General features: G+C 72.4%; 39 protein-coding genes, 1 pseudogene and 1 riboswitch. Of the genes and pseudogenes, 12 read left to right on the top strand and 28 right to left on the bottom strand.

Features of this window, described 5'->3' with window-relative positions:
- Positions 1–50: 50 nt before the first annotated feature.
- The 12 genes and pseudogenes from ACFXDE_RS31765 to ACFXDE_RS31710 form a co-directional block, all read right to left on the bottom strand.
- Positions 51–209 carry a hypothetical protein gene (locus ACFXDE_RS31765; protein ID WP_380441391.1) on the bottom strand — a complete coding sequence of 53 codons (159 nt, stop codon included), beginning with the start codon at positions 207–209 and terminating at the stop codon, positions 51–53.
- Positions 210–469: 260 nt separating this feature from the next.
- Positions 470–1,981 carry an Asp-tRNA(Asn)/Glu-tRNA(Gln) amidotransferase subunit GatB gene (gene gatB, locus ACFXDE_RS31760; protein WP_380498052.1) on the bottom strand — a complete coding sequence of 504 codons (1,512 nt, stop codon included), beginning with the start codon at positions 1,979–1,981 and terminating at the stop codon, positions 470–472.
- A gap of 91 nt (positions 1,982–2,072) precedes the next feature.
- Positions 2,073–2,312 (bottom strand): hypothetical protein, encoded by a 240-nt coding sequence (locus ACFXDE_RS31755; protein ID WP_030057412.1) that lies wholly within the window; start codon positions 2,310–2,312, stop codon positions 2,073–2,075.
- Positions 2,309–3,802 (bottom strand): Asp-tRNA(Asn)/Glu-tRNA(Gln) amidotransferase subunit GatA, encoded by a 1,494-nt coding sequence (gatA, locus tag ACFXDE_RS31750; protein ID WP_380441383.1) that lies wholly within the window; start codon positions 3,800–3,802, stop codon positions 2,309–2,311. Before gatA ends, ACFXDE_RS31755 begins: the two co-directional genes overlap by 4 nt.
- Before the next feature lie 5 nt (positions 3,803–3,807).
- Complete coding sequence (gene gatC / locus ACFXDE_RS31745; protein WP_329927886.1) at positions 3,808–4,104, bottom strand: Asp-tRNA(Asn)/Glu-tRNA(Gln) amidotransferase subunit GatC; 297 nt, start codon at positions 4,102–4,104, stop codon at positions 3,808–3,810.
- 162 nt (positions 4,105–4,266) lie between these two features.
- A pseudogene (locus ACFXDE_RS31740) lies at positions 4,267–6,039 on the bottom strand (putative bifunctional diguanylate cyclase/phosphodiesterase); the annotation flags it as partial.
- Positions 6,040–6,365: 326 nt separating this feature from the next.
- The gene (gene ligA, locus ACFXDE_RS31735; RefSeq protein WP_380498054.1) at positions 6,366–8,669 is read right to left on the bottom strand and encodes an NAD-dependent DNA ligase LigA; all 2,304 of its coding nucleotides are present in this window, start codon (positions 8,667–8,669) and stop codon (positions 6,366–6,368) included.
- Between the two features lie 21 nt (positions 8,670–8,690).
- Positions 8,691–9,701: a methionine synthase gene (locus ACFXDE_RS31730; RefSeq protein ID WP_380498051.1), complete on the bottom strand. Its 1,011-nt coding sequence runs from the start codon at positions 9,699–9,701 to the stop codon at positions 8,691–8,693.
- A 36-nt stretch (positions 9,702–9,737) separates the two neighbouring features.
- A complete protein-coding gene (locus ACFXDE_RS31725; protein ID WP_380498050.1) occupies positions 9,738–10,427 on the bottom strand; it encodes an SDR family oxidoreductase in 690 nt (229 codons plus the stop codon).
- Between the two features lie 13 nt (positions 10,428–10,440).
- Positions 10,441–10,965, bottom strand: coding sequence for a TIGR00730 family Rossman fold protein (locus tag ACFXDE_RS31720; protein ID WP_380498049.1), 525 nt, complete (start codon positions 10,963–10,965; stop codon positions 10,441–10,443).
- 47 nt (positions 10,966–11,012) lie between these two features.
- Complete coding sequence (gene mnmA / locus ACFXDE_RS31715) at positions 11,013–12,149, bottom strand: tRNA 2-thiouridine(34) synthase MnmA (RefSeq protein ID WP_380441375.1); 1,137 nt, start codon at positions 12,147–12,149, stop codon at positions 11,013–11,015.
- Between the two features lie 170 nt (positions 12,150–12,319).
- The gene (locus tag ACFXDE_RS31710; RefSeq protein ID WP_380498048.1) at positions 12,320–13,501 is read right to left on the bottom strand and encodes a cysteine desulfurase family protein; all 1,182 of its coding nucleotides are present in this window, start codon (positions 13,499–13,501) and stop codon (positions 12,320–12,322) included.
- A 176-nt stretch (positions 13,502–13,677) separates the two neighbouring features.
- Here ACFXDE_RS31710 and ACFXDE_RS31705 point away from each other — a divergent pair, with 176 nt between their 5' ends.
- Entirely contained in the window at positions 13,678–14,424 is a 747-nt protein-coding gene (locus ACFXDE_RS31705) for an IclR family transcriptional regulator (protein ID WP_380498047.1), read from the top strand.
- Here ACFXDE_RS31705 and ACFXDE_RS31700 read toward each other — a convergent pair.
- The 8 genes from ACFXDE_RS31700 to ACFXDE_RS31665 form a co-directional block, all read right to left on the bottom strand.
- Positions 14,360–15,019 (bottom strand): trimeric intracellular cation channel family protein, encoded by a 660-nt coding sequence (locus ACFXDE_RS31700; RefSeq protein WP_380441369.1) that lies wholly within the window; start codon positions 15,017–15,019, stop codon positions 14,360–14,362. The genes ACFXDE_RS31705 and ACFXDE_RS31700 overlap by 65 nt on opposite strands.
- A 109-nt stretch (positions 15,020–15,128) precedes the next feature.
- Positions 15,129–16,193: an ABC transporter ATP-binding protein gene (locus tag ACFXDE_RS31695; RefSeq protein ID WP_380441367.1), complete on the bottom strand. Its 1,065-nt coding sequence runs from the start codon at positions 16,191–16,193 to the stop codon at positions 15,129–15,131.
- Positions 16,194–16,227: 34 nt separating this feature from the next.
- A complete protein-coding gene (locus ACFXDE_RS31690) occupies positions 16,228–17,298 on the bottom strand; it encodes an ABC transporter ATP-binding protein (RefSeq protein ID WP_380441365.1) in 1,071 nt (356 codons plus the stop codon).
- A complete protein-coding gene (locus ACFXDE_RS31685; RefSeq protein WP_380441363.1) occupies positions 17,295–18,305 on the bottom strand; it encodes an ABC transporter permease in 1,011 nt (336 codons plus the stop codon). The genes ACFXDE_RS31690 and ACFXDE_RS31685 overlap by 4 nt, the downstream gene beginning before the upstream one ends.
- A 99-nt stretch (positions 18,306–18,404) precedes the next feature.
- Positions 18,405–20,165 (bottom strand): ABC transporter substrate-binding protein, encoded by a 1,761-nt coding sequence (locus ACFXDE_RS31680; protein ID WP_380498046.1) that lies wholly within the window; start codon positions 20,163–20,165, stop codon positions 18,405–18,407.
- 54 nt (positions 20,166–20,219) lie between these two features.
- Positions 20,220–21,209: an ABC transporter permease gene (locus ACFXDE_RS31675; protein ID WP_380441359.1), complete on the bottom strand. Its 990-nt coding sequence runs from the start codon at positions 21,207–21,209 to the stop codon at positions 20,220–20,222.
- Between the two features lie 464 nt (positions 21,210–21,673).
- Positions 21,674–22,597 (bottom strand): enhanced serine sensitivity protein SseB C-terminal domain-containing protein, encoded by a 924-nt coding sequence (locus ACFXDE_RS31670; protein ID WP_380498045.1) that lies wholly within the window; start codon positions 22,595–22,597, stop codon positions 21,674–21,676.
- Between the two features lie 116 nt (positions 22,598–22,713).
- Entirely contained in the window at positions 22,714–23,508 is a 795-nt protein-coding gene (locus tag ACFXDE_RS31665) for an enhanced serine sensitivity protein SseB C-terminal domain-containing protein (RefSeq protein ID WP_380441354.1), read from the bottom strand.
- A gap of 208 nt (positions 23,509–23,716) precedes the next feature.
- A riboswitch (glycine riboswitch) is annotated at positions 23,717–23,822 on the top strand.
- A 231-nt stretch (positions 23,823–24,053) separates the two neighbouring features.
- On the opposite strand from ACFXDE_RS31665, the gene gcvT reads away from it, so the two are divergent.
- From gcvT to ACFXDE_RS31645, 4 genes are all read left to right on the top strand, one after another.
- Entirely contained in the window at positions 24,054–25,175 is a 1,122-nt protein-coding gene (gene gcvT, locus ACFXDE_RS31660) for a glycine cleavage system aminomethyltransferase GcvT (protein ID WP_380441352.1), read from the top strand.
- A 99-nt stretch (positions 25,176–25,274) separates the two neighbouring features.
- A complete protein-coding gene (gene gcvH, locus ACFXDE_RS31655; protein WP_359969324.1) occupies positions 25,275–25,649 on the top strand; it encodes a glycine cleavage system protein GcvH in 375 nt (124 codons plus the stop codon).
- Positions 25,650–25,785: 136 nt separating this feature from the next.
- Complete coding sequence (gene glyA, locus ACFXDE_RS31650; protein WP_380498044.1) at positions 25,786–27,054, top strand: serine hydroxymethyltransferase; 1,269 nt, start codon at positions 25,786–25,788, stop codon at positions 27,052–27,054.
- A gap of 154 nt (positions 27,055–27,208) precedes the next feature.
- Positions 27,209–28,576, top strand: a complete 1,368-nt coding sequence (locus ACFXDE_RS31645) for an L-serine ammonia-lyase (protein ID WP_380441348.1) — start codon at positions 27,209–27,211, stop codon at positions 28,574–28,576.
- Between the two features lie 82 nt (positions 28,577–28,658).
- Here ACFXDE_RS31645 and ACFXDE_RS31640 read toward each other — a convergent pair whose 3' ends face one another.
- From ACFXDE_RS31640 to ACFXDE_RS31615, 6 genes are all read right to left on the bottom strand, one after another.
- Positions 28,659–28,940, bottom strand: coding sequence for a hypothetical protein (locus ACFXDE_RS31640; protein WP_380498043.1), 282 nt, complete (start codon positions 28,938–28,940; stop codon positions 28,659–28,661).
- 135 nt (positions 28,941–29,075) lie between these two features.
- Positions 29,076–30,014 carry a DMT family transporter gene (locus tag ACFXDE_RS31635; RefSeq protein WP_380498042.1) on the bottom strand — a complete coding sequence of 313 codons (939 nt, stop codon included), beginning with the start codon at positions 30,012–30,014 and terminating at the stop codon, positions 29,076–29,078.
- A gap of 554 nt (positions 30,015–30,568) precedes the next feature.
- Positions 30,569–31,066 carry an ATP-binding protein gene (locus ACFXDE_RS31630; protein WP_380498041.1) on the bottom strand — a complete coding sequence of 166 codons (498 nt, stop codon included), beginning with the start codon at positions 31,064–31,066 and terminating at the stop codon, positions 30,569–30,571.
- A gap of 231 nt (positions 31,067–31,297) precedes the next feature.
- Positions 31,298–32,515 carry an Ig-like domain-containing protein gene (locus ACFXDE_RS31625; RefSeq protein WP_380498040.1) on the bottom strand — a complete coding sequence of 406 codons (1,218 nt, stop codon included), beginning with the start codon at positions 32,513–32,515 and terminating at the stop codon, positions 31,298–31,300.
- 200 nt (positions 32,516–32,715) lie between these two features.
- Positions 32,716–33,954, bottom strand: coding sequence for an Ig-like domain-containing protein (locus tag ACFXDE_RS31620; protein ID WP_380441339.1), 1,239 nt, complete (start codon positions 33,952–33,954; stop codon positions 32,716–32,718).
- A 168-nt stretch (positions 33,955–34,122) separates the two neighbouring features.
- Positions 34,123–35,364 (bottom strand): Ig-like domain-containing protein, encoded by a 1,242-nt coding sequence (locus ACFXDE_RS31615; protein WP_380441337.1) that lies wholly within the window; start codon positions 35,362–35,364, stop codon positions 34,123–34,125.
- Between the two features lie 255 nt (positions 35,365–35,619).
- Here ACFXDE_RS31615 and glgX point away from each other — a divergent pair, with 255 nt between their 5' ends.
- Positions 35,620–37,824: a glycogen debranching protein GlgX gene (gene glgX, locus ACFXDE_RS31610; RefSeq protein ID WP_380498039.1), complete on the top strand. Its 2,205-nt coding sequence runs from the start codon at positions 35,620–35,622 to the stop codon at positions 37,822–37,824.
- Between the two features lie 11 nt (positions 37,825–37,835).
- Here the strand turns inward: glgX and ACFXDE_RS31605 are convergent, their stop codons facing one another.
- A complete protein-coding gene (locus ACFXDE_RS31605) occupies positions 37,836–39,263 on the bottom strand; it encodes a family 2B encapsulin nanocompartment shell protein (RefSeq protein WP_380498038.1) in 1,428 nt (475 codons plus the stop codon).
- A gap of 233 nt (positions 39,264–39,496) precedes the next feature.
- Between ACFXDE_RS31605 and ACFXDE_RS31600 the strand changes: the two genes are divergently transcribed.
- Positions 39,497–41,299, top strand: a complete 1,803-nt coding sequence (locus ACFXDE_RS31600) for an ABC transporter ATP-binding protein (RefSeq protein ID WP_380498037.1) — start codon at positions 39,497–39,499, stop codon at positions 41,297–41,299.
- Positions 41,296–43,152 (top strand): ABC transporter ATP-binding protein, encoded by a 1,857-nt coding sequence (locus ACFXDE_RS31595; protein ID WP_380498036.1) that lies wholly within the window; start codon positions 41,296–41,298, stop codon positions 43,150–43,152. Before ACFXDE_RS31600 ends, ACFXDE_RS31595 begins: the two co-directional genes overlap by 4 nt.
- Before the next feature lie 39 nt (positions 43,153–43,191).
- Here the strand turns inward: ACFXDE_RS31595 and glgP are convergent, their stop codons facing one another.
- Positions 43,192–45,885, bottom strand: coding sequence for an alpha-glucan family phosphorylase (gene glgP, locus ACFXDE_RS31590; RefSeq protein WP_380441327.1), 2,694 nt, complete (start codon positions 45,883–45,885; stop codon positions 43,192–43,194).
- 1,171 nt (positions 45,886–47,056) lie between these two features.
- On the opposite strand from glgP, the gene ACFXDE_RS31585 reads away from it, so the two are divergent.
- The 4 genes from ACFXDE_RS31585 (at position 47,057) to glgB (ending at position 54,876) form a co-directional block, all read left to right on the top strand.
- Positions 47,057–49,012: an alpha-1,4-glucan--maltose-1-phosphate maltosyltransferase gene (locus ACFXDE_RS31585; protein WP_380498053.1), complete on the top strand. Its 1,956-nt coding sequence runs from the start codon at positions 47,057–47,059 to the stop codon at positions 49,010–49,012.
- Positions 49,009–50,733, top strand: coding sequence for a maltose alpha-D-glucosyltransferase (treS, locus tag ACFXDE_RS31580; RefSeq protein ID WP_380441325.1), 1,725 nt, complete (start codon positions 49,009–49,011; stop codon positions 50,731–50,733). Before ACFXDE_RS31585 ends, treS begins: the two co-directional genes overlap by 4 nt.
- Positions 50,734–50,987: 254 nt before the next feature.
- Positions 50,988–52,478 carry a phosphotransferase gene (locus ACFXDE_RS31575; protein WP_380441323.1) on the top strand — a complete coding sequence of 497 codons (1,491 nt, stop codon included), beginning with the start codon at positions 50,988–50,990 and terminating at the stop codon, positions 52,476–52,478.
- A 61-nt stretch (positions 52,479–52,539) separates the two neighbouring features.
- Positions 52,540–54,876 (top strand): 1,4-alpha-glucan branching protein GlgB, encoded by a 2,337-nt coding sequence (glgB, locus tag ACFXDE_RS31570; protein ID WP_380498035.1) that lies wholly within the window; start codon positions 52,540–52,542, stop codon positions 54,874–54,876.
- Positions 54,877–54,906: the final 30 nt, after the last annotated feature.

The following is a 54,906-nucleotide window of genomic DNA, read 5'->3' as shown; positions in this document are numbered from 1 at the left end:
CCGCGCCTCCCCCTCCGACTTCTCCTCGGCACCCGCCGGGTGCCGGTCCGTCAGCATTCCGTCTTCCGCGCGGCGCGGCGCTGGAAGCGCGCGGCGACCGGGCGGCGCAGGCCGCGGCGGGCCTCCTTCGCCTCGCGGACGAGGCGCTGGTGTTCGGCGTGGACCTGGAGCTCGTGGACCTGCTGCTGGATGAGCTCGTACTCGATCACGGTGTTCCCCTTGTGGGTTTCGTTCTTCGGTCTTCCCTGTTGACTAAGAGCTTCCTCTCCCAGAGGGGGGCACCACATCGGCAGGCTTCCCGATGTTTCGGGACCCGGATGCCTTAGATGAGGCCCCTCGGGCACGGCAAAGGCCCGGTTCCCTCCCGATCTGGGGGTGGAACCGGGCCTTAGGCCTTACTTAGGGGGCCTTAGATGCCTAAGACACCTTAGGAACTCAGGCAGAGACGCCCAGCTTCTCAAGGCTGTGCTTACTGTCCCTCCGCGGCAAGCCGCTCCAGGATCAGATCCTTCACGCGGGCGGCGTCCGCCTGGCCGCGGGTGGCCTTCATGACCGCGCCCACGAGCGCGCCCACGGCCGCGACCTTGCCGTCGCGGATCTTGGCGGCGACGGCCTCGTTCTCGGCGATGGCCTGGTCGACCGCGGCACCGAGCGCGGAGTCGTCCGAGACGACGGCCAGGCCGCGCTTCTCGACGACCTCGTCCGGCTCGCCCTCGCCGGCCAGCACGGCCTCGATGACCTGGCGGGCCAGCTTGTCGTTCAGCTTGCCCTCGGCCACCAGCGCGGCGACCCGGGCGACCTGCGCCGGGGTGATCGGCTGCTCGCTGAGCTCGGTGCCGGTCTCGTTGGCGCGACGGGCCAGCTCGCCCATCCACCACTTGCGGGCCTGGTCGGCCGGGGCACCGGCCGCGATGGTCTCCTGGATCGGCCCGACCGCACCGGCGTTGAGGACGGACTGCATGTCCTTGTCGGACAGGCCCCACTCGGCCTGCAGGCGGGCCCGGCGCACGCGCGGCAGCTCGGGCAGGGCGGCGCGCAGCTCCTCGACCCACTCGCGCGAGGGGGCGATCGGGACCAGGTCCGGCTCGGGGAAGTAGCGGTAGTCCTCGGCGTTGTCCTTGATCCGGCCCGAGGTCGTGCTGCCGTTGTCCTCGTGGAAGTGGCGGGTCTCCTGGACGATGGTGCCGCCGTCGGTCAGCACGGTGGCGTGGCGCTGGATCTCGAACCGGGCGGCCCGCTCGACGCTGCGCAGCGAGTTGACGTTCTTGGTCTCCGAGCGGGTGCCGAAGGTCTCGGTGCCGTTGGGGCGCAGCGACAGGTTCACGTCGCAGCGCATCTGGCCCTTGTCCATCCGGGCCTCGGAGACGCCCAGCGAGCGGATGACCTCGCGCAGCTCGGCGACGTACGCCTTGGCGACCTCGGGGGCCCGCTCGCCGGCGCCGGTGATCGGCTTGGTGACGATCTCGATCAGCGGGATGCCGGCCCGGTTGTAGTCGAGCAGCGAGTGGGTGGCCCCGTGGATGCGGCCGGTCGCGCCGCCGACGTGGCTGGACTTGCCGGTGTCCTCCTCCATGTGGGCGCGCTCGATCTCCACGCGGAAGGTCGAACCGTCCTCCAGCTGCACGTCGAGGTAGCCGTTGAAGGCGATCGGCTCGTCGTACTGCGAGGTCTGGAAGTTCTTGGGCATGTCCGGGTAGAAGTAGTTCTTCCGCGCGAACCGGCACCACTCGGCGATCTCGCAGTTGAGCGCCAGGCCGATCTTGACCGCCGACTCCACGCCGGTCGCGTTGACCACCGGCAGCGAGCCCGGCAAGCCCAGGCAGGTCGGGCAGGTCTGGCTGTTCGGCTCGGCGCCCAGCTCGGTCGAGCAACCGCAGAACATCTTGGTCTTGGTACCGAGCTCGACGTGGACCTCAAGGCCCATCACCGGGTCGTACGACGCGAGAGCGTCCTCGTAGGAGACCAGGTTCATGACGCTCACAGCGTCCCTTCTCACGTAAAGACTTGGGAGGTACGGGCCCGGCCGCCGCTCGCGCGGGGCCGGGCCGGGGCGCTCGGCCCGAAGAGTGGCCCTAGCCCAGCAGCACGTCGTCGGAGGCGAGCTGCCGCAGCTCGCGCACCAGCAGGGCGGTGCCGGTGATCAGCGCGGCGGCGCCGACGAGGGCGTTGACCAGCTTCAGGGTGTCGCTCTCCTCGCGGGCCTTGCGGACGTCCTTGACCACGGAGATCGCGCCGAAGGCGCTGGTGCCGATGGACAGCCACAGCCCGGGCTTCGAGTGCTTGAAGCCTTTGGCCTTCTCGATCTTGCTCACAGTGCCGGTGCCTCCTCCAGCAGGGTGTGCCCCCACTTGTCGTTGAGTGCGGCCTCGACGGCGCCGCCCACGCGGTACAGGCGGTCGTCCGCCATCGCGGGCGCGATGATCTGCAGGCCGACCGGGAGATTGTCCTCCGGGGCCAGGCCGACCGGCAGCGACATGGCCGCGTTGCCCGCCAGGTTGGACGGAATCGTGCACAGGTCGGCCAGGTACATCGCCATCGGGTCGTCGGCGCGCTCGCCGATCGGGAAGGCGGTGGTCGGCGTGGTCGGCGAGACCAGGACGTCCACCCCGGCGAACGCGGCGTCGAAGTCGCGCGAGATCAGCGTGCGCACCTTCTGGGCCGAGCCGTAGTAGGCGTCGTAGTAGCCCGAGGAGAGGGCGTAGGTGCCGAGGATGATGCGGCGCTTGACCTCGTCGCCGAAGCCGGCCTCGCGGGTCAGCGCGGTGACCTCCTCGGCCGAGCGGCTGCCGTCGTCGCCGACCCGCAGGCCGTAGCGCATCGCGTCGAAGCGGGCCAGGTTGGAGGAGCACTCCGACGGCGCGATCAGGTAGTACGCGGGCAGCGCGAGGGTGAAGGACGGGCAGGACACCTCGACGACCTCGGCGCCCAGCTCGCGCAGGAGCTCCACCGACTCGTCGAAGCGCTGCATGACGCCGGCCTGGTAGCCCTCGCCGGCGAACTCCTTGACGACGCCGATGCGCATGCCGCGCACGTCGCGCATCCTCGCGGCCGCGACGACGGCCGGGACGGGCGCGTCGATCGAGGTGGAGTCCAGCGGGTCGTGCCCGGCGATGGCCTCGTGCAGCAGCGCCGCGTCCAGCACGGTGCGGGCGCACGGGCCGCCCTGGTCCAGCGAGGACGAGAACGCGACCAGGCCGTAGCGGGAGACCGAGCCGTAGGTCGGCTTCACGCCGACGGTGCCGGTGACGGCGCCGGGCTGGCGGATCGAGCCGCCGGTGTCGGTGCCGATCGCCAGCGGGGCCTCGAAGGCGGCCAGCGCCGCGGCCGAGCCGCCGCCGGAGCCGCCGGGGATGCGGGAGAGGTCCCACGGGTTCCCGGTCGGGCCGTACGCCGAGTTCTCGGTGGAGGAGCCCATCGCGAACTCGTCCATGTTGGTCTTGCCGAGGATGACGACGCCGGCGTCCTTGAGGCGCGAGGTCAGCGTGGCGTCGTACGGCGGGATCCAGCCTTCGAGCATCTTCGAACCACAGGTGGTCGGGATGCCCTTGGTGGTGAAGACGTCCTTCAGCGCGAGCGGGACGCCGGCCAGCGGGCCCAGCTCCTCGCCCTTGGCGCGCTTCTCGTCGACCGCCTTGGCGGCGTTCAGCGCGCCCTCGGTGTCGACGTGCAGGAAGGCGTTGACCTTCTTGTCGACGGCGTCGATGCGGTCCAGGTGCGCCTGCGCGACCTCGACGGCGGAGACCTCGCCCTTGGCGATGGCGCTCGCGGTCTCGGCGGCGGTGTAGCGGATCAGGTCGGTCATCTCGGTCAGTCCTCCCCGAGGATCTGCGGCACACGGAAACGCTGTTCCTCGGCGGCGGGCGCGCTCGCGAGCGCCTGCTCCGGGGTGAGCGACGGCCGCACCTCGTCCGCCCGCATGACGTTGGTGAGCGGGAGCGGGTGGGAGGTCGGCGGGACGTCCTGTCCGGCAACCTCGGAAACGCGGGCGACCGCGCCGATGATCACGTCGAGCTGCTCGGCGAAGTGGTCCAGCTCTTCGGGCTTCAGCTCAAGACGCGACAGCCGGGCGAGGTGGGCGACCTCCTCGCGCGTGATGCCAGGCATGCAGCGATCCTCAGGGTGAGTTCTGGTGAGGCCCGGCGCTGCTTCAGCGGTGCCGGGCCCGGGCAGGAGCAGCCGGCTCGGCGCTCCCGTCCTCGTGGTCTTTGGACCCCATCCTATGGGGCCCGGCCCGGCCACCGGCCAACGAGTAACCGGCGGCGGCGGTTACTGCGGCCTGGTCCGGGCCCAACTCTGCGTCCCCGGCGCGTTGATCTCCATCTGCGCGGCCTGCACGGCCTGCACCACGGGGGGCAGGACGGGCGGCAGGACCGGCGGGAGTGTCGGGGGCAGGACCGGCGGCATCGCCGGCTTGCCGCCCGGGACCTTCTGCACGGCCGGCTTGATGCCGGGCGGCAGCGTGGCGGCCAGCCGCTCCACGGTCGGGCTGCCGGTGCGGTGCACCCGCAGCCAGGCGGTGGCCTGTTCGGGCGGCAGCGCGGCCGACACCAGCCAGCCCTGCACCGCGTCCACCCCCATGCAGTGCAGCCGCTCCCAGGTCTCGTCGTCCTCGACGCCCTCGGCGACCACGGTCAGCCCGAGCGAGTGCGCGAGCTCCACCGAGCAGCGGACCACCGCCGCGTCGTGGTCGTCGGCGACCATCCGGGAGACGAAGGAGCGGTCGATCTTCAGCTCGCCGACCGGCAGGCTGCGCAGCCGCACCAGCGAGGAGTGCCCGGTGCCGAAGTCGTCCAGGGACATACCGACGCCGTAGCCGCGCAGCTCCGCCAGGGTGTCGGCGGCCCGCCGCGAGTCGTCCAGCAGGAGCCGCTCGGTGATCTCCAGCTGGAGCGCGTGGGCCGGCACCTGGTGGCGCACCAGGTGCCCCGCGACGCGCTGCGCGAAGCCCGGGTTGAGCACGTCGCGCGGCGAGACGTTCACCGCGACCTGCACCTGCAGGCCCTGGTCGCGCCAGTACGCGAGCTGGCCGACCGCCGCCTCCAGCACGTAGTCGGTCAGCCGCGGCATCAGCCCGCTGGACTCCGCGAGCCCGACGAACTCGTCCGGCGACACCTTGCCCTGGCCCGGCCGCTCCCAGCGCAGCAGCGCCTCCAGGCCCACCACCCGGCCGTCGAAGGCCACCTTCGGCTGGTAGTGCAGCTGCACCTCGCCGGTCTCCAGCGCGCGGCGCAGGTCCCCCAGGAGCCCGATCCGGTACGGGGTGTCGGCGTCCTGCGTCTCGTCGTACTGCTCGACGCCGCTGCGCCCGCGCTGGGCGTGGCCCATCGCGACGTCGGCGCGGCGCAACAGCGACTCGGCGTCCTGGGCGTGCTGCGGGAAGACGCAGACGCCCGCGCTGGCCTCCAGGACGAGCAGCAGCCCGTCCAGCCGGATCGGGGCGGCGAGTTCGGCGATCAGGGCCTTGGCGACGCGCTCCAGGCAGTCCGGGTAGTTGATGCCGGGCAGCAGGACGGCGAACTCGTCGCCGCCCATCCGGGCCACCATCGGGCGGCCGCGGCGGTAGTGCCGGGGCAGGCCGGCGAAGACGTCGTCGATGGACTCGCGGGTGGGAGTGCCGACCGCGCCGCCGGAGCGCAGGGCGCGGTGCAGCCGGCGGGCGATGTGCACGAGGAGCCGGTCACCGGCAGTGTGGCCGAGGGTGTCGTTGAGTGATCGGAAGCGATCGAGGTCGAGCAGTATGAGACCGACGCTGTAGCCCTGTTCGTGCTCGGCGATCGCCTCCTGGGCGGCCAGCAGCAGGGCCTGACGGTTGGGCAGGTCCGTCAGCGGGTCGGTCAGCTGGTCGCGGGCGCGGTCCCGGGCGATCCGCCACGCCGCGACCAGGACGGCCAGCGGCACCGCGAACAGCGGCAACAGCTCGGGTTCGTACCGGTAGACCAGGACGGCCAGCGGGATGAGCGGCGCGGCTCCGGCCAGCAGCACGCCGAGCAGCAGGACCGCACCCGCCACCCCCTGCGGCGGGCGTGTGGGCGCGCCGCCGGTCGTACGATCCATAAGCCCTGTCCTCCGTCGGGCCCGCCCCGTCAGGCCGCCTTACGGTGAGGCACCGTGCCGGTACCGACTGCTGGCGGGCATGGAGCGACCCCGCGGAGTACCGGCTCAGCCGGTGCCCCCACCCCTGCTGACACTCTGTTGCGCTCCAGGGTATGCCGGGGCCCACCCGGTGGGCAGACTTTCGGACAACCGGAAACGCGCCACCGTGCCCGGGTGTCGCTCAGGGACACTGTGCCCGCTTTCGCTGAACGGCACCCGGTGACGTTGCATCAGGACGATAACAAGACGGATTCGGCCACTCGCGGCTCGGGTCAGCGCTCGGCGGGGGCCTCCTCGGGGCTGTCCTCCGGGGTGTCCTCGGAAGCGTCCTCCGGGGTGTCGAGTCCCAGGTGGGCGCGGGCGGCGGCGGGCCCGTCGGCGAGCAGGACGGCGAAGCCGGCGTCGTCCAGGACGGGCAGGCCGAGCTGAACGGCCTTGTCGTACTTGGACCCGGGGTTGTCACCGGCGACCACGAAGTCGGTCTTCTTCGAAACCGAACCGGTCACCTTCGCTCCGCGCGAGGTCAGCGCCTCCTTGGCGCCGTCCCGGGTGTGCCCGGCCAGCGTGCCCGTCACCACCACCGTCAGCCCCTCCAGCGGGCGCTCCGCCTCCTCCTCGTCGGCGGGCTCCTCGACGAAGCGGACGCCGGCCGCGCGCCACTTCTCCAGGATCCCGCGGTGCCACTCCTCCTGGTACCACTCGATGACGGACCGGGCGATCGTCGGCCCGACCCCCTCGACGGCCGCCAGCTCCTCCTCGGTGGCCGAGAAGATCCGGTCGAGGTCGCGGAACTCCCGTGCCAGCTCCTGGGCCGCGACCGGACCGACGTGCCGGATCGACAGGCCGTTGAGGAACCGCCAGAGCGGCCGGTCCTTCACCTTCTCCAGGTTCTCCAGCAGCAGGCCGGCCGTCTTCTTCGGCTCGCCCTTCTGGTTGGCGAAGAAGGTGGCGATCTTCTCCTTGCCGGTGCGGTCGTCCAGCTTGGGCATGCCGGTCTTCTGGTCGCGGACCAGCACCTTGATCGGCAGCAGTTGCTCCATCGTCAGCCCGAAGACGTCGCCCTCGTCCTTCACCGGCGCCTCGCCCGGCTCCAGCGGCTGGGTCAGCGCGGTGGCCGCGACGTAGCCGAGCCCCTCGACGTCCAGCGAGGAACGGCCGCCCAGGAAGGCGATCCGCTCCCGGATCTGGGCCGGGCAGAACTGGGCGTTGGGGCAGCGCAGGTCGATGTCGCCCTCGGACATCGGACGCAGCTCGGCGCCGCACTCCGGGCAGTGCGAGGGCATCACGAACTCCCGCTCGGTGCCGTCCCGCAGGTCCTCCACCGGCCCGAGGATCTCCGGGATGACGTCACCGGCCTTGCGCAGCACCACGGTGTCGCCGAGCAGGACGCCCTTGGCCTTGACGACCTGCTGGTTGTGCAGCGTCGCGTACTGCACCATCGAACCGGCCACCTTCACCGGCTCGGCCAGCACCGCGAACGGCGTGGCCCGGCCGGTGCGGCCGACGCCGACCCGGATCTCCGCCAGCCTGCCGGTGACCTCCTCCGGCGGGTACTTCCACGCGATCGCCCAGCGCGGGGACTTGGAGGTGGCGCCGAGGCGGCCCTGGAGGGCGATCTCGTCCACCTTGACCACGACGCCGTCGATCTCGTGCTCGACGGAGTGCCGCTGCTCGCCGAAGCGCTTGATGAACGCCCGCACCTCGTCGAGCGTCCCGACCACCTCGTTGTGCCGGGCGGTCGGCAGGCCCCACTGGCGCAGCAGGTCGTAGGCGTGCGACTGGTTGTCGATGTCGAAGCCGACCCGGGCGCCGATGCCGTGCACCACCATGTGCAGCGGGCGCGAGGCGGTGACCAGCGGGTCCTTCTGGCGCAGCGAACCGGCGGCGGCGTTGCGGGGGTTCATGAACAGCCGGATCAGCGCCCGGGGCCGCTTGCCCTCCTTGGCGCGCTCCTCGTTCTCCTGGCGGCGGCGCTCGTTCTCCTCCGCGAACGAGGCGTTGAGCGCGTCGAACGCCTCGGTCGGGAAGTAGACCTCGCCGCGGATCTCCACCAGCTCGGGGACGTCGTCGCCCTTGAGCTGCTGCGGGATCTCCTTGATGGTGCGGACGTTGGGGGTGATGTCCTCGCCCACCCGGCCGTCGCCGCGCGTCGCGGCCTGCACCAACTGGCCGTTCTCGTAGGTGAGGTTGACGGCCAGGCCGTCCACCTTGAGCTCGCACAGGTAGTGGTAGTCGATGCCGGCCAGCTCGCCCGCGACGCGCTCGGCCCAGGCGGCGAGCTCGTCGTCGTCCATGGCGTTGTCGAGGCTGAGCAGGCGCTCGCGGTGCTCGACCGAGGCGAACAGCTCGGTCGGGGCGCCGCCGACCTTCTGGGTCGGCGAGTCCGGGGTGACGAGGGCCGGGTGCTCGGCCTCCAGCGCCTCCAGCGCGCGCATCAGGCCGTCGAACTCGGCGTCGGAGACGACCGGGGCGTCCTGCTCGTAGTAGCGGGCGCGGTGGTCGGTGATCTCCGCCGCCAGCTCGGCGTGCCGCCTGCGCACCTCCGCCGGGACGTCCTCCCAGCCCTCGACAGCCACCACCGCAAGCCTCCTACGTTCTCATTCCGGGTTGTCCACCAGGCTCTGCGCCGCCCGCGCCGCGAGCAGCAGCGCCTTGCGCGCGTACGCCGGGGAGGCCCCGGCCAGCCCGCAGGTCGGTGTCACGAGCACACGACGGCCCAGCAGCTCCGGGGCGAACCCGAGCCTGCGCCACAAGGTCCTGACACCCTGGACACTACCGGCCGGGTCGGACACCTCCTGGTCAGTGGAGGGGACGACACCCGCGAGGATCGCCGTGCCCGCCTCGACGGCCTCGCCGAGGTCGTCGTCGGCGCGCTCGGTCAGCAGCGAGAAGTCCAGCGAGACGCCGGCGACGCCGGCCCGGCGCAGCAGCGGGATCGGCACCTCGGGCGCGCAGCAGTGCACGACGACCGGTGCGTCCAGGGCGCGGATCAGCTCGCGCAGCGCCTCCTCGGCGACCTGGCGGTCCACCGCGCGCAGCCGCTGGAAGCCGCTCGCGGTCTTCACCGAGCCGGCCAGCACGGCGGGCAGCGAGGGCTCGTCGAGCTGGAGCACCACCTCCGCGCCCGGCACCCGCCTGCGGACCTCGGCGAGGTGGCGGCGCAGGCCCTCGGCGAGCGACTCGGCGACGTCCCGGCAGGCGCCGCGGTCGGCGAGCGCCTTCTCGCCGTGCTTCAGCTCGATCGAGGCGGCCAGCGTCCACGGCCCGACGGCCTGGACCTTGAGCGGCCCCCGGTGGCCCTGGGTGTACTCCTCCAGCGCGTCGAGGTCCTCGCCGAGCCAGGAGCGGGCCCGCCGGGTGTCCCGGCCGGGGCGGTCGGCGAAGCGCCAGCCGCTCGGCTCGGTCTGCGCGAACAGCTCGGCCAGCAGGCCGGCGCTGCGGCCGATCATGTCGGCGCCCGGCCCGCGCGCGGGCAGCTCGGGCAGGAACGGCAGCTGCTCCAGCGCCCCGGTGGAGGTCCTGGCGGCCTCCCGGGCGTCGGTGCCGGGCAGCGAACCGACGCCGGTGGCGGCGCCGTGCAGGTCGGGGAAGGGGTGTGGGGTGCTCACCCGTCCGAGCCTAGTGCGCCGCCGACCGGCCCCGGATCAGTGGCCCGGGCGGACGGTGATGTCCGTGATCTCCGCGTCGCGGCTGGCGTCCAGGGCCGCGAGGACCGCCCTCGCGACGGACTCCGGCTCGATCCAGCGGCCGGCGTCGTAGGACCTGCCCTCCTGCTGGTGCACCTTGACCTGCATCGCGGTGGCGGTGCGGCCCGGGTACACCGAGGTGACGCGCACCCCGCCGGCGTGCTCCTCCTCGCGCAGCGCGTCGGCGAGCGCCTTGAGGCCGTGCTTGCTCGCCGCGTACGCCGCCCACTCGGCGCCGGCCCGCAGGCCCGCACCGGAGTTGACGAACACGACGTGCCCCTTGGCGAGGCGCAGCGAGGGCAGCAGGAGGCGGGTCAGCTCGGCCGGGGCGACGAGGTTGACGCCGAGCGTGTCGTTCCACACCTTGACCGGCAGGTCGCCGACCGGGCCGAGCTCGACCACGCCCGCGATGTGCAGCAGCGAGTCCAGCTCGACCGGCAGCTCCTGGTGGCCGAGGGCCCAGGCGAGCTTGGCCGGGTCGCCCAGGTCGCCGACCAGGGTGCGGGCGCCGGGGAAGCGCTCGCGCAGCTCGGCGGCGCGGCGGGCGTCGCGGGCCAGGAGCCAGAGGTCGTCGCCGCGCTCGGCGAGGCGCCCGGCCAGGACGGCGCCGATGCCGGAGCCGGCGCCGGTGATCAGATGTGCAGCCATGGGGCCGATCCTCTCAGGACTTGAGCTGCGCGAACACCTCGGCGGGCGTGTCCGCGAAGGAGATCAACTCGCCGAGCGGGCGCGGCAGGAAGCCCTCGGCGTCCATCCGCTCCAGCTGGCGGCGCAGGCCCGAGTAGAACCCCTCGCTGTCGAGGACGACGACGGGCTTCTCGAACATCCCGTGCTTCTTGAGCTCCAGCACCTCGGTGACCTCGTCCAGCGTGCCCAGCCCGCCGACCAGCACGACGATGGCGTCCGCGCGGGCCGCGAGCTCCGCCTTCCGCTCGGCCAGGTCGCGGGTCATCACGAGCTCGTCGGCGCCGTCGTACCCCTTGTGCTTCAGCATCTCGACCATGACGCCGACCAGCTTCCCGCCGGCCGCCTTCACCCCGTCGGCCAGCAGGCCCATCAGGCCGGCGTTCGAGCCGCCCCACACCAGGGTGTGCCCGCCCTCGCCGAGGAGCCGGGCGAACTCGGCGGCGGGGGCGGTGTAGCGGTCGTCGAGCGAGTACGCGGAGCAGAAGACAGTGATGTTCATAGTGTCGTCCGGTCTATCACGCGGACCGGGGACCGCTCACCGGGGTTTCAGGCCCGGACGGCCGGGCGCTCGGTCGTCGCGATGGTCGCGGAGCCGACCACCCGGGTGCCGTCGTACAGCACCACGGCCTGGCCGGGGGCGATGCCGCGGGCCGGCGAGTCCAGGTCGACGCGGAGCCCGCCGTCCACGACGGACGCCGAGACCGGCACCTCCTCGCCGTGCGCGCGCAGCTGGGCGGTGTAGCGCCCGTCGGCGGCCGGCTCGCCCCCGCACCAGCGCGGGCGGATCGCGGTCAGCCCGACCACGTCCAGGCCCTCGGCCGGGCCGACCGTGACGGTGTTGTTCACCGGCGAGATGTCGAGCACGTACCGCGGCTTGCCGTCCGGCGCCGGGCGGCCGATCCGCAGGCCCTTGCGCTGGCCGATGGTGAAGCCGTACGCGCCGTCGTGCTCGCCGAGCTTGGTGCCGTCCACGTCGAGGATGTCGCCGGTCGCGGTGCCGAGGTGCTTGGCGAGGAAGCCCTGGGTGTCGCCGTCCGCGATGAAGCAGATGTCGTGGCTGTCCGGCTTCTTGGCGACGGCCAGGCCCCGGCGCTCGGCCTCCTCGCGGATGACGTCCTTGGTGGTGTCGCCGAGCGGGAACAGCGAGTGGGCCAGCTGGTCGGCGTCCAGCACGCCGAGCACGTACGACTGGTCCTTGGCGGCGTCCACCGCGCGGTGCAGCTCTCGGCGGCCGTCCGGCAGGTCGACGATCCGGGCGTAGTGGCCGGTGCAGACGGCGTCGAAGCCGAGCGCGACCGCCTTGTCCAGCAGCGCGGCGAACTTGATCTTCTCGTTGCAGCGCAGGCAGGGGTTGGGGGTGCGGCCGGCCGCGTACTCGGCGACGAAGTCGTCGATCACGTCCTCGCGGAAGCGCTCGGCGAGGTCCCACACGTAGAAGGGGATGCCGATGACGTCGGCGGCACGGCGGGCGTCCCGGGAGTCCTCGATGGTGCAGCAGCCGCGGGCGCCGGTACGGAAGGACTGCGGGTTCGACGACAGCGCCAGGTGGACGCCGGTCACCTCGTGCCCCGCTTCGGCGGCACGGGCGGCGGCGACGGCGGAGTCCACCCCGCCGGACATCGCCGCGAGCACGCGCAGACGGCCAGTGGACGGAGCGGTCGGGGCACCCGGGAAATCAGTCATGATGCCCCCAAGCGTACGTGCTGCCCCCGGTGTTCCCCGAGCCGATATCGGGCCTCCGCCCGGGGCCCGGGCCGACGACGGACGCCGGCTCGGGGGCCGCAGGTCGACAGCGCCGGGGCGCGTGCCTTCGACGGGCGTTCAGACCCCCGAAGTGCGCGCCCGCGGAGCGGCTAGCGGCGGACCGACATCGGGCCCGCGTTGCGGGCGCGTTGGACGGCGGGGGCGATCGCCTGGGCCAGGGCCGACACGTCGTCCTGGGTGGAGGTGTGGCCGAGAGAGAAGCGCAGGGAGGCGCGCGCCAGGAGCGGATCGGCGCCCATCGCCAGCAGCACGTGGCTGGGCTGCGGGACGCCCGCCGAGCACGCGGAGCCGGTCGAGCACTCGATGCCCTGGGCGTCGAGGAGCATGAGCAGGGCGTCGCCCTCGCAGCCGGGGAAGGAGAAGTGCGCGTTGGCGGGCAGCCGGCCCTCGGGGGCCGGGTCGCCGTTGAGCACCGCGTCGGGCACGGCGGCGAGCACCGAGGCGATCAGGTCGTCCCGCAGCGCGCCGAGCGCCGCCGCGTGCTCGGCCCGCCGTTCGACGGCGATGGCCGCGGCCGCCGCGAAGCCGGCCGCGGCGGGGGCGTCGAGGGTGCCGGAGCGGACGTCGCGTTCCTGGCCGCCGCCGTGCAGCAGCGGGACGGGCGCGGCGCCGCGCGAGAGCAGCAGCGCGCCGATGCCGAACGGGCCGCCGATCTTGTGCCCGGTGACGGTGACCGCGGTGAGCCCGGAGTCGGCGAAGGACACCTCCACCTGACCGAGCGCCTGCACCGCGTCGGCGTGCATCGGGATGCCGAACTCGGCCGCCACGGCCGCGAGTTCCCGCACCGGCTGGACGGTGCCGACCTCGTTGTTCGCCCACATCACGGTGACCAGGGCGACCGAGCCCGGGTCCCGTTCGATCGCGTCGCGCAGCGCCTGCGGTTGGACCCGCCCGAGCCCGTCGACCGGCAGGTACTCGACGGTGGCGCCCTCGTGCTCGGAGAGCCAGTGCACGGCGTCGAGCACCGCGTGGTGCTCGACCGGGCTGCACAGCACCCGTGTGCGGGCCGGGTCGGCGTCCCGCCGGGCCCAGTACAGGCCCTTGACGGCGAGGTTGTCGGACTCGGTACCGCCGCCGGTGAGGACGATCTCGCTCGGCCGGGCGCCCAGCGAGTCGGCGAGCGACTCGCGGGCCTCCTCGACGACGCGGCGGGCCCGGCGGCCGGCCGCGTGCAGGGAGGAGGCGTTGCCGACGACACCGAGGTGCGCCGTCATCGCGGCGATCGCCTCGGGCAGCATCGGCGTGGTCGCCGCATGGTCCAGGTATGGCATAACCATCAGATTGTAGAGGGCCGTCCCCGGCACCGTTCCCGGCCTGCGCACCAGAATGCGACCTGATCCGAAAGACCCGTCCGAGCCGGGACCGCCGCGTCCGGCGCCGGTTTGACCCACTGCGCCGTCCGGTGGTTAGCCTGACGGACACTTCTCGTCGGAACTCGGGGGACGCCATGTCGCAGTCGGTCGACCGCGCCCTCACGCTGCTCGGCTCGCTCGGCGACGGACCCGTGACCCTGGAACAGGCGGCGACCAGCATCGGCGTCCACAAGTCCACCGCGCTGCGCCTGCTGCGCACGCTGGAGGAGCACGGCTTCGCGCAGCGCCAGCCGGACCGGCGCTACCGCCTGGGCGGCCGGCTGCTGTCGCTGGCGCACCGGGCGCTGGAGGAGATCGACGTCCGCCAGGTGGCCGCGCCGTACCTGGCCGCGCTGAACGCGCGCAGCGGACTCACCGTCCAGCTGGCCGTGCTGGAGGACGGCGAGGTGCTGTACGTCGACGAGGTCTCCGGGCCCGGCGCCCGGCGGCCGTCGCGGATCGGTCGGCGCGCGCCGGCCGCGGGGACGGCGATCGGCCGGGTGCTGCTGGCCGGGCGGCCGGAGGACGGCGCCCGCGAGGAGGAGCTGCCGCCGGAGCTGGCGGCGGTGCGCCGCCGGGGCTGGGCGGCGGAGTCCGCCGAACACCGCGAGCCGGTGACGTGCGTGGCCGCGCCGGTGTCGGGCAGCGGCGGGCGGACGGTCGCGGCGTGCGCGGTGAGCGCGCCGGTGAGCGAGGTGCCGCCGGGCGAGCTGGCCCGGATGGTGCCGGAGCTGCTGTGCACGGCGGAGGCGATCTCGCTGGCGTACGGCGGCTCGCCTACTCCTCGCTGGTGCGAGAACCGTTGCGGTGCCAGGCCCGCGGGGCGCGCCAGCCGTACTTGAGGGCGAGCATCCGCAGCACGAAGGCGGTGAGCGCGGCGGCGGTGCCGGTGGCGCCGGTGAGCCGGTCGAGGCCGATCAGCACGGCGACCAGGGCGGCGCCGACCAGGGCGGGCACGGCGTAGATCTCGCGGTCCCAGCGCAGCAGTGAGGGGATCTCCCCGGCGAGGACGTCCCGGACGACGCCGCCGCCGGCCGCGGTGACCATGCCGAGCGCGACGGACGCGACGGCACCGAGCCCGTAGTCGTGGGCCTTGGCGGTGCCGGTGACACAGAACAGTCCGAGCCCGAGCGCGTCGAGCGTCTGGACGGCGCGGTTGATCCGCTCGACCTCGGGGTGCAGGAAGAAGACGACGAAACCGGCCGCGAGCGGCGTCAGGAAGTAGCCGAGGTTGCTGAACGCGGCGACCGGGGTGGCCCCGATGACGAGGTCGCGCATGACACCGCCGCCGAGCGCGGTGACCTCGGCGAGCACGCAGATCCCGAAGATGTCCATGTTCTTGCGGACGGCGAGCAGCCCTCCGGAGAGGGCGAAGACGAAGATGCCGACGAGGTCCAGCGACTGCTGCACGTCGGAGGGGAAGATCTGCGAGGTCACGGGAACAACTATGACCTGCGCGGACCTCCCCCTCCGACGTCCTCCGGCGCCCGGTGCGTCAGGCCGTCGCGTCCACGAGGGTGCCCGTCCGGGTGTTCTCCGGGCCGTGCTAGTCGTTCCCCTCGCTCTGCTCGGGGAAGTGGCACGCGACTTGGTGCCCGGTCCGCATGACGGCCAGCGGGGGCTCCTGTGTGGCGCAGATCTCCTGCGCCTTCCAGCAGCGGGTGCGGAAGCGGCAGCCGCTGGGCGGGTTGATCGGCGAGGGGACGTCGCCCTTCAGCAGGATGCGCTCGCGGCCGGCGCGCTGGCGGCGGCGCGGGTCGGGCACCGGCACCGCGGACATCAGCGCGGTGGTGTAGGGGTGCATCGGGTTGCGGTAGAGCGAGTCCCGGTCGGCGATCTCGACGACCTTGCCGAGGTACATCACGGCGACCCGGTCCGAGACGTGCCGGACCACCGAGAGGTCGTGCGCGATGATCAGGTAGGTCAGGCCGAGCTCGCGCTGGAGGTCGTCCAGCAGGTTGACCACCTGGGCCTGGATCGAGACGTCGAGCGCGGAGACCGGCTCGTCGGCGACGATCATCTTGGGCCGCAGGGCGAGCGCCCGGGCGATGCCGATGCGCTGGCGCTGGCCGCCGGAGAACTCGTGCGGGTAGCGGTTGTAGTGCTCGGGGCTGAGCCCGCACAGCTCCAGCAGTTCCTGGACGGCCTTCTTGAGCCCGCCCTCCGGCACCGCGTTCTGGAGCTTGAACGGTGCGCCGACGATGGTGCCGACGGTGTGCCGCGGGTTGAGCGAGGAGTACGGGTCCTGGAAGATCATCTGGATGTCGCGGCGCAGCGGCCGCATCGCGCCGACGCCCAGGTGGGTGATGTCGGTGCCCTCGAACTCGATCGTGCCGGCGGTCGGCTCGTCGAGCCGGGTGACCAGCCGGCCCATCGTCGACTTGCCGCAGCCGGACTCGCCGACGACGCCCAGCGTCTCGCCGGCGTTGACGGTGAAGTCGATGCCGTCGACGGCCCGCACCGCGCCGGTCTGGCGTCGCAGCAGCCCGCCGCGGATCGGGAAGTGCCGGGTCAGGCCGGTCACCTTCAGCAGCGGCTCGCGGTCGGAGGCGGGCGCCGGCGACGCCCCGTTCAACTGTGCCTGGGGCGCGGCCGCCTGAGTGTCCGTCATCGGTTCTCTCCAGAAAGGTGGTACGAGGCCGGGCTCACAGCCGGGGCGCGATCTCTTCGGCGAAGATGCGGTGCCGCTCGGCGGCCGCGAGGTGGCAGGCCGCGTGGTGCCCGGGCGCGGCCTCGGCCAGCACCGGGACCTCGCTCGTGGAGCGCCCGCCGGTCTGCCCGGCGTACGGGCAGCGCGGGTGGAAGGCGCAGCCGCCGGGCACGTTGATCAGGCTGGGCGGCGTGCCCTTGACCGGTACGAGCCGGTCCTGGAGCTCCCGGTCGAGGCGCGGCATGGAGCCCAGCAGGCCCCAGGTGTAGGGGTGTTCGGGCGCGTCGAAGAGGGTCTCGGCGGGGCCGCGCTCGATGCACTTGCCGCCGTACATGACGAGGATGTCGTCGGCGAGCTCGGCGACCACCCCGAGGTCGTGGGTGATGATGATGACGGCGGAGCCGAACTCCTCCTGGAGGTCGCGGATGAGGTCCAGGATCTGCGCCTGGACGGTGACGTCCAGGGCGGTGGTGGGCTCGTCGGCGATCAGCAGGGAGGGGTCGTTGACCAGGGCCATGGCGATCATCGCGCGCTGGCGCATGCCGCCGGAGAACTGGTGCGGGTAGTCGTCCACGCGGCGGTCGGGCTGCGGGATGCCGACGCGGTCGAGCATCTCGATCGCGCGGGCGCGGGCCGCCCGCTTGGACGCGTCCGGGTGGTGCACCCGGTAGGCCTCGACGATCTGCGCCCCGACCGTGTAGTAGGGGTGCATCGCGGTCAGCGGGTCCTGGAAGATCATCGCCATCTCGCGGCCGCGCAGCTGGCGCACCCGTTCCGGGCCGGCCGAGACCAGTTCCTCGCCGTTCAGCCGGATCTCGCCGCTGATCCGGGCCCGCTTGGAGCGGTGCAGGCCCATGATGCCGAGCGAGGTGACGGACTTGCCGGAGCCGGACTCGCCGACGATGCCGAGGGTGCGGCCCTTGTGCAGGTCGAAGCTGACCCCGTCCACCGAGCGGACCAGGCCGTCGTCGGTGTCGAAGTGGATCCGCAGGTCGCGGACGGAGAGGAACGGGTCGCCGGCCGGGGTCTGCGCGGCGGGCGCCGTGGTCTTCTGGAGCTCGGTCACGAGAGCCTCACCCGGGGGTCGACGAGGGCGTACAGGAGGTCGACCACGAGGTTGCAGACGACGATGAAGAAGGCGGCGAGCAGGGTGACGCCGAGGATCTTCGGCAGGTCGTTGTCGGAGATCGCCTGGACGGCGAAGGCGCCGACGCCCTGCAGCGAGAAGACCTGTTCGGTGATGAGCGCACCGCCGAGGAGCAGGCCGAGGTCCATGCCGAAGATGGTGACGACGGGGGTGAGCGCGGCGCGCAGCCCGTGCCGGGTGACGACCTTGCGCTCGACCAGGCCCTTGGCCCGGGCGGTGCGGATGTAGTCCTCGCTCATCGTCTCCAGCATCCCGGCGCGGGTGAGCCGGGCGTAGAGGGCCGAGTAGAGGAAGGCCAGCGAGATCCACGGGAGGATCAGGTTGCGGGCCCACATGATCGGGTCGTCGGTGAAGTCGACGTACTGGAGGTTGTCCAGGATCGGCCACTCGTAGCTGAAGACCGTGAGCAGCAGCGCGCCGGTGAAGAAGACCGGCAGCGAGACGCCGGCGAGCGAGATGCCCATGGCGATGCGGTCGAAGACCGAGCGCGGCTTGAGGGCGGAGATGACGCCGGTGGTGACACCGGAGACCAGCCAGAGCACGGCCGCGCCGATGGCCAGCGAGAGCGTGATCGGGATGCGCTTGGTGAGCTCGGGCCAGACTTCGAGGTGGTTCTTGAAGGAGTAGCCGAAGCACGGTACGTGGCAGGTGACCGGGTCCGGGCCGAACTTGTACTCGGCGCCGCCGACCAGGCCCTTCAGGAAGTTCCAGTACTGGGTGTACAGCGGCTGGTCGAACCCGAGGTTACTCTTGACGGCCGCGATCGCCTCCGGCGACGGGTTCTTCCCGACGTACTGGGCGGCCAGCTGGTCGGCGGTCTCGCCGGCGATGCGCGGGAGCAGGAAGAAGATCGCGAAGGTGACCGCGCTGACCACCAGCAGCAGTACGACGGCCGCGAATGTCCTGCGGATGATGTAGGCAAACACAGTTGGGCGGCTCCGGCGGCCCGCCACCGTCCGGGGTCTGCCGGACGGTGGCGGGCGCCGCTGCCTTCACCTGCCTTCAGGGATGCGGAGCCAGGCTCTTTACTTGGTGGTGCCGATGTTCAGGTAGTCGTACTGGCCCGAGAAGGCCGACGTGGAGACCAGGTTGGTGGCGTTGTCCGGGCGGTACAGGAAGACCTTGGCGTACATCAGCGGGACGTAGACCGCCTGGTCCATGATCTTCTTGTCGATGTCGCCGTAGATCTTCTCGCGGGCCGCCTGGTCGGTGTTGGCGATCGCGTCGTCCAGCAGCTTGTTGATCGCGGGGTCGTTCAGCTGGGCCAGGTTGCTGTTGCCGGAGGCCTTGATGGCGCGGCCGTCGGCGATCTGCTGCAGGAAGCCGTAGCCGGTCGGCCAGTCGGCGCCCCACTGCATCATCATCAGGCCGATGTTGTGGTCCTGGGTGAACTGCGGGGAACCGGCGTTGTCCGAGAAGTACTTGCCCTGCGGGTACTTCTGGATCTCGACGTTGATGCCGACCTTCTTCAGCGCGGCCTGGATCGCGGTCGCCGCCTGGATCTCGGGGTCGCGCTCGGTGCGGGCGGAGATCACGGTGCTGAAGCCGTCCGGCTTGCCGCAGGCCTTGAGGGCGTCCTTGGCCTTGCCCTCGTCACCCTTGTTGTCCGGGGTCGCCCAGGTGTTGAAGTCCTGGTGGCCCGGGATGTCCGGCGGGAGCACGGTGCTGGCGATCGCACCGCGGATCGGGCCGCCCTCGACGGTCTGCACCGAGAGCTTGTCGATCGCGTACTGGACGGCCTTGCGGCACTCGACGTTGTCGAACGGCGCGACCTTGGTGTTGATCGCGGTGTAGATCAGGCGGCCGCCGTAGGAGCTGTCGCTGCTGGCCTTGAGCTTCGGGTTCTGCAGGATCTGCGCCTGGGTCTGCGGGTCGACGCCCAGGCCCACCAGGTCGACCTGCGCGTTGCCGGCGATCAGGTCCTTGTCGATGGTGGCCTGGTCCATGCCCATCTTGACCACGATCTTGTCCGCGAGCTGCTTGCGGATCGGGTCGGTGCTCGGGTCCCAGTTGGTGTTCGGCACCAGGGAGAGCTGCTTGCCGTCGTCGTAGGACGCGAACTTGTAGGTGCCCGAGGAGACCACGTGCTTGACGTAGCCGGCGCCGTCGTCCTTGGCCTGCGGGACCGGGACCGTCTGCGGGGCGCTGACCAGGTAGTCGAAGTCCGCGAACGGCTGCTTCAGGTGGAAGACGATGGTCAGGTCGTCCGGGGTCTCGATCGAGTTCAGGCCGCCTTCCTTGTCCTTGTACGGACCCTGGTAAGGCGTGGCGTTGTCGACCAGCAGGTCGTGGAAGTAGGTCGGGCCGTTGGAGTTCACGTCCGGCGCGAAGTTGGAGCGCTCGACGGCGTACTTGACGTCCTTCGAGGTGATCGCGGAGCCGTCGTCGTACTTCAGGCCGGGACGCAGCTTGTACGTCCAGGTCAGGCCGTCGGCGCTGGGCTGGCCGAGGCCGGCCGCGAGGTCCGGGACGAGCTTGTTGCCCTGCGCGCCGGGGCCCGGGGCGAAGGTGGTCAGCGGACGCCCGTACAGGCGCGAGAAGTTGTAGATGTAGGCGTAGTAGGTGTTGCCCGGGTCGAAGGAGTCCGGGGTGCCCTTCATCTCGTAGGTGACCGTCCCGCCCTTCTTGTCCGAGGCGTTGACGACCCCCTTCGTGGCGGCGTCGGCGCCGCCGCCGGCCGCGCTGCTGGAGGAGCCACCTGTGGTCTTGCTGGACGTGCATCCGGTCACGACGAGGACTGCGGCAGCTGCCACCGCGGTCAGCGCGACGGTACGGGACCTACGCATGGGTGAGATCAACCCCTTGAGGATGTGGAAACGGTGAAGGTTCCTGACGCAGGGTCAGTTGCTCTTGGGATCGAGGGCGTCACGCAGCCCGTCGCCGAGCAGGTTGAAGGCGAGCACGGTGAGGAAGATCGCCAGACCGGGGACCACCATGAACTGGGGGTCCACCTGGTAGTACTTGATCGCGTCGTTGAGCATGCCGCCCCAGGAGGCCTGCGGGGGCTGGATGCCGACGCCGAGGAAGCTGAGGCCCGCCTCGAAGAGGATGTTGGTCGGGATCAGCAGGGTCGAGTAGACCAGGATCGGACCGACCAGGTTGGGCAGCAGTTCCTTGAACAGGATGAACGGGCCGCGGGCGCCGAGGCTGCGGGCCGCGTGCACGAACTCCCGCTCGCGCAGCGAGAGGGTCTGTCCGCGCACGATCCGGCCCATGTAGGGCCAGTTGAAGAAGCCGATCACGAAGATCAGCACCAGGAGGTGCAGCGGGAGGCCGTGCAGGCCGAACGCGCCGCCCTGCAGCGAGGTCGAGATCGCGATCGCGAAGAGCAGCAGCGGGAACGCGAGGAAGACGTCCATGATCCGGCTGATCAGCGTGTCCACCCAGCCGCCGTAGTAGCCGGCCATGACGCCGAGCACGGTGCCGATCGTGTTGGACAGCAGCGTCGCGCCGAAGGCGACCAGCAGGGAGACCCAGGAGCCCTCGATGACACGGGCGAGCAGGTCGCGGCCGGTGAGGGGGTCGACGCCGAGCGGGTGGTCCCAGCTCATGCCGCCCCAGTCCCCGAGCGGCAGACCGCCGAGGTTGGCGTCCAGCAGGTCCTGGTTGAAGGCGTCCGGGTCGAGGCCGAACAGTCCCTCGATCGGCTTGGCCAGCACGGCGAGCAGGATCAGCAGGATCACGACGATGCCGCCGACGACGGCCAGCTTGTCCCGTTTGAAACGGGTCCAGGCGATCTGGCCGAGGGAGCGGCCCTCGATCTTCTGGGCCGGGCTCGCGGGGGCGGGTGCCTCCGGATCGTTCCCGGCGGTGGTGACGGATGTGGTCATGTCAGTAGGTCCCCTCGCCGACGGTGGCCGGCCCACGGGTGCCGGTCGCCGGCTTCGGCGGTGCGGCTATGCGGACGTGCGGAGGTGCTAAGGAGCGGGGTTTCGCGGCAGTGCGGCAGTGCGTCGTGCACGGTGCACTGCCACCACGCGGGATGGGCGTCGCGTGGCTGGAGCGGTCGGCGTGCGCGTTGACCTTTGTGGGGTTCCGAGTTCGCGCGGTGCGTTGCGCAGAACTCTCTGCCATCCGAACTGGCTTGCGCCAGCCCTGCCAAGCGACAGATGCCCAACTGTGATCTGCGTGCATGCACCTCCACGATCATCGGCATATCCCTCTTCACACGGTCGTGATAACCGTGTCAAGATGCCTGACACCCGCAGCCGCGAAGTCGTCCGGAAAACGCCGAAGCCGACCTGACGCAAAGTCAAGTCGGCTTCTGGAAATGGGTTTTGGCGGGTTTAGCGGTTCAGCGCCCCGGGTATCCGGGCCACGGCCGCTGGGGCGGCTGCGGCTGCCCGTGCCAGCCCGGCCCGGTCTGCTGCGGGTAGTACGGCGGCGCCTGGTGGCCCGGCGGCGGCACCGGCGGGTAGGCACCGGTCGGCCGGGCGAGCCCGGCCGCCTCGCGGTCGTAGAACGGCCGCGCCTTGGCCCGCATCCACAGCGCCACCGGGTCGTACTCGTCCGCCATCGCCACCGTGGACACCGCCAGCCCCTCCGGGGCCACCGCGATCGCCCGCTGCATCAGCGCGCGCACCGCCTCCACGGCCGGCGGGGAGCCGTCGTACAGGTCCAGGCCGATGGCCAGGTACGGTTCGCCCACGGCCGGCTGCACCCAGGCCCGGCGCAGCGCCCGGACGGCCCGCACCTCGCGCGCCTGGTGCTCCAGCAGCGCGAAGAACTGCTGGGCGTTCACCTGCGGCTCGCTGAGCCTCAGCGGCCCGGCCGGCAGCCGGTCCAGGCCCCCCGCGATCCGCCGCAGGTCCGCCCACGGCACGCCGACCCCGCCGCCCGGGGCGTGCGGGTTCAGCCACAGGCCCCAGCGGGTGCGGTACAGCGACGCGGCGATCTCGCGCCCGGAGACGACCTCGTGGGCACGCGCCCAGCCGGAGGCCGCCAGCTGCTCGGGGGAGGTGACGGCCGGCGCGTAGCCGTGGCCGCTGATCTCCATGTTCCCGTACTGGGCGTCCGGGCTGCCCGGGGTGCCGTGCCACAGCAGCATCCAGACCTGGCCCTCGGCCAGGGCGCGGAGCAGTTGCTCGTACGCCTCGTAGCGCTCCGGCGCGACCTCGCGCAGCGCGCGCTCCAGCACGCCCGGATCCGCGCCGGGGCGTCCGGCCGGTGCCTGGCCCCAGGGCCCCGGTGCACCACCGGACACCGCTCCCGCACTCATGCGCCCACCTCGCCGCGCCTCTTTCCTCACCTGCCGCCGGCCCGTCGGCCGTCTGCACGCACCCTATGGCGCGGCACCGGCCGACGCCACGGCGACGTGCCTACGAACGAACCCCGTCACACCCGCGCGTAGAACGGCAGCACCCGGGTGAGCAGCCACTCGACCACCGGATCGTCGGCGAGGTCGAGCAGCACGAGGTGGACGCCGCCGGGCAGCGGCGCGGTTCCCAGCGCGCGGCCGAGCGCCTCGTTCACCGCCGCCGGGTCGGCCGGGGCGGCCGGGTCCAGCTGCACGCCGATGAACATCACGGTCGGCTCGCCCTCGATGCTCGCGAGCGCGCGGCGCGCGGTCAACACTCCCGGCAGGGCGGCGAGTTCGGCCCGACAGACGGCCAGGAAGTGCTCCGGATCCTCCCCCGGCACGGGCTCGCGCAGCGCGACCCGGCCACCGGTCGGCGCCGAGGGGTCCTCCCAGCGGTCCTCGCGCGGACCGCGGCGCAGCTCGGCGACGCCCTGCGGCGGCACCGGGATGCCCACCGCGGCCTCGGGGTTGACGGCGATCCCGACGCCCAGCGGCAGCCCGCGGGCGAACTCCCAGGCCGGGGCGACCGCGAACGCCATCCCCGGCGCCTGCTGGAGGAACACCTCCTGCGAGGAGAAGACCGGGACGTACGGCTCGCCGCCCAGCTCGATCGTCGGCAGGTCCAGCGACTGCCCCTGCGGGTCGCCGCCGGCGGGCAGCGGGATCCACACCTGGCTGCGGGCCAGCACCTCGACCACCCGCGGCGTCGCGCCCGGATCGCCCAGCGCGGCGGTGAGCACCTGCTCCAGCTCGTTGGCCGGCCAGGCCCCGCCCGGCGGCGGCGTGTCCGGGCCGCCCCACCCCTGCTGCTGCTCCACCGGGTACCCCATGCGCCCCTGTACCGCCCTCTGCCGGTCGGCCGCCCACTGCTGCCGACGCGCAGCAGTCTAGGGTGCGTGTTCCCTTGTGTGGCGTGTGGCCGGGTCCCCTGTGGTGTGTGACCGGGTCCCCCCTCCCATCGGTGCCGCGGACGTGCCATGATGTGCGCGTCCGACGGCGTCGTGCGCAGTCGGCCCCACTAACTCCATACCGGCCGCTCGAACCCGCGCGGGAGAGTCCGGAGTGCCCCGTCTGGTGGCACGGCCGGCGCCGAAGGAGCAAGTCCTCCCCGGAATCTCTCAGGCCCCCCTACCGCACGGGTTAGGCACATCTGGAAAGCGGCGCACGGCCTGTCGTGCGCCCACCCACGGTGCAAGCCGCCATCCTGTCCGGAAAGCTGGAAACAGCGACGGGCCGCTGCGCGGTGAAGCTCTCAGGTTCGACGACAGATGGGGAGACCCACGCCGCCGCATGCCCGCGCGCAGGAGTCGGTCCCCGAGCGGGTCCGGTCCGGCGCGTGCACCCCTGAGTGCCCAGACCGAGGAGTTCCCAGGCCATGTCGTCCCTCCGCCTCACCGCGCTCGACGCGCTGCACCGCGCCCTCGGCGCGACCATGACCGACTTCGCCGGCTGGGACATGCCGCTGCGTTACGGCAGCGAGCGCGAGGAGCACCTCGCCGTCCGCACCAAGGCCGGTCTGTTCGACCTGTCCCACATGGGCGAGATCACCGTGACCGGCCCGCAGGCCGGCGAGATGCTGGACCACGCGCTGGTCGGCTTCGTCTCCGCCCTCGGCGTCCTGCGCGCCCGCTACACCATGATCTGCGCCGAGGACGGCGGCATCCTGGACGACCTGATCGTCTACCGCCTGCGCGAGGACTCCTTCCTCGTCGTCGCCAACGCCTCCAACGCCCAGCTGGTGCTGGACGAGCTGATCGCCCGCGCCAAGGGCTTCGACGCCGTCGTCACCGACGACCGCGACACCTACGCGCTGATCGCCGTCCAGGGCCCGGAGTCCACCGCGATCCTCGCGAAGACCACCGAGGCCGACCTGCCCGGCCTGAAGTACTACGCGATCCTCCCGGCCCGGGTGGCCGACCGGGACGTGCTGCTCGCCCGCACCGGCTACACCGGCGAGGACGGCTTCGAGATCTTCTGCGCCCCGGCCGACGCCGAGCCGGTCTGGCAGGCGCTGACCGCCGCCGGCGAGGGCCACGGCCTGGTGCCGTGCGGCCTGTCCTGCCGCGACACCCTGCGCCTGGAGGCGGGCATGCCGCTGTACGGGCACGAGCTCTCCACCGACCTGACCCCGTTCGACGCCGGCCTCGGCCGGGTCGTCCGCTTCGACAAGACCACCAACGACGGCGCCTTCGTCGGCCGCAAGGCCCTGGAGAAGGCCGCCGCCGAGGCGGAGTCGACCCCGCCGCGCGTCCTGGTGGGCCTGGTCTCCGAGGGCAAGCGCGTGCCGCGCGCCGAGTACACGGTGGTCTCCGCCGACGGCGCCCCGATCGGCCGGATCACCTCGGGCGCGCCGTCCCCGACGCTGGGCAAGCCGATCGCGATCGCCTACGTGGACGCGGCCCACGCCGCCCCCGGCACCGCCGTCGCGGTGGACGTGCGCGGCAAGCACGAGCCGGTCGAGGTCGTCGCCCTGCCGTTCTACAAGCGCGCCCGCTGAGGATCTTCCCGGGCCCTCGGTCACCACTGATCCGCGACGAAGCCGTCCGCGCGGCGGCCCGCTTCGTCGTACCCGCTTCCCATCCTGGAGAATGACGCCATGAGCAACCCCCAGCACCTGCAGTACACCAAGGAGCACGAGTGGCTGACGGCCGCCGAGGACGGTGTCTCGACGGTCGGCATCACCAAGCACGCCGCGGACGCGCTCGGTGACATCGTCTACGTGCAGCTGCCCGAGGTCGGCGACGAGGTGACCGCCGGCGAGACCTGCGGCGAGCTGGAGTCCACCAAGTCGGTCAGCGACCTGTACTCCCCGGTGACCGGCGAGGTCGTCGAGGTCAACCAGGACGTCCTGGACGACAACGCCCTGGTCAACAGCGCCCCGTTCGAGGGCGGCTGGCTGTTCAAGGTCAAGGTGGAGTCCACCGACGAGCTGCTCAGCGCCGACGAGTACACCGCCTTCATCGGCGGCTGACCAGGCCCTTGGCGCGGCGGGCCGCAGCGCGGCGGCCCGCCCCCCTCACCGCCCACCCGTCACCCGCCGCCGCCCTTCCGAGGGCGCACTTCGCGCGGCGGTCCCGATTCCTCCTTCGCCCCGGGAAGACCACACCATGACGGTTCTCAACGAATCCCTGCACTCGCTCGACCCGGAGATCGCCGCCGCGGTCGACGCCGAGCTGCACCGCCAGCAGACCACCCTGGAAATGATCGCCTCCGAGAACTTCGCCCCGGTGGCGGTCATGGAGGCCCAGGGCTCGGTGCTCACCAACAAGTACGCCGAGGGCTACCCCGGCCGCCGCTACTACGGCGGCTGCGAGCACGTCGACGTCGTCGAGCAGATCGCGATCGACCGCATCAAGGCCCTGTTCGGCGCCGAGCACGCCAACGTCCAGCCGCACTCGGGCGCGCAGGCCAACGCCGCCGCGATGTTCGCGCTGATCCAGCCGGGCGACACCATCCTGGGCCTGAGCCTGGCCCACGGCGGTCACCTGACCCACGGCATGAAGATCAACTTCTCCGGCAAGCTCTACAACGTGGCCGCGTACCACGTCGACGAGAAGAGCGGCCAGGTCGACATGGCCGAGGTCGAGCGCCTCGCCAAGGAGCACCAGCCGAAGCTGATCATCGCCGGCTGGTCCGCCTACCCGCGCCAGCTCGACTTCGCCGAGTTCCGCCGCATCGCCGACGAGGTCGGCGCCCTGCTCATGGTGGACATGGCGCACTTCGCCGGCCTGGTGGCCGCGGGCCTGCACCCGAACCCGGTGCCGTACGCGGACGTCGTCACCACCACGACCCACAAGACCCTGGGCGGCCCGCGCGGCGGCGTCATCCTGTCGAAGGCCGAGTGGGCCAAGAAGATCAACTCCGCGGTCTTCCCCGGCCAGCAGGGCGGTCCGCTGGAGCACGTGATCGCGGGCAAGGCCGTCGCGTTCAAGGTCGCCGCGTCCGAGGAGTTCAAGGAGCGCCAGCAGCGCACCCTGGACGGCGCCCGGATCCTCGCCGAGCGCCTGCTGCAGGCCGACGTCGCCGAGGCCGGCGCCTCCGTGCTGTCCGGCGGCACCGACGTGCACCTGGTGCTGGTCGACCTGCGCAACAGCCAGCTCGACGGCCAGCAGGCCGAGGACCGCCTCCACGAGGTCGGCATCACGGTCAACCGCAACGCGATCCCGAACGACCCGCGCCCGCCGATGGTCACCTCCGGCCTGCGCATCGGCACCCCGGCCCTCGCCACCCGCGGCTTCGGCGCCGAGGACTTCCGCGAGGTCGCCGACATCATCGCAGAGGCCCTCAAGCCGGGCTTCGACGAGACCGTCGCCGCCGGCCTGAAGGCCCGCGTCACCGCGCTGGCCGAGAAGTACCCGCTCTACCCGAACCTCTGATCGCCGGGGGTGGGTGACCGGCCTCACGCCGGTCGTCCACGGGAGTTTCCGGGGCACCGCGCACACTGGAAAGACGCGCGGTGCCCCTCCTCATGCTGCGCCTACGCACAGCAACGCAATGTCCGTCCACGAGACCAGACAAGGACGTCCCCCCGTGGCCCTCAGTGTCTTCGACCTTTTCTCCATCGGTATCGGCCCGTCGAGCTCCCACACGGTCGGCCCGATGCGCGCCGCCCGGATGTTCGCCCGGCGGCTGCGGTCCGAAGGCCTGCTGCCCGGGGTGGTGAGCGTCCGCGCCGAGCTGTACGGCTCGCTCGGCGCCACCGGCCACGGCCACGGCACCCCGAAGGCCGTCCTGCTCGGCCTGGAGAACAACTCCCCGCGCACGGTCGACGTCGACCAGGCCGACCGGGACGTCGAGCGGATCACCGCCGAGAAGCGGCTCAGCCTGCTCGGCGAGCACCCGATCGACTTCGACCCCGACACCCAGCTGATCCTGCACCGGCGCCGCTCGCTGCCGTACCACGCCAATGGGATGACCCTGTGGGCGTTCGCGGCCGACGGCTCGACGCTGCTGGAGAAGACCTACTACTCGGTCGGCGGCGGCTTCGTCGTCGACGAGGACGCGATCGGCGCCGACCGGGTCAAGCCGGACGACACCGCGCTGAAGTACCCCTTCCGCACCGGCGAGGAGCTGCTGCGCCTCACCCGCGAGACCGGGCTGTCGATCTCCGGCCTGATGCTGGAGAACGAGAAGGCCTGGCGCAGCGAGGAGGAGATCCGCACCGGGCTGCTGGAGATCTGGCAGGTCATGCAGGAGTGCGTCCGCGCCGGCATGTCCCGCGAGGGCATCCTGCCGGGCGGCCTCAAGGTGCGCCGCCGGGCGGCGGCCGCGGCCCGCGCGCTGCGCGCCGAGGGCATCGGCCCGGCCAACGCGATGGAGTGGGTGACGCTCTACGCGATGGCGGTCAACGAGGAGAACGCCTCCGGCCGCCGGGTGGTCACCGCGCCGACCAACGGTGCGGCCGGGATCATCCCCGCCACCCTGCACTACTACCTGAACTTCATCCCGGGCGCCGACGACGACGGCATCGTCCGCTTCCTCCTCGCGGCCGGCGCGATCGGCATGCTGTTCAAGGAGAACGCCTCCATCTCCGGCGCCGAGGTGGGCTGCCAGGGCGAGGTCGGCTCCGCCTGCTCGATGGCCGCGGGCGGCCTCGCCGAGGTCCTCGGCGGCTCCCCCGAGCAGGTCGAGAACGCCGCCGAGATCGGCATCGAGCACAACCTCGGCCTCACCTGCGACCCGGTCGGCGGCCTGGTCCAGATCCCGTGCATCGAGCGCAACGGCATGGCGTCCGTCAAGGCCGTCACCGCCGCCCGCATGGCCCTGCGCGGCGACGGCCGGCACCACGTCTCGCTCGACAAGGCGATCAAGACGATGAAGGAGACCGGCGCCGACATGAAGATCAAGTACAAGGAGACCTCCCGCGGCGGCCTCGCCGTGAACGTCATCGAGTGCTGATCGCCCCGACGTGACGAACGGGCCCCCGGACGGCGTGACCGTCCGGGGGCCCGTTGTGTTGCGGCGGCCGGCCCGCCGGCCGTTACTCCTGCGCGGCGCGGCGGCAGGCGTTGCCGGCGATGACGGCGGGGACGTAGTCCTCCCGCAGGAGGTGGTAGCAGTTCTGGAAGGCGGCCTGGCCCCCGGCCGCGCCGATCAGGCAGGCGTCCTCCGCGATCTGGGCGTCGGCGTCCGGCTTGTTCTCCAGGACGTAGTAGAAGCAGCCCTGCGCGGTCGCGCTCGCGGCCGGCGCGAGGGCGACGACACCACCCAGCGCGAGGGTGAGGCCGGTGGCCGCGGCGGCGATCCGTCGTACGAGCTTCATGGTCGGCAAATCCTTCCGGTCGTCACGGAGTCGGCGGACGAGGGGCGAACGCTTCGTCCACCAACTCCCGGTCCCGGCAAGAGATACCGAAGTAGCCCGCCGACCGCCCGGGGCCGCGCCGACGACCCGCCAAGATCACCCGAAGGCGAGGAGGGCCAGCCCGGCGGCCAGGATGCCGAGGCCCGACCACGAGACGGCCGGCAGCCGTTCGCCGAGCACCGCGACGCCGAGGAGGGCGGCGACGGCGGGCTCGGCGAGGGTGAGCGTCGTGGCGGTCTGGGCCGTGGTGCGGCGCAGGCCGTGGCCGAAGAGGCGGTACGCGAGGAAGGTCGTGATCACGGCCAGGTGGAGCACGATGGCCGCTCCCCGGAGCGAGACCAGCCACGGCCCGCCGCCGAACACCACGACGGGCAGCACGAGGACGGCGGCCGCGCCGAACATCGCGCCCATCACCCCGGCCGACGCGTGCCCGCGCCCGATCAGTGCGCCGCCGATGAGCGAGTACGCGGCGTACGAGAGCCCGGAGAGGGCGGCCAGCAGCACGCCGAGGAGGTCCACCGGCGCACCGCCACCGGTGAGTTCGGGACCGAGGACGAGCACCGCGCAGCCGAGGACGGCGGCAGCCGTGGCGACGGCCCACCGGGTGCCCGGTAGCTGCCGCCCGGCGATCCAGCCGAGGAGGCCGGTGAACACGGGGGCGCTGCCGAGCGCGATCACGGTGGAGACGGCGACGCCGGTGCGCGTCACGGCCGGGTAGAACGTGAGCGGGTAACCCACCACCGCGACGGCGCCGAGGGCGAGCAGCCGGCGCTCGCCGCGGGTGCACGCCCCGGGCAGGGCGCGGGCGTCGCGGCTGGAGAGGAACAGGAGGAGCCCGCCGAGGACGAGCGCGGCGGCCCCGAGGACCGCCGGGGGCGCACCGGCGGGCGCGAGGGAGCTCGCCGTCCCGGTGGTGCCCCAGAGCACGGCGGCGGCCAGGATCGGCAGCGGACCGCGCAGGCGGCCGGGGGCGGGAGCCGCCGAGGGGGCGGGGGCGGGGCGGGCGGACGTGCGGGTACGAGTGCGGTTCGGCACAGTGGTGAACTTCCGTCGTCGAAGACCGTCTTGGGACTGGTTTCGAAAACGGGCGCACGCGACGGACCCCCGGCGGCAGGGGCCGGCCGGGGCCGCGGGTCAGATCACCTGCGCGCGCCCGATCAGGCGCGGAGCGGTGGCAGCGCGACGCGCCAGTACGGGTTCACGCCCCCGATGCTACGTCAACGGCGCATGGTGCACGCTCGCCCGAAAGCGTTAACGGCCGCCCCCACCCGCACGGGGACGGCGACACCGGTCGGGCGGCCCCCTCGGGGGCGATCATTTGTGAATATTCACAGGCGACATCGTTAACTTATGCAAATTCCCAAGGTGAAGTAGGTTACAAACCTTTCAATCCAAGCTGCCCGGTTTGCCCACATGCTGAGATCCGTGCCATAGTCGACACATCGGACTTCGACTGGCCCGACCTGGCACAGTCGACGCCCATCGCGCGGCACGCACCCCCTTGGCCGGCGCGATGACCTGCACGGGCCCCCATCCGCCGGACCACGGCGATTCCAGGGGGCCCTGCGTGTTTTCCGGACCCTGCCGCGTCAGTGGCGCTCGCGGATCTTCAGCTCGAACCAGACGCCCTTGCCCCGCGGCAGCAGGTCCGCACCCCACCGGTCGGCGAGGTCGTCGACCACCTTCAGGCCGCGCCCCCGCTCGGTGACGGGCAGCGGCTCGGCGAGGATCACGCAGGGCAACGCCCTTGAGGAGTCCCGGACTTCGACCCGCAGCCAGCCCGGCTTGCGGATCACCTGGAGCCCGATCGTGCGGCCGGCGGCGTGCCGCACGGCGTTGGAGACGAGCTCGCTGGTGAGTAACTCCCCCGCCTCCAGGTGCTGGTGGAGGTCCCAGGACTCCAGGACGGAGAGCACCAGCCGGCGGGCCACCTGAGCGGACTCCGCCCGGGACGGCAGCCGCACCTCGCCCGGCGCGGACTGGTCGCACAGCCTGCCGAAGTACATCTCCTCCAGTTCCCCGGAGCTGAGCCGCTCCAGCGCCGACAGCGCGCCCGGGACGTCGATCCAGGACGCCTCCGCGACCATTCCGGCTCCCGGAACTGATGACTGATCTGTTTCGCCCCAACCCGCCATGCGACCCATCATTGCGGAACGCAAGCAGCCGCGTACGGACAATGAGCAAACGATCACGACCGATTCGGCATATGCCCCGTGCAAGAGGGGGCGACGGGCGGGCGACGGGCGGGCGGCAAAACGACGACCCGGGACCGGCACGAGGCCGGTCCCGGGTCGCGGGGAACGCGTGGTGCCCGGTGGCTACCAGGAGGCCCAGGGCAGGCTCCAGCCGCTCAGACCGTTCGACGGGTCGAGCGTCTCGCTCTTGCTGGAGTTCTTCACGATCACGACGTCGCCGACGATCGAGCCGTCGTAGAACTTGCCCATCGAGGTGGAGTCGCCGCCGCCCTTGACGTCCTTGAGGCCGACGCAGCCGTGACTGACGTTGTCCTCGCCGAAGGCGTCCGACCAGTAGTTGCCGTGGATGTAGGTGCCCGAGTCGGTGAGGCGCATCGAGTGCGGCACCTGGAGGTCGTACGGCGCGCCGGTCATCCCGGGCAGGGTGCTGGACTGCATCCGCACCACGCCCTCCTTGGACTCGATGACCATGGTGCCGTTCCAGGTCGGGTGCGCGTCCGAGCCGGAGGTGATGTCGATGTCGGAGGACTGGCCGTCCCGCACGACCGTCATCTTGTGGGTCTTGGCGTCGACGGTGGACACCTGCGAGCGCCCGATGGTGAAGGGCTCGTCGCGGTCGCTGCCGTAAACGCCGGGGGCGATCTCGACGCTGCCCAGGTGGTAGTGCACCGTCACCTTGGTACCGGACTTCCAGTACTCGGCGGGGCGGAAGTCCAGCCGGCGGTCGCCGAACCAGTGGCCCTTCACCTCGGTGCCGTTGCTGCTCTCGAAGGTGATGCCCTTGAGGACCGCGTCCTTGTTCTTGACGTCCTTGCTGAAGTTCACCGAGACGATCATGCCGACGCCGTACGTCGCGTTGTTGTCGACGTTGTCGGCGGCCTTGGCCAGCGCCGTCGGGGTCAGCGTGGTGAAGCTGCTGTCGGCCTGCGCCACGGCGCCGTTGGCGTCCGCGGCCATCGCGCTCACCTGGTAGGAGGTGCCGACCGCGAGCCCGGCGGACGGGGTCCAGCTGGAGCCGTCGGCGGCGATCGTGCCGGGTATCTCCTTGCCGCTCTTGTCGCTCACCTTCACGGTGGTGAGCTTGCCGCCCGTCGCGCCGACCTTCAGCGCGTCCGGCGCGACGTCGACCGAGCCGGTCTTCGGCTCGATGGACACCACGGCCTGCGACGTCTTCGGCGCCGCGCTCGTGCCGGCCGCCGAGGGAGCCGCGGAGGCCGCGCCGCCCCCGAGGTCGGCCTTGGCCGCGCTCCCGCCGCCGTCGTTGTTGTTGTTGCACGCCGCCGTCAGGACCATCATTCCGCCGACCAGACCGACGGCCATCACCCTGCGTATCGACTTCACGTCGATCCCTCCCTCAAACACCCCGTTCGGACCCAGCGGGCCCGACCAATACACGCGCTGGCCACCGGAAAGGTTGCGCCATTCGAGGGGCTTCGCGCTCGGAAAACGCCGGCGGCCCGACCCCAACGGGTGAGGATCGGGCCGCTCGACGGAAAAGCAGTGACGATACGGGACTACCCGGGCCTATTGCCGGGTAAGTCCTACCAGTTCGCCCAGGCGACGTTCCAGCCGCCCAGCCCGTTGGAGGGCGAGACGGTCTTCTCCTTGGTGTTCACGACCTTGACGACGTCGCCGACCATCGAGTCGTTGTAGAACCTGCCGGCGACCGAGGAGTCGCTGCCGCCCTGCACGTCCGACATCGCGACGCAGCCGTGGCTGCCGTTCAGGTTCCCGAACGGGTTGTTCTTGGCCCAGTAGTTCCCGTGCACGAACGTGCCGGACGTGGTCAGCCGCATCGCGTGCGGCACGTCCTGGATGTCGTACTCGCCGCCGAGACCGACGGTCTGCGAGTTCATCCGGGTGACCTTCTCCTTGGACATGATCACCATGGTGCCGCCCCAGGACGGCGTCGCGTCCGCGCCCAGCGTGACCGGCACGGTGGTGCTCTTGCCGTCCCGCTCGACGGTCATCTGGTGCGTCTTGGCGTCCGCGGTGGAGACCATCGAGCGCCCGATGGTGAAGGGCTCGTCCTTGTCCACGTCGCCGTAGACACCGGGCGACACCTCGACGTTCTTCAACCGGTACTTGATGGTGACCTTGGTGCCCGGCTTCCAGTACTCCGCCGGACGGAAGTCCACCCGGCGGTCGCCGAACCAGTGGCCCTTCACCTCGGTGCCGTTGCTGCTCTCGAAGGTGATGCCCTTGACGACGGCGTCCTTGTTCTTGACGTCCTTCGTGAAGTTCACCGAGACGATCATGCCGACGCCGTAGGTGGCGCCGTCGCTGATGTTGTCGTTGGTGGAGACCTTCTTCTCCGGCGTCAGCGTCGTGAACGTCGTGGTGGACGCGGCCACGAGGCCGTCGGCGTCCTTGGCCTGCGCGTTCACCTTGTACGCCATGCCGACGGCGAGCGCCGCCGCGGGCTTCCAGCCGGTGCCGTCCGGGGTGATCGCGCCCTCGACCGGCTTGCCGTCCTTGTCGGTCACCTCGACCGACGTGAGCTTGCCGTTGGACACGCCCACCTGCAGCCCGTTGCTCGGCGCGACGTCCTGGGCGCCGTCCTTCGGTGCCACGGCCAGCACCGCGGCCGAGGTCTTCGGTGCGGCCTGCGAGGCCGCCGGGGCCGCGGCGCCGTCGGCCGCCGTCGTGCTGCCCCCCGACGCCTTGTCGCCGCCCCCGTTGTCGTCGTTGCAGGCCGCGGTGAGCAGCAGCACCCCGCCCATGGCCAGTGCCACCGCACCCCTGCGTATCGCGGCGCCGGCCGTCGTACCCGTCTTCACGGTTTCTCCCCTCCCGGTATTCACTCACTTGACGCGGCGAGTGCCCCCGAAAGTTGCACCGGGCGCCGATCTTTCGCGCCGGGTCCCGGCACGTCGGAGCAGGATAACCGGGCCGTCCGGGTGAACTCCGGGGGGAGGTGGGTGAAGCAGTCGTGAAGGCTCCCGGCGCTAGTGGGACGGCGGCAGCGCGCTGCCGGCCACCCACTGGGCCCACGGCACGTTCCAGTCGTTGAGCCCGTTCTGCGGCGGCACGACGTCCCCGGCGGAGGCCTTCACCTCCAGCACGTCCCCCGGGATGGTGTGCTCGAACAGCCAGCCGGCCGGGGTGTCCTTGCCCGTCCCGCCCTTGGTGTCGGCGAGACCGATGCAGCCGTGGCTGGTGTTCGCGGTGCCGAACACCCCGGGATCCGCCCAGTAGTTGCCGTGGATGAAGGTGCCGGAGGCGGTCAGCCGCATCGCGTGCGGGACGTCCTTGATGTCGTACTCGTCGCCCATTCCGACGGTCTGCGAGTTCATCCGGGTCTCCCGGTACTTCTCCGACACCACCAGCACCCCCCGGTAGGTGGAGTGGTCGGGGCTGCCACCGGACACCTTCAGCACCCGGAGCACCTTGCCGCCCTGGCCGGAGCGGACGGTCAGGGTGTGCGCGTCGAGGTCCACCGTGGACACCTGGGCCCGGCCGACCGTGAAGCGCAGGTCCTTGGTCTGGGTGCCGAACTCACCCGGCGCGCCCTGCACGTCCTTCAGCCGCAGCTCCACCGTGACCTTCGTCCCGGCCGCCCAGTACCGCTGCGGACGGAAGTCCAGCCGCTGGCCGCCGAACCAGTGCGCGGCCACCGGGACGGGCGGGTCCGCGCTCACCCGCACCGCCCGCTCCACCGCCGCCCGGTCGGTGACCGGACGGCTGAAGCGCAGCGAGACGGGCATCCCGACACCCACCGTGGAGCCGTCCTCGGGGGTGAAGAAGGCGACGAAGGTGTGCGCGCGGGCGACGGTCGAGAACGCCGAGTGCTGGGCCGCCTTCTGGCCCTGCCCGTCCTCGGCGACGGCGTCCAGGGTGTACGCGGTGCCGAGCGGCAGCGGGCCGTCCGGCGTCCACGCGGCACCGTCCGGGGCGACGGTGCCGGGGACCTCGGTGCCCCTGCTGTCGGCGAGCCGGACGGAGACCAGCCTGCCCTGCGCGACCGTCACCCGCACCGGCCCGTCCGGCGGCACGTCCTGGGCGCCGTCGGCGGGGAGGGCGGCGAGCACCGCCCGGGACGGCGGCGGGGGCGGGGTGTGCACCCCGGGCGGGGCCCCGTCGTTGGCGGGCGCGGCCGGGGCGCCGCCGCTGCCGCAGCCCGTGAGCGCGGCCAGGCACCAGGCCGCCGCCACCGCCCGCCGCGCCCAAACCCGTCCTCGGCGCCGCATTCCGGGGGCCTCCAGCCGTGTCGTTCCGATGTCCGGAACAACGAGGAGCCCCGGGACCGGACACGGCGGCGCGGGCCGGCCGGCGCCCGCCCCCCGGGCCGCGCGGGCGCCCCGCGCCGACCCGGGCACCCCGCGGCCCGCACCCCTCGGCCGCCATCCGCCGGTAAGCCCCCGTTCAGCCGCTTCCGATCAGTGCAAACCGGGAATGAGGAAGTGCACGGGGTCCGGGACACCCCGGCCAGGGAGGGCACGGCCATGGCGTCAGGGCAGGAGCTGGAAGCCGGTGTGCGGACGCGCGGCGGACGGACCGCCGAGCCACCGTGGCCCGGCGACTGGCAGCCGCTCGGCGCCCGCTTCCGCACCGACCGGCTCGGCGGCCCCGGCACCAACTTCGCGCTCTGGGCGGCCGGCGCCGAGGCCGTCGACCTGTGCCTGTTCGACGAGGACGGCAAGGAGAGCAGGCACCGCCTCACCGAACAGGACTTCCAGATCTGGCACGGCTTCCTGCCCGGCGTGCGCCCCGGCACGCGGTACGGCTTCCGCGTGCACGGCCGCTGGGACCCGTGGACCGGCGCCCGCTGGAATCCGGCCAAGCTGCTGCTCGACCCGTACGCCCGCGCCGTCGACGGCTGTTACACCTCCCACGACGCGGCCAGCGGCGCCGTCCGCAACTGGCCCGAGGCGGACGTCGCCGACACCGTCCGGGACAACCGCGACTCCGCCCGCTACGTGCCCAGATCCGTCGTCGTCCACGACGACGACGACTGGTACGACGACCACCGCCCGAAGACCCCGTGGGCCGAGACCGTCCTCTACGAACTGCACGTCCGCGGCTTCACCATGCGCCACCCCGACGTCCCGCCCCACCTGCGCGGCACCTACGCGGGCCTGGCCCACCCCGCCGCCGTCGCCCACCTGACCCGCCTCGGCGTCACCGCCGTCGAACTGCTGCCGGTCCACCAGCACGCCAGCGAGGACCACCTCCAGGCCCGCGGCCTGGCCAACTACTGGGGCTACAACACCGTCGGGTTCTTCGCCCCGCACGCCGGCTACTCCGCCTCCGGCTCGCGCGGCGGCCAGGTCGGCGAGTTCAAGCGGATGGTCCGCGCCCTGCACGCCGCCGGGATCGAGGTGATCCTCGACGTCGTGTTCAACCACACCGCCGAGGGCGCCGAACTCGGGCCCACGCTCTCGCTGCGCGGCATCGACAACGCCGCCTACTACCGCCTCGCCCCGCACCGTCCGCGCGGCTACGCCGACTACACCGGCTGCGGCAACACCCTGGACACCCGGCGCCCGCAGGTGATCCGGTTGATCACCGACTCGCTGCGGTACTGGGTCACCGAGATGGGCGTGGACGGCTTCCGCTTCGACCTCGCCGCCGCCCTCGCCCGCGCCGGCGACGGCGTCGACATGGAGCACCCGTTCCTCGCCGCCGTCTCCCAGGACCCCCTCCTCAGCCGGGTCAAGCTGATCGCCGAGCCGTGGGACGTCGGCCCGGGCGGCTACCAGGTCGGCGGCTTCCCCCCGCTGTGGGCCGAGTGGAACGACAAGTACCGGGACACCGTCCGGGACTTCTGGCGCGGCGCCCGCCCGGACGTCCGCGAGCTCGGCTACCGGCTGTCCGGCTCCTCCGACCTCTACCAGCGCGGCGGACGGCGCCCGTACGCCTCCGTCAACTTCGTCACCGCGCACGACGGCTTCACCCTGCGCGACCTGGTCAGCTACGACCGCAAGCACAACGAGGCCAACGGCGAGGCCAACCGGGACGGCACCGACGACAACCGCTCCTGGAACCACGGCGTCGAGGGCGAGACCGGCGACCCGGACGTCACCGCCCTGCGGCTGCGCCAGCTACGCAACCTGCTGGCCACGCTGCTGCTCTCCACCGGCGTGCCGATGCTCACCGCCGGCGACGAGTTCGGCCGCACCCAGGGCGGCAACAACAACGCCTACTGCCAGGACAACGAGGTCAGCTGGCTGGACTGGTCCCTGCTGCGCGAGCCCGGCTGGCGCGACCTGTGCGATCTGACCGCCCGCCTGGTGCGGCTGCGCCGCGCCCACCCGGTGCTGCGGCAGCGGGCGTTCTTCTCCGGCCGGGCCGCCGTCCCGGGCGGCCTGCCGGACCTCGCCTGGTTCACGCCGCTCGGCAAGGAGATGACCGAGGCCGACTGGTTCGCGCCGACGGCCTGCCTCGGCATGCTGCTGTCCGGTGCCGCGATGTCCGAACGGGACGGCGCCGGGCGGCCGTCGCACGACGACAGCTTCCTGCTGCTCCTCAACGCCGGCCACGAACCGGTCGTCTTCACCCTCCCCGGCGAGCCCTGGGCCGCGCCGGAGGCCGCGTACGGGACGGTCGTCGACACGGCCGCCCCGGGCACCGGCGAACCGCACCCGCGGGGGGCCGTCGTGCTGGGCGGGCGCTCGCTCCAGCTGCTGCGCGCGCCCGCCCCGGAGTGATCCGGCGCGCGTCAGCCGCGCGCGTGGCCCACCTCGACGTTCTCCAGCACGCCGATCGCGTCCGGCACCAGCACCGCCGCCGAGTAGTAGGCGCTGACCAGGTAGGACGCGATCGCCTTCTCGTCGATGCCCATGAACCGGACGTTCAGCCCGGGCTCGTACTCGTCCGGGATGCCGATCTGGTTGAGGCCGATGACGCCCTGGTTGTCCTCGCCCACGCGCATCGCGATGAAGGACGTGGTGCCGGTGTCCGCCACCGGGATCTTGTCGCACGGGAAGATCGGCACCCCGCGCCAGGTCGGCCGGTGCTTGCCCGCGACGTCGACGGTGCCGGGGTGGATGCCGCGCCTGTTGCACTCCCGCCCGAACGCCGCGATCGCCCGCGAGGGGGCGAACAGGTAGTCGGTGTCGCGGCGCATGGCGAGCAGCTCGTCCAGGTCGTCCGGGGTGGGCGGGCCGGAGTGGGTCTGGATGCGCTGGTCGAAGTCGGTGTTGCTCAGCAGCCCGAAGTCGGGGTTGTTGATCAGCTCGTGCTCCTGGCGCTCGCGCAGCGCCTGGACGGTCAGCCGCAGCTGCTGCTCGGTCTGGTTCATCGGCTGGTTGTAGAGGTCGGCGACCCTGGTGTGCACCTTCAGGACGGTCTGCGCGACGCTCAACTCGAACTCGCGCGGCCGCAGTTCGTAGTCCACGAAGGCGCCGGGCAGCTCGAACTCGCCCTCGTGGCCGGCCGACAGGTCGATGTTCGCCTCGCCGTGCGGGTTCTGCGCCTGCGCGGCGTCGGCCGCGAAGCCCAGCAGCTGCTCGCGCAGCGCGTCCGAGCGGTCGACCAGCTCCTGGAACACCGGCCACGAGAGCGCCATCGCGACGCCCGCGGTCGCCGCCTTCACGGTGTACGGCCAGGTGCCGTCCTCCCGGGTGAGGGCCTCGTCGCCGATGTGGTCGCCGTCCGCGAGCGTCCCGACCACCGTCTGCTCGCCGTACTTGCCGGTGCCGAGCCGGTCGACCTTGCCGTGCGCGAGCAGGAACACCTCCTCGATCGGCGACCCCTCCCGCACCAGGACGTCGCCCGGGGCGAAGTCCCGCTGCACGAACCGGCGGGCCAGCTCCTCCAGCACGGCGTCGTCCTCGAAGCCGCGCAGCGCCGGCACCTCGCGCAGCGAGGGGGCGATCACGCTCACCGAGGTGCCGGTCCTGGCGAAGCTCACCCGGCCGCGCCCGGTCGCGTAGCTCAGGCGGCGGTTGACCCGGTACGTGCCCGCCTGGACCGGTACCCAGGGCAGCATCCGCAGCAGCCACCGGGAGGTGATCTCCTGCATCTGCGGCTCGGACTTGGTCGTCGTCGCCAGGTTCCGCGCCGCCACCGTGCTGAGGCTGAGCTGTGTCCGCACCTGCACCAGCGCGGCGCCCCCCGCGGGGCCCGGCTCGGTCTCGACCGTCATGTCGCATCTCCTACCACTCGCGCATCAGTGACCATCCGTCAGGAGATGTAATCGGCCGATCGGCAGGGGCTCGCAAGAGGCGCTCGACGCACTCCTCCCTGCACGAACCGACACGTGCGCCCCGTCGAACGCCTCCGCCCCACCCGTACGGGTGGCCGGTTCTCGCCGCACCGCGCCGACAGGGGTGAAAAACCTGGTGAGAAATGACGGGAGGTCTGCCTACCCTCACGGCGATGGCCGAGAACCGACAACCCGACACCCCCGGGACCGCCCACCGCTCCACGGTCCGCTCCCTGCTGCGCCTGTGGCCCTACGCCCGGGCCGTCCGCCGCCGGCTCGCCACCTCCGTGACGGCCGCCGTGCTCGCCATGCTGAGCGTCCTCGGCGTGCCGATCGTGCTCGGCCGGATCGTGGACGGACCCCTGGCCCGGCACGACCTCGCCGGGCTGTGGCCGCTGGTCGGCCTGCTGCTGCTCCTCGGCCTGGTCGAGGCCGGCCTGTTCTACACCCGCCGGGTGGTCCTGGCCCGCCCGCTGGCCGGGCTGGAGACGGCCATGCGCGGCGACCTCTTCGCCAAGCTCCAGCGGCTGCCGGTCTCCTTCCACGAACGGTGGGGATCCGGCCAGTTGCTCTCCCGGGCCACCGCCGACATGTACACCATGCGGCTGTTCCTGGCCTTCCCCCTGGTCTTCCTCATCGTCAACTCGGTGATGTTCCTGGCCGGCACGGTGGTGATGTTCACCCAGGACTGGCGGCTCGCCCTGATCGTCGTGCTGCCCGCCGCACCGCTGTTCGTGCTCACCCGGCGCTTCGAGTCCGGCTACTCCGGCGCCTCCCGGCTCGCCCAGGACCGCAACGGCGACCTCGCCACCGTCGTCGAGGAGTCCGTCCTCGGCATCCGCGTCCTCAAGGCCTTCGGCCGCCACCGCTCGATGCACGAGCGGTTCCGCGCCCAGTCCCGGCTGCTGCGCCGCACCGAGCTGCACAAGGCCCACCTGCTGGCGAACCTGTGGGCGGTGATCGTCGGCCTGCCGGAGATCGCCCTCGGCTGCGCCCTCGCCGTCGGCGCCTACCTGGTCGCCCACGACCAGCTCAGCGCCGGCAGCCTGGTCGCCTTCCTCTCCACCGCGCTCGCACTGCGCTGGCCGGTCGAGTCCCTCGGCTGGCTGCTCGCCTACGCCAACGAGGCCGCCACCGCCACCGACCGCTTCTTCGAGGTCCTCGACGAACCCGAGGAGGAGGACCCGGGCACCGCCACCGGCCTCGGCGCCACCCCGGACGGCATCCGCCTCACCGGCGTCCGCTTCCGCTACCCCGATGCCCCCGACGGCACCCCCGACCTGCTCCAGGGCATCGACCTGCACGTGCGCAGCGGCGAGACGATGGCCCTGGTCGGCGCCACCGGCAGCGGCAAGACCACGCTCACCGCCCTGCTCCCCCGCTTGTACGAGGCCACCGGCGGCACCATCACGCTGGACGGCCGCGACATCCGCGACCTGCCCCGGGAGCGGCTGCGCGAGCTCGTCGCGGTGGCCTTCGAGGAGCCCACCCTGTTCTCGGCGACCGTCCGGGAGAACGTCCTGATGGGCGCCCCCGGCGCGGGCGAGGACCGGCTGCGCTCCGCGCTCGCCACCGCCCAGGCCGGCTTCGTCGACAAGCTCCCGGCCGGGGCGGACACCGAGGTCGGCGAGCAGGGCCTGAGCCTCTCCGGCGGCCAGCGCCAGCGCCTCGCCCTGGCCCGCGCGGTCGTCGGCGACCCGGCCTTCCTCGTCCTCGACGACCCGCTGTCCGCCCTCGACGTGCACACCGAGGCCCTGGTCGAACGCGCCCTGCGCGAGGTCCTCTCCGGCACCACCGCCCTGGTGGTCGCCCACCGCCCCAGCACCGTGCTGCTCGCCGACCGGGTCGCGGTGCTCGCGGACGGCCGGATCGAGGCCGTCGGCACCCACCAGGAACTGCTGCGCACCTCCACGCGCTACCGCGAACTGATGACGGGCGAGGCCGCCCTGATCCCCGAGGGGAGCACCTCCCGGTGACCACCACCGCCGAACCCGCCGTCGAACCGGCCGACCCCGCCGGCCCCGCCGCCGAGGAGGAGCTGCCGCCTCCCCCGGACGACGAGGAGGACATCCCCGTCCCGCCCGGCGCGCCCCGGGCGCTGCTGCGCTCGCTGCTCGGCCCGCACCGGGCCCGGATCACCGTCGCGATGGTGGTGATCCTCGTCCAGCAGGCCGCCCTGCAGTCCGGCCCGCTGCTGGTCGCGGTGGCGATGGACCGCGGCATCCCGGCGCTGCGCGGGAACGACGCCGGACCGCTGATCGCGGTGATCGCCGCCTACCTGTGCTTCGCCCTGCTCAGCCCGCTGCTGCAGTGGGTGTTCATCAAGATCAGCGCCCGGGTCAACCAGGACATCCTGCTGGAGCTGCGCGGCCGGATCTTCCGGCACGCCCAGCGGCTGAGCCTGGACTTCCACGAGCGCTACACCTCCGGCCGGATCATCTCCCGCGCCACCAGCGACATCGACGCGCTGCGCGAGCTGCTCTCCGAAGGCCTCCAGGAGCTGCTGACCGTCTTCCTGTCGGTCTGCTACATCTCGGTGCTGCTCATGGTGCTGGACTGGCGCCTCGGGCTGGCCTCGCTGGCCGCCCTGGTGCCGCTCGGCCTGATCGCCCGCTCCTTCCGCACCCGCTCGCGCCGGGTCTACCGCCGCTCGCGGACCTCCGCCGCCTCGATGATCGTCCGCTTCACCGAGACCATGAACGGCATCCGCCCGGTGCAGGCCTTCCGCCGCGAGAAGGCCAACGACGCGGCCTTCGCCGTGGTCAACCAGCGCTCCGCCACCGCGACCGCCGACGGCTTCCTGGAGCTCGCCCGCTACGTCGGCCTCTCCCGCACCGCCGCCAACGTCTGGACGGCCGGCGTGGTGCTGCTCGGCGGCCGGCTGGTCGTCGACGGCACGCTGGAACTCGGCGTCCTCACCGCCTTCCTGCTCTACCTGCGCCGCCTGTTCGACCCGATCGACCAGCTCGCGATGTTCCTCAACAGCTACCAGTCGGCCGCCGCCGCGCTGGAGAAGATCGCCGGCCTGCTCGCCCACGAGCCGACCGTCGCCGAGCCGGCCGAGCCCGCCGAACTGCCGCAGGCGGCCGGCAAGGGCCGCGAGGTCTCCTTCGAGGGGACGCGCTTCGCCTACCGCACCGGCAAGGAGGTGCTGCCGCCCTTCGACCTGGTGATCCCCGCCGGACAGACGGTGGCGGTGGTCGGCGCGACCGGCGCGGGCAAGTCGACCGTCGCCAAGCTCCTGGCCCGCTTCTACGACCCCACCGAGGGCCGGATCCGGCTGGACGGCGTCGACCTGCGCGACCTCGCCACCCCCGAACTGCGGCGCGGGGTGGTCATGGTGACCCAGGAGTCCTTCCTGTTCTCCGGCACCGTCGCCGAGAACATCGCGATCGGCCGCCCCGGCGCCACCCGCGCGGAGGTCGAACAGGCCGCCCGGGACATCGGCGCGTACGAGTTCGTCGCCGCGCTCCCGGACGGCTTCGACACCGACGTGCGCAAGCGCGGCGGCCGGATCTCCGCCGGACAGCGCCAGCTGGTCGCCTTCGCCCGCGCCCTGCTGGCCGACCCGGCGGTGCTGATCCTGGACGAGGCGACCAGCTCGCTGGACGTCCCCGGCGAGCAGGCCGTCCAGCGGGCCATGCGCACGGTGCTGGCGGGCCGGACGGCCGTGATCATCGCGCACCGGCTCTCCACCGTGGAGATCACCGACCGCGTCCTGGTGATGGACCAGGGCCGGATCGTCGAGGACGGCGGCCCGCAGGAGCTGATCGCCGGCGCCGGCCGCTTCGCCGAACTGCACCAGGCCTGGCGGGACAGCCTGGTCTGAGCCGCCCCGCCGCGGCCCAGCCCGTCCCGGCGCAGCGCCTCAGCGCAGTAGGCCCGCGTCCATCCCGGCCGACTCGGCGGGCAGGGCGACCAGCCCCGGCTCCGCCGGGGAGGCCAGCCGCGGGTGGGACGGCAGCACCCGGACGGTGTAGCCGAACGGACCGGTCCTGGACAGCTCCAGCGAGCCCTCGTAGCGCGTCCGCCCGTCCAGGTCCGGGCCGCCGACCGGCTTGAGCGCGAGCAGGCCGGCGTCCGAGATGCCGTCCGTCTCGTCCACCCGGCCGGACACCACCTGCACCTCGACGTCGCCCGGCGACAGCGCGCCGAGCGCGACCTGCACCCGCAGCGCCAGCGAGCTGCCGAGCTCCTGCGCCTCGGCCGGGCAGTCCGCCTCGACGTGCTCGACCCGGACGGCCGGCCAGGCCTCGCGGACCTTCGCCTTCCAGGCCGCCAGCTCGCGGGCGCCCTCGCCCGACCCGGCCGCCAGCTCGCGCTGGGCGAGCGCCGCCGGGGCGTACAGCCGCTCGACGTACTCGCGGACCATCCGGCCGGCCAGCACCTTGGGGCCGAGGGTGACCAGGGTGTGCCGGACCATCGCGATCCAGCGGTGCGGCAGCCCGTCCGCGCCGCGGTCGTAGAAGCGCGCGGCGACCTGCTCCTCGATCAGGTCGTAGAGCGCCGCCGCCTCGATGTCGTCGCGCCGCTCGGCCTCGCTGCTCTCCGGGTCGAGCACGCCGCCGGCGTCGTCCGCCGTGGGGATCGCCCAGCCGTTCTGGCCGTCGTACCACTCGTCCCACCAGCCGTCCAGGACGGACAGGTTGAGGCAGCCGTTGAGCGCGGCCTTCATCCCGGAGGTGCCGCAGGCCTCCAGCGGGCGCAGCGGGTTGTTCAGCCAGACGTCGCAGCCCGGGTAGAGGTGCTGGGCCATCGCCATGTCGTAGTCCGGCAGGAAGACGATCCGGTGGCGGACGGCCGGGTCGTCGGCGAAGGCGACCATCTGCTGGATCAGCCGCTTGCCGCCGTCGTCGGCCGGGTGGGCCTTGCCGGCGACGACGATCTGCACCGGGCGGGTCGGGTGCAGGAGCAGGGAGCGCAGCCGGTCCTGGTCGCGCAGCATCAGGGTGAGCCGCTTGTAGGAGGGCACCCGGCGGGCGAAGCCGATGGTCAGGACGTCCGGGTCGAGCACCGAGGAGACCCAGCCGAGCTCGGCCTCGCCCGCGCCGCGCTGGCGCCAGGAGGTGCGCAGCCGGCGGCGGGCCTCGTCGACCAGCTGGGCGCGCAGGCTGCGGCGCAGGTCCCAGATCTCGGTGTTGCCGATCCGCTCCAGGCCGGTCCAGCGCTTGGCGTCGCCGTTGGTCATGGCGTCCTCGGCGCGGTCGGCGCCGATCTCGGCGGCGCCGAGGCGCACGACGGCCGGGTCGATCCAGGTGGCGGCGTGGACGCCGTTGGTGACGGAGGTGATCGGGACCTCGGCCGGGTCGAAGCCGGGCCACAGGCCGTTGAACATGGCCCGGCTGACCTCGCCGTGCAGCGTGGAGACGCCGTTGGCGCGCTGGGCGAGCCGCAGACCCATGGCGGCCATGTTGAAGAGCTTCGGGTCCCCGCCGGGCCAGGTCTCGGCGCCGAGCGCGAGCACCGGCTCGACCGGGACGCCGGGCAGGGCGGCGTCGCCGGAGAAGTGCCGGGCGACGAGCTCGCGGTCGAAGCGGTCGATGCCGGCCGGGACGGGCGTGTGGGTGGTGAAGAGGGTGCCGGCCCGGACGGACTCCAGGGCGGCGGCGAAGTCGGGGCCGGCGCCGTCGGCCCCGGCGGTGTCGGTCTCGGCCGTGCCGGCGGCGACGAGTTCGCGGATCCGCTCGACGCCGAGGAAGCCGGCGTGGCCCTCGTTGGTGTGGAAGACCTCGGGGGCGGGGTGGCCGGTGAGGCGGCAGTAGGCGCGCACGGCCCGGACGCCGCCGATGCCGAGGAGCATCTCCTGGAGCAGCCGGTGCTCGCTGCCGCCGCCGTAGAGGCGGTCGGTGACGTCGCGTTCGGCGGGCGAGTTCTCCTCGGTGTCGGAGTCGAGGAGGAGCAGCGGGACCCGGCCGACCTGGGCCTTCCAGATGTGCGCGGCGAGGGTCCGGCCGCCGGGCAGGGCGAGGTCGACCCGGCAGGGGGTGCCGTCGGCCTCCCGGAGCAGGCTGACCGCGAGTTCGTCCGGGTCGAGCAGCGGGTAGCGCTCCTGCTGCCAGCCGTCCCGGTCGAGGGACTGCCGGAAGTAGCCGTGCCGGTAGAACAGCCCCACGCCGATGATCGGGACGCCGAGGTCGCTGGCGGCCTTGAGGTGGTCGCCGGCCAGGATCCCGAGCCCGCCGGAGTACTGGGGCAGCGCGGCGGCGATGCCGTACTCGGGCGAGAAGTAGGCGACGGCGGCGGGCAGCGGGGTGCCGCCGCCCTCCTGGGCCTGGTACCAGCGCGGGCCCGCGAGGTAGTCGCGCAGGTCGTCGGCGAGGTCGCCGAGGCGGCGCAGGAAGCGCCGGTCGGCGGCGAGCGCGGCGAGCCGGGCGGCCGGGACCTCCCCGAGCAGCCGCACCGGGTCCTCGCCGGTCGCGGCCCAGACCTCCGGGTCCACGGACCGGAAGAGGTCCCTGGTCTCGGGGTGCCAGGACCAGCGCAGGTTGAGGGCCAGCTCGTGCAACGGCTGGAGTTGTTCGGGCAGGACGGTGCGGACGGTGAATCTGCGGATTGCCTTCACGGCGTGAAGCGTAGCCCCGACGGCCGTCATGACAGTGCGTCAAGTGGGCTATTGGGCATCCGTTCGGCCTATTGATGAGATCGCATTCGGCGCATTGGGCTGCACGGGGGGCGCGCGAGGCGCACTTTCCGGGGGCTCGCGCTACCAAAGCGTGAACACTGCGGAACGACCCCATTTCCGATCGCTCATCCGCTCCGGACAAAGCCCGAAACTACTGTCGTACCGCTGCGAAAGTCCGGCCCGCGGTGCGAGTATGAACCGAGGTCGTTGATGCTGTGGGGAGTGCGGCGACGGGCGGCGCCCCCCTTGAAGCAGCACGTCCGAATCCTTTTCGCGTTGATCGTTCCTCGTCCTCCTTAGCCCATTCGGCGCCCACGGCGCTCCGACGCGTGTCCTCGTACTCGGTCGGCTCGTTCACGGGTCGACCGGGTCGCCCAGGGGCGTGCCCCCGGAGGCGTGCGCCGGGACGCGCGCGGGCTCCGGGGCGTCCCCCCACGGGCCGGGCGGGCGCCGGGCAGGTTGCCGGGGACGGCGGCGCGGGCAGGCTCTCGGTCGCACGTCCTCCCCACCCAGCAGTCCTCCCGGTACTCCCCCGGCCCGCCCCCCGGCGCCGGCGGGAGCTGCCGCCGATCTCGGGCAGGAGCTTGGCATGCACGGCGACACGCGGGACCAGTCCACACCGGTGGCCGACACCCTCGACGCAGCGGTCGCGGAATCCGCCGGACGGGCGGATTCTGACACTCGGACGGATCCGGCGATGCCGGCGCCCAGGGCGGCCGGAGCAGCCCGTCCCCCGCACTCCGGACCCGAGCACGCCTCACCCGGGCAGCCCCCGTCCGAACACCCCTCCCCGCTCGAACACTCCGAGCCCGAGTCCTCCGCAGCGGCCCGACAACCAGGGGTCGCGGAGAGCCGGACCACGGCACCGCGCAGGCGCACCACCACCACGCGCCGCACCGCCACCGCCGGGTCCACCGCGCCGTCCGCCACCCCGGAGGCGGACGGCGCGAAGGCCGGTGCGAAAGCCGGTGCGAAAGCCGGTGCGAAGGCCGGTGCGAGGTCCGGTGCCACCAAGGCGGGCGCCGCGAAGGCCGACGCCCCGCCGCGCAAGGCGCCCGCCCGCAAGACCGCCGCCGGCAAGACCGCCGCCCGAAAGACAGAGAGCGACACCGTGATCGGCCGCATCCCCGTCCTGGACGTCAGCCCGCTCGTCGACTCCGGCCGCCGCCCGGCCAAGGCCGTCGCCGGCGAGACCTTCCTGGTCACCGCGACCGTGTTCCGCGAGGGCCACGACGCCGTCAACGCCAACGTCGTGCTGCGCGACCCGCGCGGGCGCAGCGGCCCGTGGACCCCGATGCGCGAGCTCGCCGAGGGCACCGACCGCTGGGGCGCGCACGTCACCCCGACCGCGCCCGGCCGCTGGTCCTACCTGGTCGAGGCGTGGAGCGACCCGATCGCCACCTGGCGCAGGACGGCGTCGGTCAAGCTCCCCGCCGGGATGGACACCGCGCTCGTCCTGGAGGAGGGCGCCCGCCTGCTGGAGCAGGCCGCGGCCGGCGTGCCGAAGAAGGAGGGCCGCGCGCACGTGCTCGCCGCCGCCGACGCGCTGCGCGACCCCGGCCTGCCGCCGCTGTCCCGGTTGGCGGCCGCGCTCGCCCCCGAGGTGCTGGAGCTGCTCGCCCGGTACCCGCTGCGCGAGCTGCTGAGCGCCTCCCGTCCGCTGCCGCTCCAGGTGGACCGCGAGCGCGCCCTGTTCGGCTCCTGGTACGAGTTCTTCCCGCGGTCGGAGGGCGCCGTGGTGGACCCGAACGGCGTCGAGCCGCCGCGTTCGGGCACCCTGCGCACCGCTGCCGAGCGGCTGCCCGCGATCGCCGCGATGGACTTCGACGTGGTCTACCTGCCGCCCGTGCACCCGATCGGCCGCGCCTACCGCAAGGGCCCGGACAACACCCTGACGGCCGGTCCACACGACGTCGGCTCGCCCTGGGCGATCGGTTCGCCGGAGGGCGGCCACGACGCCGTCCACCCGGACCTCGGCACCATCGAGGACTTCGACCACTTCGTCGCCGAGGCCCGGGCACTGCACCTGGAGGTGGCGCTGGACTTCGCCCTCCAGTGCTCCCCCGACCACCCGTGGGTGAACAAGCACCCGGAATGGTTCAGCCACCGCGCCGACGGCACCATCGCGTACGCCGAGAACCCGCCGAAGAAGTACCAGGACATCTATCCGGTCAACTTCGATCAGGACATGGATGGAATCGTCAAGGAAACCGTTCGCATCCTGCGTTTCTGGATGTCCCACGGAGTGCGGATCTTCCGGGTCGACAACCCGCACACCAAGCCGGTGCTGTTCTGGGAGAAGGTGCTCGCCGACATCGCCCGCACCGACCCCGACGTCGTGTTCCTGGCGGAGGCCTTCACCCGCCCCGCGATGATGCACACCCTCGGGAAGATCGGCTTCCACCAGTCGTACACGTACTTCACCTGGCGCACCACCAAGCCGGAACTCACCGATTACCTCACCGAACTCACCGGTGACGCGGCCGCCTACATGCGGCCCAACTTCTTCGCCAACACCCCCGACATCCTGCACGCCTACCTCCAGCACGGCGGCCGGGCCGCGTTCGCCGTCCGCGCCGTACTCGCCGCCACGCTCTCCCCCACCTACGGCGTCTACGCCGGGTTCGAGCTGTACGAGAACGAGCCGGCCCACCCCGGCTCCGAGGAGTACCTGCACTCGGAGAAGTACGAGCTGCGCCCGCGCGACTGGAACCGCACCGACACCCTCGCCCCGCTGCTCACCGTGCTCAACCGGCTGCGCCGACGCCACCCCGCCCTGCGCCAGCTGCGCGACCTGCGCTTCCACCCCACCGACAACGACCAGGTGATCGCCTACTCCAAGACCGCGACCACCCCGGAGGGCCTGACCGACCAGGTCATCACCGTGGTCAACCTCGACCCGCACCACGTCCAGGAGGCCACCGTCACGCTCGACGGCGACGGCCCGTTCGCGGTGCACGACGAGCTCACCGGCGCCGCCTACACCTGGGGCCGGCACAACTACGTCCGGCTCGATCCCTCAGCCGAGCCGGCTCACCTCCTCACGGTTCGGAGGAACCCAGCGTGACAGTGAACGAGCCCGTCCCCGACACCTTCCCCGAGACCTCGAAGAAGAACCTGGACCCCGAGTGGTTCAAGCGTGCGGTCTTCTACGAGGTGCTGGTGCGGTCCTTCCAGGACAGCAACGGCGACGGGGTCGGGGACCTGAAGGGGCTCACGGCCAAGCTCGACTACCTCCAGTGGCTCGGCATCGACTGCCTCTGGCTCCCGCCGTTCTTCGCCTCGCCGCTGCGCGACGGCGGGTACGACGTGGCCGACTACAAATCGGTGCTGCCCGAGTTCGGCGACATCGCCGACTTCATGGAGTTCGTGGACGCCGCGCACGCCCGCGGCATGCGCGTGATCATCGACTTCGTCATGAACCACACCAGCGACCAGCACCCGTGGTTCCAGGCCTCCCGCGCGGACCCGGACGGGCCGTACGGCGACTTCTACATGTGGGCCGACGACGACAAGCGGTACCCGGACGCCCGCATCATCTTCGTCGACACCGAGACCTCCAACTGGACGTACGACCCGGTCCGCAAGCAGTACTTCTGGCACCGGTTCTTCTCTCACCAGCCCGACCTCAACTACGACAACCCCCGCGTCCAGGACGAGATGATCGCCGGACTGCGGTTCTGGCTCGACCTCGGCATCGACGGCTTCCGGCTGGACGCGGTGCCCTACCTGTTCGCGCGCGACGGCACCAACTGCGAGAACCTGCCGGAGACCCACGAGTTCCTGCGGCGGGTCCGCAAGGAGATCGACGCCGACTACCCCGACACCGTGCTGCTCGCCGAGGCCAACCAGTGGCCCGAGGACGTCGTCGACTACTTCGGCGACTTCGCGGCGGGCGGCGACGAGTGCCACATGGCGTTCCACTTCCCGGTGATGCCGCGGATCTTCATGGCGGTGCGGCGCGAGTCCCGCTACCCCGTCTCGGAGATCCTCGCCAAGACCCCGCACATCCCGTACGGGTGCCAATGGGGCATCTTCCTGCGCAACCACGACGAGCTGACCCTGGAGATGGTCACCGACGAGGAGCGCGACTACATGTACGCGGAGTACGCCAAGGACCCCCGGATGCGCGCCAACGTGGGCATCCGGCGCCGGCTCGCCCCGCTGCTGGAGAACGACCGCAACCAGATCGAGCTGTTCACCGCCCTCCTCCTCTCGCTGCCCGGCTCGCCGGTGCTCTACTACGGGGACGAGATCGGCATGGGCGACAACATCTGGCTCGGCGACCGGGACGGCGTCCGCACCCCGATGCAGTGGACCCCGGACCGCAACGCGGGTTTCTCCTCCGCCGACCCGGGCAGGCTCAGTCTGCCGCCCATCATGGACCCGGTGTACGGCTATCAGGTGACCAACGTCGAGGCGCAGCAGAGCAGTTCGAGTTCGCTGCTGCACTGGACGCGTCGCATGATCGAGATCCGCAAGCTCAACCCGGCGTTCGGCCTGGGCACGTACACCGAACTGCCCTCCAGCAACCCCGCGGTGCTGGCCTTCGTGCGGGAGCACGAGGGGGACCTGGTCATGTGCGTGAACAACTTCTCGCGGTTCGCACAACCGACCGAACTGGACCTGCGGCAGTACGGCGGACGCTACCCGGTCGAGCTGATCGGCGGAGTGCGCTTCCCCTCGATCGGTGAGTGGCCGTACCTGCTCACCCTGGCCGGCCACGGCTTCTACTGGTTCCAGCTCCGGCAGCCCCCGCGACTGAGCGGGACCAGGCGGTCGAAGTAACGATCCGCCGCACCGGCCCCGACCGCACCACCAGACCCTCGGGGAGCGCGAGTTGAACCCGCGCGCCCCGGGGTCCTCCGCCCCGCGGCGCCCCCGGCGCCGCGTACGGAGAACAGCCCAACGGCCACCCACACGAAGGCGTGACACCTGAGCCCCGCTCGCGTGCCGCCACCGCCGCGCCGCCGAAATCCGGAAGACTGACGGACCCGGCCAGACCCGTCGGGCAGTCGGCCCGCTTCCGGGGAAAGGGAGTCATGTCCGAAACCTCCCGTTCTCAAGCCCATGTGCAGCACGACACCCCGGCCGGCCCCGCCGCGTCGGCGGGCGCGCGGAGCACCGGGCTCCGGAGAACCGCCCTGGGGGTCAGCGAACTCGTCCAGGCGGCCCTGCCGCTGATCTCCGAGTGGCTCCCCACCCAGCGCTGGTACGCCGGGAAGGGACGGCCCATCACCGGGCTCACCCCGGTGGTCGGAACCCCGCTGCAGGTCGGCGACCCGGCCCTGCTGCACCTCCTGCTGCGGGTCGAGCACGCCACCACGGCCGGCGCCCCGCACGGGGACGTCTACCAACTCCTCCTCGGCGTCCGTTCCGAGCGCCCCGCCGACATCGAGCCCGGCGCCGTGCTCGGCCGGCTCACCCACGGCCCGTACGACGGCGCGACGCTCTACGACGCCGTCCACGACCCGGAGCTCACCGGGCGCCTGCTGGAACACCTGGCCACCGGCGACCGCTTCGGCTCGCTGTCGTTCCGCCGCACCCCCGGCTCCGGCCTGCCCACCACGATCCCCGGGCGCGCCTCCACCGCCGAGCAGTCCAACAGCTCCGTCATCTACGGCACCTCGTACATCCTCAAGCTCTTCCGCCGCGTCCACCCCGGCACCAACCCCGACCTCGAACTCTCCCTCGCCCTCTCCCGGGCCGGCTCCACCCGCATCCCGCGGGTCGCGGCCTGGTTCGAGAGCCGGATGGAACGCGCCGAACCCGCCACCCTCGGCCTGCTCCAGCGCTACCTGCCGGACGCCGAGGACGGCTGGGAGCTCGCCCTCGACCAGGTCGGCCGGCTCAAGGGCGACCCGTCCCCCGGCAACTTCGCGATCGAGGCCCACCGGCTCGGGCGGGCCACCGCCGAGGTGCACCGGGTGCTCGCCCGCTCGATGCCCGTCGCCCGCCTCGACCGCGCCCAGACCCGCCAGCTCGCCACCGCCATGGCCGACCGCCTCGACAGCGCCGTCGCCGCCGTCCCCGGACTGATGCGCTACCGGGCCGCCCTGCGCAGCGCGTTCCAGCAGCTCGCCGACGCCCACCCGGACGGCCTTCCGGTCCAGCGCATCCACGGCGACCTGCACCTCGGCCAGGCCATGCGCACCCCGCACGGCTGGGTCCTGCTCGACTTCGAGGGCGAGCCCGCCAAGTCCGTCAACGAGCGCCGCGAACCGCAGCCCGCCCTGCGCGACGTCGCCGCGATGCTGCGCTCCTTCGACTACGCGGCGGCCCACCTCCTCGCCGGCGGCCCGGTCGACCCCGAGCTCGCCCACCTCGCCGCCGCCTGGGCACAGCGCAACCGCACCGCCTTCTGCGCCGGGTACACCGCCGGGGGCGGCGTCGACCCGGCGGCCTCGCCGGAGCTGATGCGCGCGCTGGAGATCGACAAGGCGGTCTACGAGGTCGTGTACGAGGCCCGGCACCGCCCGAGCTGGCTGCCGATCCCGCTGGCCGCGATCAACCGGCTCGCCCTGACCGTGTGATCCCCCGCTCGTACCGCCCGCAGGAGTTCGCCCACACCCCCCGCCGCAGGAGGACCCCGCCGTGACGCCGCTCGACCCGCCCGGCCGCACCACCCGTCCCGTACCGGCCACGTTCCTGGCCGGTACGGGGACACCCGCTCCTGCCCCCGCCGCCACCTCTGCTCCCGGCCCCGCCCCGGCTCCCGAACCGCTGCCGGCCGGGGCCCTGCGGCTGCCCGAGGCGCCGCTGCCGCCCTCCGAGGTGGACCGGCTGGTCGGCGGCCAGCACCACGACCCGCACGCGCTCCTCGGCGCCCACCCCGTGCACGGCGGCACCGCGATCCGGGTGCTGCGGCCGTTCGCCGAACGGGTCGTGGTCGAGACCGCCCAGGGCCCGGCCGAACTCACCCACCAGCAGGCCGGGTTGTTCACCGGCCTGCTCGCCGGCGGCGCACCGCCCGACTACCGGCTGCTGGTGACCTACCCGGACGGCGAACCCCTCGTCCAGCAGGACGGCTACCGCACCCCGCCCACCCTCGGCGAGCTCGACCTGCACCTCATCTCCGAGGGCCGGCACGAGCAGCTGTGGCAGGTGCTCGGCTCGCACGTGCGGACGGTGGACGGCGTGGCCGGCACCGCGTTCGCCGTGTGGGCGCCGAACGCCGCCGGGGTGCGGCTGATCGGGGACTTCAACCACTGGGACGGCACCGGGCACCCGATGCGCTCGCTCGGCTCCTCCGGCGTGTGGGAGCTCTTCGTCCCCGGGCTGGCCGAGGGCACCACCTACAAGTACGAGATCCACACCCGGCAGGGCTGGGTGCTCGACAAGGCCGACCCCCTGGCCCGCGCCGCCCAGTGCCCGCCCGGCACCGCGTCCGTCGTCACCTCCTCCGCCTACCGGTGGGAGGACGGCGAGTGGATGGCCCGCCGCGCACGCGCCGCGCACCACCGGGCGCCGATGTCGGTGTACGAGCTGCACCTGCCGTCCTGGCGGCCCGACCTCACCAGCTACCGCGCGATTGCCGAGGAACTCCCCGGCTACCTGAAGGAGTTGAACTTCACCCACGTGGAGTTCATGCCGGTCATGGAGCACCCCTTCGGCGGCTCCTGGGGCTACCAGGTGTCCGGCTACTACGCGCCCACCGCCCGCCTCGGCACCCCGGACGACTTCCGCCACCTCGTCGACACGCTGCACCGGCACGGGATCGGCGTGATCGTCGACTGGGTGCCCGCCCACTTCCCCAAGGACGCCTTCGCCCTCGCCCGCTTCGACGGCGAGCCGCTCTACGAGCCCGCCGACCCGCTGCGCGCCGAACACCCCGACTGGGGCACGCTGGAGTTCGACTACGGGCGCAAGGAGGTGCGCAACTTCCTCGTCGCCAACGCGGTCTACTGGTGCGAGGAGTTCCACATCGACGGGCTGCGCGTGGACGCCGTCGCCTCGATGCTCTACCTCGACTACTCCCGCGAGGGCGGCGCCTGGACGCCCAACCGGTTCGGCGGACGGGAGAACCTCGACGCGGCCTCCTTCCTCCAGGAGATGAACGCGACCGTCTACCGGCGCTGCCCGGGCGTCGTGACGATCGCCGAGGAGTCGACCGCCTGGGACGGCGTGACCCGCCCGACCGACGGCGGCGGCCTCGGCTTCGGCCTCAAGTGGAACATGGGCTGGATGCACGACTCGCTGGTCTACATGTCCAAGGAGCCGGTGCACCGCAGGTACCACCACGACGAGATCACCTTCTCGATGGTGTACGCCTACTCCGAGAACTACATCCTGCCGATCTCCCACGACGAGGTCGTGCACGGCAAGCAGGCGCTCGTCTCCAAGATGCCCGGCGACTGGTGGCAGCAGCGCGCCAACCACCGCGCCTACCTCGGCTTCATGTGGTCCCACCCCGGCAAGCAACTCCTCTTCATGGGGCAGGAGTTCGCCCAGGGCGCGGAATGGGACCACGAGACCGGCCCGCAGTGGTGGGTGCTCGACGAGCAGTGGCCGGCCCACCGGGACCACCAGGGCGTGCGCCGCCTCGTCCGCGACCTCAACCGCCACTACCGCGACACCCCCGCCCTCTGGGAGCTCGACACCTCCCCCGAGGGCTTCCAGTGGCTCGACGGCGGCTCCGCCGACGACAACCTGCTCTCCTACGTCCGCCACGCCGCCGACGGCTCGCCCCTCGTCGCCGTCTGCAACTTCTCCCCCGTCGTCCGCCACGGCCACCGCGTCGGCCTCCCCGCCCTCGACGGCCGCGACCAGCTGTGGGAGGAAGTCCTCAACACCGACGCCGAGGCCTACGGCGGCACCGGCACCGGCAACTCGACCCCGATCAAGGCCGACCCCGTCGAGTGGAACGGCCAGCCCCGCTCCGCCGACCTGATCCTCCCCCCACTGGCCACCATCTGGCTCCGCCCGGCCTGACCCCTCCGCGGGCACGACCGACGTCGGCAC

The organism is Kitasatospora sp. NPDC059408 (assembly GCF_042751525.1).
In the GTDB taxonomy this organism is placed as follows: Bacteria; Actinomycetota; Actinomycetes; order Streptomycetales; family Streptomycetaceae; genus Kitasatospora.
Note: the sequence above shows the minus strand (reverse complement) of the source record. Positions and strands in the feature narration are given on the sequence as shown.

Coding starts and splice junctions, on each gene's coding strand:
- ACFXDE_RS31670 (WP_380498045.1), bottom strand. CDS start 22,597: ATGAGTGCGGGAGCGGTGTCCGGTGGTGCACCGGGGCCCTGGGGCCAG.
- gcvH (WP_359969324.1), top strand. CDS start 25,275: ATGAGCAACCCCCAGCACCTGCAGTACACCAAGGAGCACGAGTGGCTG.
- ACFXDE_RS31600 (WP_380498037.1), top strand. CDS start 39,497: ATGGCCGAGAACCGACAACCCGACACCCCCGGGACCGCCCACCGCTCC.
- gatA (WP_380441383.1), bottom strand. CDS start 3,802: ATGACCGACCTGATCCGCTACACCGCCGCCGAGACCGCGAGCGCCATC.
- ACFXDE_RS31640 (WP_380498043.1), bottom strand. CDS start 28,940: ATGAAGCTCGTACGACGGATCGCCGCCGCGGCCACCGGCCTCACCCTC.
- ACFXDE_RS31665 (WP_380441354.1), bottom strand. CDS start 23,508: ATGGGGTACCCGGTGGAGCAGCAGCAGGGGTGGGGCGGCCCGGACACG.
- ACFXDE_RS31575 (WP_380441323.1), top strand. CDS start 50,988: ATGTCCGAAACCTCCCGTTCTCAAGCCCATGTGCAGCACGACACCCCG.
- ACFXDE_RS31630 (WP_380498041.1), bottom strand. CDS start 31,066: ATGGTCGCGGAGGCGTCCTGGATCGACGTCCCGGGCGCGCTGTCGGCG.
- glgX (WP_380498039.1), top strand. CDS start 35,620: ATGGCGTCAGGGCAGGAGCTGGAAGCCGGTGTGCGGACGCGCGGCGGA.
- ACFXDE_RS31605 (WP_380498038.1), bottom strand. CDS start 39,263: ATGACGGTCGAGACCGAGCCGGGCCCCGCGGGGGGCGCCGCGCTGGTG.
- ACFXDE_RS31615 (WP_380441337.1), bottom strand. CDS start 35,364: ATGCGGCGCCGAGGACGGGTTTGGGCGCGGCGGGCGGTGGCGGCGGCC.
- gatC (WP_329927886.1), bottom strand. CDS start 4,104: ATGCCTGGCATCACGCGCGAGGAGGTCGCCCACCTCGCCCGGCTGTCG.
- glyA (WP_380498044.1), top strand. CDS start 25,786: ATGACGGTTCTCAACGAATCCCTGCACTCGCTCGACCCGGAGATCGCC.
- ACFXDE_RS31720 (WP_380498049.1), bottom strand. CDS start 10,965: ATGAACATCACTGTCTTCTGCTCCGCGTACTCGCTCGACGACCGCTAC.
- ACFXDE_RS31680 (WP_380498046.1), bottom strand. CDS start 20,165: ATGCGTAGGTCCCGTACCGTCGCGCTGACCGCGGTGGCAGCTGCCGCA.
- mnmA (WP_380441375.1), bottom strand. CDS start 12,149: ATGACTGATTTCCCGGGTGCCCCGACCGCTCCGTCCACTGGCCGTCTG.
- ACFXDE_RS31705 (WP_380498047.1), top strand. CDS start 13,678: ATGTCGCAGTCGGTCGACCGCGCCCTCACGCTGCTCGGCTCGCTCGGC.
- ACFXDE_RS31710 (WP_380498048.1), bottom strand. CDS start 13,501: ATGCCATACCTGGACCATGCGGCGACCACGCCGATGCTGCCCGAGGCG.
- ACFXDE_RS31695 (WP_380441367.1), bottom strand. CDS start 16,193: ATGACGGACACTCAGGCGGCCGCGCCCCAGGCACAGTTGAACGGGGCG.
- ACFXDE_RS31675 (WP_380441359.1), bottom strand. CDS start 21,209: ATGACCACATCCGTCACCACCGCCGGGAACGATCCGGAGGCACCCGCC.
- gcvT (WP_380441352.1), top strand. CDS start 24,054: ATGTCGTCCCTCCGCCTCACCGCGCTCGACGCGCTGCACCGCGCCCTC.
- ACFXDE_RS31725 (WP_380498050.1), bottom strand. CDS start 10,427: ATGGCTGCACATCTGATCACCGGCGCCGGCTCCGGCATCGGCGCCGTC.